This is a genomic window from Micromonospora sp. U21, assembly GCF_018070045.1.
Classification (GTDB): Bacteria; Actinomycetota; Actinomycetes; order Mycobacteriales; family Micromonosporaceae; genus Micromonospora.
Genome location: NZ_JAGPYK010000002.1, coordinates 399282 through 444106 on the forward strand (window position 1 = coordinate 399282; position 44825 = coordinate 444106).

A 44825-nucleotide genomic window follows, 5' to 3' on the forward strand; every position below is an offset into this window, starting at 1 on the left:
CAGCGCGTAGACTCGCTCGGCCGGCTCTATCAGCGGGCCAGCGAGCACAAGCTCTCCACTCCCCCGTCCTGGTGCCTCACCGCCTGGGACGTCTTCGTCTACCTCACGGGCCAGAACTCCCCGCCCCGCGGGCTGCCACCCAACGTGCTCTTCCTCGTCCTGTTGGAGCACGAGGTGGCGCCCGAGACCGCCACCCAGATCCGGCACCGCAACCGGCGGGAGGCGAGCCGGCTCGGGCTCACCGCCGACCTGGACCGGTGCCGCGCGACGGTCAACGCCGGGACCGGGCAGCCCGAGCCGTACGTGTACCTGGTGATCCAGGTCGAGCCCGACCTGGAACCGGGTAGCGACGACCGGTACACGGTGTCGCACTACCGGCAGTGGCACGGCAACGGCACCTGGCACTCGCGGCGATGGGGCCAGGTCTCCGACGTGGCGCGCGACGACCTGGAGTCGATCGTCGAGCGGATCGTCCGGGACATGGAGGTCGAGTGGTTCGACCGCCGGGCCGAGGTGGCCGTCGAGCTGGTCCTGCCCGTCAAGCTGCTCAACGAGGACGTGGCCTGGTGGCGGAAGGAGCCGGCCAGCGTCCACCTGGAGCAGAAGGTGCTGGCCATGGACTACCCGGTGGTCCTCCGCAGCTGGGACCGGCTGCGCGAGCGGGGCTGGCACCGCGCCTGGCGGCGCCGGTGGGAGCGGCTCCAGGCGGAACCCGGACACAGCCGCATCTACCGCAGCCGGCCGGATGGGATCGCGTACCTCACCCGGCTGGAGGCCGAGCTGACCGCCGACGAGCGCTGGTCGACCGTGCTGCTGAGCGAGGCGCCCTCCGAGGCGCACCCGTTGCGGTTCAAGGAGGTCATGACCGCCCTGCGGGCCGGCCTACCGGTGATCGTGTGGCACCGCACCCGCACTTCGGACACCGAGCTCTGGGAGGAGATTCGTGACATGACAGCCGACGGACGTATCGCTCATCTTCCCGTCCATGTCCGACAATCACGACTGGACGCGCTGCGGCTGGAGCCACTGCACGCGGACCGGCACACTGGCCGGCACCTGGTCGTGCTGTGGGACGACCCGGATCGCACTCCCGAGCTGCACCAGTCCACGGGCAGGACGGCATGAGCGAAGAAGCGCCGGGCGGGGCGCCCGACTGGCGGATCTACCGCGGCACCGGTCGGCTGCTCGACCCGGCCGAGTGGCAGAGCAGCTGGCCGGCTCCGCCGCCCTGGCGTGCCTTCGACGGTGGGCCGGAGGAGCCCCCGCCGCCGCAGGAGGACCCGGAGCTGGCACGGCGGCTCGGCGAGATCGTCGTGGCCGACCAGGCCGACTCGCACGAGGTCGACGTGGTCAACGCCGCGCTGCGGCTGCGCCGTCCGCTCCTGGTCACCGGCCGACCGGGCTCGGGTCGGTCGAGTCTGGCCTACCGGGTCGCCCGGGAGCTGCGCCTCGGCCGGGTGCTGCGCTGGCCGGTGACCACGCACGACACCGTGCGCGCCGGCCTCTATCAGTACGACCCGGTGGGCCGGGTGCACGCTGCGACCCGCGCCGGTCGGGACGGGAACCCCGGCGACGCCGGCCTCGGTGACCACATCAGCCTGGGACCGCTGGGCACCGCCCTGCTGCCGTACCGGGCACCGCGGGTGCTGCTGATCGACGAGCTGGACCAGAGCGACATCGACCTGCCGCAGCAGCTGCGCAACGTCCTCGACGACGGCGGGTTCGACATCCCCGAGCTGGTCCGGGCCGCCCGGCACACCCCGGAGGCGACCGTGCACACCGCCGACCCGGGCCGGACGGCCACCGTCCGCGGCGGGCGGGTCACCTGCCGCGAGTTCCCCCTCGTAGTGATGACCTGCACCGAGGACCGGGTGTTTCCGCCCGCCTTCCTGCGCCACTGCCTGCGGCTGAGGATCAGCGACCTGGACGAGGCGACGCTACGCCGGGTGGTCGCCGCGCACTTCCCCGACGGCGTCGAGGGCACCGGCGAGATCATCCGCGCCTTCCTCGACCGCCAGGGGCGCCCCGACGCGCCGACCCTGGACCAACTGCTGGACGCCGTGCACCTGAGCCGTACCGCGGCCCGGCCCGGCGAGTGGGACCGCCTCGGCCGGGCGTTGTGGCGCGGCGGACCGACGGCGGAACCGGAATGACCAGCTCCCCGCTCCACCTGGTCGCCCGAGGGGCAGGCGCAACCACCGTGAACGCGCCGGGCGCGCCCACCGGCGCCGACGCGACGCTCGCCGACGTGCTGCGCCCGTTCCGGCGGCTGGTCTCGGCCAGGGAGCTGCTCGAGTACGACGAGGAGAGCACCGCCGCCCAGGCCGCCGCCGGCCTGTCCTGGCCGGTGTTCACCCGGGCGCCGCGGGTCCGGTGGGACGCGGTCGTGGTGGTCGACACCTACCCCTCGATGAGCGTGTGGACCGACCGGGTCGGCACCTTCATCACCCTGCTGCGCCGGCACGTGGCGTTCCACGACATACTCGTGTGCCACCTCGCGACGGACTCTACCGACCCGGACGAGGTGGTGCTGCGCGCCTCCGCGGCCGGCCGACCGGTGCCAGCGTCAACGGGCCTGCCCGCGGTCCGCCGACGCCGCATCGTGCTCGTCCTCTCCGACGGCGCCGGGCCGGCCTGGCAGGCCGGCGCCGTGCTGCCCCACCTGCACGCCTGGGCCGCTCGGCAGCCCGTGGCGTTGGTCCACCTGCTGCCCCAGCAGATGTGGCACCGCGGCGGCATCAGCCCGCAGCGTCTGCGGCTGCGGGCACCGCAGGCCGGGGCGGCGAACGCACGCCTGCAGTGGCGGCACCACGACCCCCTGCAGGCGCTGGCAGAGGCGGACGATGCAGTGGCCGAGACGGGGGTGCCCGTACCCGTGATGGAGCTGCGCCCCCGGTGGCTCGCCGCCTGGGTGGAGCTGGTCGCCGGCCGTCACCCGCGCTGGGCGGACCTGCCCGCGGTGCTGGCGAACCCGCGGACCCCCGCGGGGCCGGAGCCGGCCGTGCCCGCGCCGCAGCGCGGCGAGCCGAGCGCGGCCGGGCGGGTACGCGAGTTCGTCTCCTGGGCCTCGCCCCCCGCGCTGCAGCTGGCCACCTGCCTGGCGACCGCCCCGCTGGACCCGGCGGCGATCCGGGTGGTTCGGGAGGACCTAGTCCCCGAGTCGAGCCCGCTGCACTTGGCCGAGGTCCTCACCAGCCCCCTGGTACGCCCCGACACCGACGCCGGACAGCCCGCGTTCGAGTTCGTCCCCGGCGTACGCGAGGAGCTGCTGGCCATCGGTCGCCGCGTGGACACGCTGCGGGTGTGGCGGGCGCTGTCGGCGCGGCTCGGCGGCACGCGGCCGGCGCTGGCCGCGTGGGGCACGGTGCTCGACGACCCGGATGGGAGCCCGATCCGGACGATCACCGCGGACAGTGTGGGGATGCTGCGCATCGAGCGCACGGTGCTGCGGGCACTATCCGGCCGCTATCTGGCCCGGGCGCGCCGGTTGGCCGAGCTGTTGGAGCCGGACACGCCGGGCGAAGTCGGCGTCACCGACACTCCCGTGGCGGGGGGTCCGAATGTCATCATGTCGATAGGCGAAGATGCCGACGCCCACCGTAGCGTTGCTACTGAAGGAGCCGGATTGTCGTCGACCCCTGTGGACGCCACCTCCGCCGGCCGGATCCCCGCCGTCTGGGGGAACATCCCGCCGCGGAACCCGAACTTCACCGGCCGGGCAGAGCTTCTCCAGCTGCTGCACCGGCAGATCAGGGGCGGGACGATCGCCGTGCTGCCGCACGCGTTGCACGGCATGGGCGGGGTCGGCAAGTCGCACCTCGCCGTGGAGTACGTATACCAGCACCAGAGCGAGTACGACCTGATCTGGTGGATTCCCGCGGAGCGGGCCACCCAGATCGGCGCGTCCCTGGTGGAGCTGGCCCACCGGATGAACCTGACCGCCGGGACGGACATCGGCAGCGCCCGGGCCGCGGTGCAGGAGGCGTTGCGGCTGGGCAAGCCGTACCCGCACTGGCTGTTGATCTTCGACAACGCGGAGAGCCCCGAGGCGCTCCTGCCGTACCTGCCGACCAGCGGATCCGGCAACATCATGATCACGTCTCGGAACCCGCAGTGGGCCCGGGTGGCGCGCACGCTCGAAGTGGACGTCTTCACCCGGGCGGAAAGCATCGAGCTGCTCCAGCGACGGGGGCCGGAGCTCACCCACGAGCACGCCGACCAGCTCGCCGAGGCGCTGGGCGACCTCCCGCTGGCCCTGGAGCAGGCGGCGGCCTGGCGGGCCGAGACGGGCATGCCGGCGGCGGAGTACCTGCGGCTGTTCGAGGAGAAGCGGGTCGAGCTGCTCGAGCAGGCCCCGCCGATGGACTACCAACTGCCGGTGGCGGCGGCCTGGAACGTGTCGCTGGACCGGCTCGTGGTATCCAACCCGGCCGCCTTCCGCCTGCTACAGGTCTGCTCCTTCCTAGCGCCCGAGCCGATCCCACGCACCCTGTTCAGCGGGGCGCAGAACGCCGACATCCACCCCGAGCTGAACCCGGCCCTGCGGGACCCGATGCGCCTGAGCCGGGCCATCCGGGACATCAACCGGTACGCGCTGGCCCGGGTCATCCACCGCACCAACTCGATCCAGATGCACCGGCTCATCCAGGCCGTCCTCATCGACCGGATGACCGAGGCGGAGCGGACGGCGATGCGGGCCAGCGCGCACCTGCTACTCGCCTCCGGCGACCGCAACGACCCGGATACCCCGGCGAACTGGCCCGCCTACGCCGACCTCTACCCGCACGTCATCGTCTCGCGGGCGGTTGAGTCCACCCAGGGCTGGGTGCACCAGCTGGTCTACAACGAAGCGAAGTACCTCTACTGGTGGGGTGACCTCGACGCCTCGCTGGAGCTGTCCCAGCAGGCGTACCAGACCTGGCGCGCGCGGCTGGGCGAGGACAACCCGATGACCCTCCGGATCGGGCACTGGCTGGGTTTCATGCTGTTCCGGCTGGGTCGGCAGCGGGAAGCGGCCGAGCTCAACGCCCGGATTGTCGAGTCGCACCAGCGGACCAGCACGGAGGACACCGAGGAGCTGTTGCGCGCCCTCGGCGCGGTCGCCGCCGACCTGCGGATCGCCGGCGACTTCACCGGCGCGCTGGAGCTGGACGAGGACGTCTACCGGCGGCACGTGGCGGCGCTGGGCGAGGATGATCCGAGCACGCTCAACGCCGCGCACAACCTGGCGGTGAGCCTGCGGCTGACCGGCAACATGCGGCGGGCCTTCGAGGTGGACAGCGCCACCCACGCCCACCGGGTGCTGCTGTTCGGCGAGGACCACGCGCAGACCCTCGAGTCCCACCTGAACCTCATCATCGATCGCCGCGAGCTGGGCGATTACCTGCCAGCCCGGGCCGAGATGCAGAACGTCGTCGACCGCCTCCCGCTGGTGTGGGGCTCGGCCCAGACGCAGCGGCTGCTCGCCAAGCGGCGGCTGGCCTCCGCCGTGCGCAAGGCCGGGGACCACGCTGCGGCCCGCGCCCTGTCCCAGGAGGTACGCGACGGCTTCGCCGAGCGGTACGGCGAACAGCACCCCGACACGCTGCTCGCCGCGTTCGGCCTGGCGGTCGACCTGCGCGCCACCGGCGACCTGGTGGCCGCTCAGCGGCTCGGCGAGGACATCATCGACAGGTATGGTCGCCTCTTCGACGACGAGCACCCGTACACGGTGGCCGCGCGCCTGAACGGGGCGATCGTGCACCGGTTGCGCGGGGACGCCCGGCTGGCCCGCGCGGTCAACGAGGAGGGGCTGGCGATCCTCACCCGGCGGCTCGGCCCGGACCATCCGCTGGTCCTGGCGGCGTCGATCAACCTCGGCAACGACCTGTACGTGCTGGGCGAGCACGCGGCCGCGTTCGAACTGGACACCCGCACGACCGGGCGGGCCCGGGAGGTGTTCGGGTCGGAGCACCCGACCACGCTGATCGCCCTCGGCAACCTGGCCATGGATCTCATCGCCCTAAACCGGGGGGCGGAGGGCGAGGGCCTGCTCGCCGAGAACGCGCCGAAGTTCGAGCGGACGCTGGGTGAGACGCACCCGGCGACCCTGGCGGGCCTCGACCCGACCGTCCGGGGCGACTGCGACCTGGACCCGATGCCACTCTGACTCGGATCCGCGGATAGGACTACCACACCGCGCGGAATGAACGAACGGATCCCTTGCCAGCAGGGACAATTGGGGTTGTCGAGACACCAATCGGTTGCTGCGGGAGGGACACCCGTTCGGTGAAGAACATACCTGGTTTGGCAGGTCGTGTCCGCGTTGGCGCACCGGAGGCGTCGCTGACGCCGGCCTCAGGTGTGGTTGCGGTAGCCGAGCTGGTCGGCCGGCTGGGCGTTACCGCCGCGTTGGATGACGCGGTCGGGTCGATCAAACTGCGGGATCGGGGTCTGTCCGCGGGTGAGTTCCTGGTCGCGGTGGCGCAGGCGCAGATGTGCGGCGCGCAGTTCTGGATCGGGTTGGACCACCGCCGTGCCGATACGGCGGGCGAGGCGTTGTCCGCGGTGCCCACGCGGCCTCGACCACTGGGGTCGAGCTAGCGCAGCGGTTCGGCGCGCGCAGTTGGCCGGGATCGAGGAAGGCATCGGGGACATCGCCTGTCGGGTTATCGGTTTACTGCCGGCCGTCCGGCGAAGCGTGCTGCGCACCGGTGGGGCCACCATCGACTTGGACGGCACCGACGTCGAGGTGTACGGGGCCAAGAAGGACGGGATCGCCTACAGCTACAAGGGCGCCCGGGCCGGGCGCCCGCACGTGGCCACGTGGGCGGAGGCCGGGGTGGTGACCGCCGGGGACCTGCTCGCAGGCGATGAAGACCCTCGCCCGGGCGCGGGGTCGCTGATCGAATGCAGCGTGGCCACCCTCAGGGCCGCCGGCGTCGCCGTCCGGCCGAAGATCCGCGGCGATGTGGGCTACTTCGCCATCCGGGTCTGACCCGCCGTGGCGGTCTGGCCCTGGTCGGGGCCGACCGCCACGGGCTCGGCGACTACGCCCGGGTCGGGTGAGGGCCGATCCATGCGGCCAGCGCCAGCGGGTTGACCGGCGACCCGTCGGCGACCTGCCGGTACACGGCCCGGACCAGCTCGGGCCGGTCCCGCAACGCGTCGGCGGCCGGGCCGGGGGCGACGGCCGCGGTGGTGAGGCCGAGACCGGCCCAGGCCCCCGGCGAGGCGGGGTCCGAGGCCAGCTCCGCCAGGTACAGGGCGTGCGCCTGCGCCAGGTCACCGGCCGCCTGGGCGAGATCGGCCTGGGTGGCTCCGGAGACCTGCTGGTCGACGCTCTGCGGCTCCTTGCCCAGCCGTTCGAACCCGTCCGGGTCGGTGATCCGCCACAGCTGTAGCACCGCCCTGATGTCGAGCCGGCGGGCGTCGGGGTCCGCCGCCACCGGAGGCTCCGGCTCGTCAACGTCGGGCCGTTGCGTGCCGGCGCGCCAAGCCGCGGCCAACGTGTCGACGAGCGCGGGGGCGGGAAGCCGGTGGTGCAGTCGCCATCGGGCGCGATGGTCGGCCACTGCGGCGTCCGCCGCGGTGAGCAGCTCCGGCGGGACCGGCTCGTCCCACCAAGACCGGGCGGTGGCGAGCAGGCCGGCCACCAGGTGCTGGCCGACCTCGGTCAGCTCCGGCAGGGTCCGCATCATCTCCAGGGTCAGGCAGACCTGCTGCCGCCAGCGGGCGAACTCGAAGTGCGCCACGCCCGCGGCGGCACCGGTCGCCGCGCCCCGGTACGCCCGCCAGAACTCGGTGATCCCGACGAAGGCGTACACGCCCTGGATGAGGCCGCCGAGCGGGCGGGGGTCGTCGCGCCACGGCGCGTACAGCCGGCCGGCCGGTTCGGCTCGCAGCAAAGGCGTCAGGTGCAGCAGGCCGCCCAGCTTGATGTGCTGAAACTCGTGCACGAGGGTTACCGCCAGCTCGGGAGCGTCCTCCGGCTCGGAGACGATCATGCTGCCGAACGCATCGCCGGCCGAGGCGCTCATGGTGCGGAAGCGTTCCGCCGGCCGCTGCGGCACCACCGAGAACAGCCCACGCGCGATCGGTGCGGCCAGCTGCGGGCAGACCCGGACGAGCAGCGCCCACGCCTGGGTCAGCAGCACCCGCCACCGATCGAGGGCAGCGACCGTGTCGAGATCCGGCGGCGTCGGTGTGCGCAGGTTCCGGTACGGGTCGAGGAAGTCCAGGGTCACCGCGAGGGTCTGCCCGCCGGCCTCGGCACGGACGGCCGGCAGGGCGAACCAGCCCTCGGTGCCGGCACCCGCCGCGTCGAACCGCACCCGGGCCCCGGCCACGGTCAGGGTCGCCGCCCCGGCGGCGCCGTACATCTCGGCCACGTCCCACCGCTGCCCGGTCGGCACGCTGGCCCCGCCCAGGGTCGGCAGAGCCACGAAACCGTCGCGGACCGGCACCCGCATCGTGAAGTCCAGACCGGCACGGACCGCCGCCACCGCCGCGAGTGCGTGCAGGTAGCCGAGGTCCACCCACAGCGGGCCCTCCGCGGTGACGGTCGAGCCGCGCAGCCGGCGCAGCACGTAGCCGGCCCAGGTGCCCACTTGCGGGTGCAGGATCAGCCGGTCCACCTCGGCGCCGGCCCGGCCCTGGGCGGCCACCAGCAGGGCCCAGGCATCCGCCACCGGCGGTAGTGGACCCACGGAGTCCGGAACCGCCGCCACCGCGTCGAGCACGGCGCGCAACTGGACCAGACGCCAGCTGTGCTCGGCGGCGAGCAGTTCCCCGATCGTCCCGGCGTCACCACCGCCTGCCGCGAGGGCCCCGAAACAACGGCGGTCGAGCCGGTGCCGGACCGGTCCGTCCGCCAGCTCCGCAACGGTCATCGTTCCTCCCAAGAAGCGGGCGGTATCAGTCGAGTCGCTGCGGATTGTAGCCACTGGTGATGCTCTCGGGATCGTCGACGCGGCGCAACAGACGACTCATGACAGGACCGAGAATCTCCTGGTCAAGGTCGAGAAGCCGGTCGAGCGAGAGACCTGCGAGGTCGACCAGCTCGGAGTCAACGTCGAGAGCGTACGGTTGAGTCACGGGGAACCATTATGTCGTCCGGCGACCCCCGGCACCGGCACAGGGTGCACAAGTTCTGTCACAAATGCGTCTCGCGCGTCAGTGGCGAGCCGGGCTCCGGTCTGCCGTTGTCCACACATGGCATCGCCTTGTTAGCGTGGCGGCGTGGCCGGAACCGCGGTGGTGTTCGTGCATGGATTCCTGTCGTCCACCGAGGTCTGGTCGCAATTCTGCGATCTCGTCTGGCACGACGAGGAACTCGCCGACGTGGAACTCCGGACGTTCGGGTACGCCACCGCGCTCTTCTCGGCCAACCCGCTGCGACAGGTGCCAGCTCTCGACGACGTGGCGGACAGCCTGCGTACGTTTCTCGCGCACGACCTGACGCACTGTTCGCGCCTCGCGCTCGTCTCGCACAGCCAGGGCGGGCTGGTCGTCCAACGGGCCCTCGCCCGGATGCTCGCCGAGGAGCGCGACGAGCTGTCCCGGATCGGTCTGGTCCTCATGTACGCCTGCCCGCATGCCGGGTCGGATCTCGGCCTGACCCCGCGCCGACTGTTCATGCGCAACCATCCGCAGGAGCGGGAACTGCGGCCGCTCAACGCCGCCGTGCTCGACGCCCAGCGCGTGGTGTTGCACCGGATCGTGCACGCCCCGGACTCCCCGACCCGGGTGCTGGTGTACGCGGGCGAGAGCGACCGGGTGGTGACCCCAGCCTCGGCGCGCAGCGTCTTCCCGGATGCCGGGGTGCTCCCCGGCGACCACTTCTCCATCGTCCGGCCGGACTCGCCCGCCCACCGGTCCTTTGTGGTGTTCCGGCAGGCTCTGCTCGCGATGCTCGCGTCCATCCCGGCCGCCGGCCCGGCGCCGACGTCCGTACCCGCCCCGTGCCGGCCGGACGCCCCGCCCACCCCGCAGGAGTACGGCGACCTGGTGGACCTGCTGCTCGCGGTGCCGGGGATGGCCGACCCCACGTTCCGGTCCCAGGTTTACGCGCAACTGCCCGCCGCGGTGCAGGCGCAGCTGCCGCGCCACAGCACGGCCCGGCTAGAGATGGTCGGGGTGGCCACCACGCTGTTCGCGTACCGCCACCTGCGGCCGGGGCGGGCGTTCGGGGCCGCGTTGGCCGCACTGGTCCCCGGGCATCCCGCGCTGGAGGACCTGGCCGGCCGGCTCGCCGCCCTCGACGCGCCGGCCGACCGCTGACGCGAGACGACCCGGCCTCCTCCGACGCAGCGCGACGGCGGCGGCGGTCAGGAGGTGATCTTCTTCGCGCCGCGGATGGCGGTGGCCAGGTTCTCCAGCAGCGGCGCCGCGCCCGTGTACGAGAAGCAGGGCACCGCGTCCCACGGGGTGACCTGACCGGCGCGGACCACCGGCAGTTGGGCCCAGGTGGGCTTCGCGGTGAGGTCCTTGGCCTGCAGGGCGTGGCGCGGTTGCCGAGCAGGACCGACATCAGCCTGCCGGTATTGCGTCAGCAAATCCCGCGGCAAGGCGCAACGGCACGACGCCACCGAAGCGGAAGCGAAGATGCGCGCGCTCGGCCTCGAGCCGCAGGAGCCGTACCAGGGAATCAAGTACCCGTGGCATTGCGTATGTACCGGCTGCGGCCGAACCACCTCACCCACGTACGGATCGATCCTCGCCGGGCAATCCGGATGCCGACGCTGCGCCGACCTGCGGGCGGCCCTCGCCCGCAGGGAAGAACCTCACAAAGCGGCAGTCTCGATGCGTGAGGCGGGCTTCGAACCGTTGGATCCGTACCAGACATCGATGACGCCATGGCGCTGCCGGCACACCGTCTGCGGAAAGGAAAGCCGTCCCACGTTGGCGAAGGTCCGATCCGGTCGCGGATGCCGGTACTGCGCGCGGCACGGCTTCCAGCGCGGAGAACCGGCCCGGGTGTACGTCGTCGTCCACCGCAAGCTGGGTGCGGTGAAGATCGGTGTCGCTGCCGCCGAGCAGCGCAACAACGACCGGATCACGCAGCACCGCCGATACGGATTCGAACTGCATTCGCAGTATCCCGTAACGACCGGGGATGACGCCCTGGCCATCGAGCAAGCGATCATTCAACGCCTGCGCGCGGACGGTCACGAACCGTACCTGACGATCCAGCAACTGCCGAACGGGTGGACGGAAACGTTCAACACCACACTTGTCAGCCCGGAATGCCTCGATGCCCTGATACACGCCGAGCGGGAGAGGGTCCACAGCAGGCCGATCTAGTAATGGGCTCGGTCGGGTATAGCAAGGGGCCCACGTCATAGCAGATTGCTTGTCCTCAAGGACGCGACTGCTGCTCTCCAACGACGCCGACTGGCCTGTTGCGTACGAGGTGAGGCCGGGTACCGCCAGAAGAACCTTGAGTGCGAGGCGCAGTAGCCGTACCCGGCCCACCCCGCCAGATCGGAGCGGTTCACTGTCGGCCTGGACCGGCCGCATTCCGCCGGTGCAAAGTCGATGACCTAGGTCGTGTCGGGCCACAGGTCGGTGTCCTCGGCGACCGCCCGAATGGCACGCTTGAGCAGCGGCACCGCCGCCCGTAAACGCTTGTTGTAACCGGACTGTCCGGGCAGAAACGGAAACGCCCCGGGCAGATGCCCGGGAACGAACCGCAGCCAACGGGCCTCGGAACGCACCCCGAGCAGCGCCTGCGCGACGGCCAGGGTCAGCAACTCCGCGTCGGGGAGCTTCGGTGGCCTACCCGTCCGGCGAGGACGCCCGAGCCAGTCGTCGATCTTCACGTAGAGTGCGGTCAGAAGGGTGTTGACGTCTGCCGTCACAAACGGATCTTCAACACCCTTCGCCCATGCCCACCCCGGGGTCGTTAGGACTTACTCGTCTAGAGCGCGTGCGACCCGTCGCCATGACCTCGATACGATGGCGTTTCTATGGCCAGTGATGACGTACGCGAAGCCCAGACCGTTGGAAGCGCCATGCATGGTGCCATCGCGCTTCTCGGCGCGACGGTCGCGGACCAAGAGGGCGACCAGTTGAGGCAGTGGACAGACGTCTACGGCAACAACCTGCTTGACTTCGGCACCTCGGTTCTTGCCGAACGGATATTCACCGAACAGCCCTACTACCGGCGTGCGCGGCGGCTGGTCGGTGAGGGCGGGCAGGAGGTACTGGTGGAGCTGGTCGTGAACACCGTCGAAGAGACTGCCTCGGCAATCGGTGCAGCGGCAGGCACTCTTGTTACAACCTTGACGAACGCAAACAACAGGGTGTCATTCCATCTGCTTGAGTTGCTTGCTGAGGCGACCGGGAAGCCGAAACGCGAGCTTGTTGCAGAACTCGAAGCGTGGGCATCCGAACGCTACGTGTAACGGCGGGCCGTGGACTCTCGCCGCGACGCCGAAGCGCCAACAGCGCCGCATCGGGGCCGTGCCAACGCCGCGAGGGACGCGGGGCACCGCCGACCTGGCCGAGCTCGACCAAACCGAGTCGGCTTAACCTCGATCATTCACGGGGCTGACGTGGTGGCGCCGCCCGCCTGATTGCATTGCAGTTGATCGATGCTGGGCTCGGGTGGGCGTGGTGTGTGGCCGGCTGTCGCGTCGGCGGGCGTGGTCTCCTGGGTCCTCCGGTCGTGGGTTGGGGGCTGGCCGGAGGTCAGCCGGGGGCTGGGATCGCCGCGATCCGGGTGAACGCGGCGGCGATGTGGGAGGCCCAGGGCCATGTGGACGGGATGCGCAGGCGTCGGCGGCGTTGGCCGTGGACGAGGCGGGCGGCGGTATGCAGCACGCGATAGCGCAAGGTCTTCGGTTCGCAGCGGGCCAGGTCGCCGGTCAGTGCGAGGATCTGAAGCCAGGCGATCAGGTCGGCGGCGATCGCGGCGAGGGTGCACCAGGCCTGATTGATTGGGAACTCGCGCGAGGGCAGCCGGCGAAGGCCGGTGTCCTTGGCGCAGCGGATGCGGTCCTCGACCCGGGCGTGGGCGCGGTGGCGGGCTTCCAGCCACTGCAGGGCTCCGGCGCGGGTGTTGGTGACGAACGCGGTGTAGCGCCAGCCGTCGCGTTCCTCGAACAGCGACAGTTGTGCGCCGGGGTGAGGGCGTTCCCGACGCACGATGACCCGCATCCCGGCCGGCCAGCCGGCCAGGGTGAGCAGTCCGGTCAGTTCCGCGACGTGGGCGCCGTCGCGGACACCGCCGTCGGCGTTGATCGCCGGCGACCAGCCCGAGGTCGGGATCTTGGTGATCGCCCGGCGTTCCGCTGCGGTGATGGACCAGCCGATTGAGTACTCCACCCTGCGGCCCCGCTTCGCGTCCTGGCCGGTGAGCCAGTCCAGGACGCTGTGGCTGGCCCCGGCCGAGTCGGCTCGCACGAGCAGGTGTCGCCGATACACGGCCGGGATCTGCGTGAACGCCTCGTCCAGCACGTGCAGGTGATCGGCGGCGGTGTTCGCTCCCGCGTTGCCCGGCCGGAGTCGGATGGCCAGCATCTCCCGGGTGTTGTCGCAGGTGACGAGGAGGGGATGGAACCCGAAGGTGTGCTTGTAGGTCTTGTCCGCGCCGTCTTTCTCGCTGTGCGCCAGCAGCAGGGTCGCGTCGACGTCCAGGACCACCACACCAGCACCGACCTCACGGCCGGCGGCCCAAGCGGCCGGCACCTGGTCGAACAGTGACCAGACCCGGGCCCGCACCGTCGCCCGCGCCCGCGTTATCCGCCGAATCTGCACGTCGCCGATCTCGTCGAGGGCCCGCCAGCACGTCGCCGGCGAGGCGACCTGCCCGAACACCTCACCCTGATGCCGCACCACGCCGATGTCGGCGATCGCTTCACCGCCGTCGGCGATCATCACCGCCAGATCGGTCAGGACGCGGCCCCGGTCCCGCCCTGGTGTGAACCCGCGGCGCGCCACCGCCTGCGACAACGCCCCGGTCAGGCCGGTCCGGTCGGCCAACGTGCGCAGCAGCACCATCCCGGCATGCGATACCACACCACGACCGCCGACCTCGACGGACAATCCCCTGGACCAATCGGTACTCTGCACCTACGAGGTGCCTTCCGCGCATGGAACTCTGAACGACTCGACACCGGTCAGTTTTCCTTACGTGGTAGGCACTTCGCTGTCTCTACCCAACAGTCTCAGCCCTCAAGATCACGACCGCCGTGAAAGGCCGAGGCTAGCACTCCAACGTCATTTGGCTTCGGCGTTGGTGGGACAGGAAACCCATGTGGCAACGCCAGCGTTCGTCGACGCGTCGCGGAGTCGGCCATACGTATGGCCCAACGAGGTCAGATCGGGCGGCAGGCCTCGGACGACGGATCACTCCGACTTCGGGCCTCTCGCCGAACTGTGTAGCAGCGGCAGACCACGGCGACTGAACCAGCTCAGTAGGGGCGACACATCCACGCACGCACACCGCACCGGATGCCTATCGATCATGCCCGATCGAGCAGCGGACCGACCCTTCCGAGGAGGTCGTCAGTCGAGGCGCGCTATCAGCGGCATAAAAGGGAATCGGGGGTTTCTGCACTATCGGCAGGCGGGCCGTTCACACTTCAAGCGCCGGTGGCGACTCTTGCGCCTTCGATGGCTCGACAGCGAGAAACTGCGCAAAGTGCTGAAGCTCAATATTTATAGAAACAATCTGATCGTCGTCGATGTCCACGAGTCCAGTACGTTCCAAAATATTCATTACCGACCTGAAGGAATCATCGTCCTTGGTCATAGCCCTGACTGCTAGCAGTGGAATTCTCTCACCCCTAGTGCCATGCGAAACCAACTCGCGTGCGACAAGAACCGCTTCGCGGGGCATTCGGGAGAGCATTCTGTTAATCATCTGGCGACGTGAAGTGGCATAACGGGTCATACTACGTTGAGTAGAATCTTCCGAAACGTTTGGGCCACAATCCCACAGAAGCGATCCGATTGCTTGCAACTCTGCGGGAATGTTGTTCGCCAAACTTGCAGCTGCGGCAACCAATTCGCCTGGCCAATCAACGCCCCCGGATGCGGCGGTTTCACGAAGTACTGAGCAAGCGTCGGCGTCACTTAGTCGACGTACGTTGATGGGGAGGAACATCCGCGAGGCTGGCGTAAGGGTGTCGAATACCATTGTGTCCCAAGCCGAGCTCAGTCCTGCAGCTATGATCAGAACGGGTCCCTCGCTGTCGATTATTGCGTTTACAAGCGCTGTCGCTGCGTCCTCCGACAGCTCGTGCGCTTCATCAATCAATAGGAGTACCGGTACCTGCAAGTCGTTCCCAAGCCGCTCCAGCCGACGAGTAGCCTCGGCCACTGCCTCCGTCGCCGAACTGTCCACCTTGGTCACATATTCGAACCATGGCGTCTTCGGCCTCACAGGGATTTTTTTCGCCGCAGCGCGCGCACGCGCCACAACCGAGTGTTGTGAGCTTAGCCCCTCTGCGCCCCTCAGCAGCGCATCCGCCAACCCCTTGGCCTGCCCCAGGTCGCCACCAATTGAGAGGCGAGCAACCGGCCAACCAAGATCCCCAGCTCGCGTTGCTGCCCAGGAAAGCAAGCTAGATTTTCCCCAAGGCCCCGGCAAAGTCGTGAGGGGTGTCTGGGTTGAGGTGGTTGGCGTAGACGCGCCCTTGGTGTGGGCAGCAGGGCGGGCATGACGTTCCAGAAGATCATCGAGGTTCTCGAGGCCTGTTGATCTATCTGAAGTGAGCCATGCCCGCGCTGCCATCATCGCTGATCTCATCGTTGTCGACCGCACCGCCCGGGTCATCTGCGGTGGCCTCGGCTGCCGGTCTGCTCACGGCGTTGGGTTCCCTGCCCGATCCACGTGCCCGGCGTGGAGTCCGGCATGCTCTGGTAACCGTGGTCGCGGCCGCGCTCTGCGCGGTCGTCGCTGGTTACCGCTCGTATGCGGCGATCGGTGAGTGGGTCGCTGATCTACCTGCTGATACCGCGGCTGTGCTCGGGATCGACCCTGGCCGGCGGCCGTCAGAGGCCATGATCCGCAGGCTGTTGCAGGCCCTGGACGCCGATCGGCTGGCCGTGGTGATCGGTGCCTGGCTCGGCGCGCAGGTCCCCGCGCCGCCGGCGGGAACACGCCGGGCGATCGCCGTGGATGGCAAGACGTTGCGTGGCTCCCGCAGCAGCGACACGCTCGCCCGGCACGTCTTCGCCGCCGCCGACCAGGCCACGGGTGTGGTGCTGGCCAGTACCGATGTCGAGGGCAAGACGAACGAGATCACCCGGTTCCAGCCGCTGCTCGACCAGCTCGGCGACCTGCGCGACACGGTGGTGACCGCCGACGCGCTGCACTGTCAGCGCGAACACGTCGCCTACCTCGCCGAACGCGGCGCCCACTGGATCCTCACCGTCAAAGGCAACCAGCCCAGCCTGCACGCCCAACTGGCCTGCTTGCCCTGGCGGGCCGTTCCGGACGGCGCCCGTGACAGCGACCGTGGTCACGGCCGCCGGGAGATCCGCACCCTGAAAATCCTGTCCATCTCCACCGGGATCGACTTCCTCAACGCCGCCCAAGCACTGCAGATCCGACGCCGCCGCCGGCGCCTCGACCAGCCGAAACGCTTCACCACCGAAACCGTCTACGCGATCACCGACCTGCTTGTTCACCAGGCCAAACCCGCCCAGCTCGCCACCTGGCTCCGCGGTCACTGGTCCATCGAGAACAAGGTCCACTGGGTTCGCGACGTCACCTACGACGAAGACCGATCCCAGATCCGCACCGGCACCGGACCCCAAGTCATGGCAGCCCTGCGCAACGCCGCCATCGGCGCCCTACGCCTGACCGGCGTCACCAACATCGCCGCCGCCAACCGCCACCACGCCCGCGACAGCAACCGACCACTGGCCCTGCTCGGCATCACCTGAGGACTTTGCCGGGGCCCTGCTTCTCATCCGGGCACGCCACCCAGGACAACATCAGACCAAAGAGGAAATTCGCGGACTACTCCGGGGCCCTGGCCTACGGGTCACCCGTGCCACGCACGGCATGACCGGACCGACCGCCGAACCGATGCCTACCGTCAATGGGACCTATCCCTATCAGACCAGCCACCTCAGGTATGGGCCTACGCTCAAAGGTCCACTCACGCGTTTACAAAGCCTGAAAAAACGGTTTTGGCACCGTACAGGCATACGATCTCACAGGACGGTAGCAGCCCTGGCAATTGCCAGGGCCGCTACCGTCCTGCCACAGTCGAAAGATTCTAGCTACGTCGGCATCGACGCCGGCCTGCTTTGGACATTCACCTTGGAGTCTTTTGGAACAACCGTCGGTCCCTTAGATCGGGGTCGCCGATATAGAAAGCGAGCACAACTGATTGATCCTGTTTCTCGGCCCACATTTCGGCTCCTACAGCGGCCGGCCGGCCGGCCAGTTCCTTCACATAGAGCTTGACTCGGTTCCTTGGTCCGCTTGGATCCTCTCGCGATGCTGCCACCTCCCAGCTCCCCGAGGCGGGAAGTTTATCCCGAACTGGATCGAAGTCCCCCGGCAGGGCGCCGGGGAAGTCCTCAAACTCCTCGTACGGAAGATTGTTCGCTGCAAATTGGCCATTCTGCTCGAACGTCAGGGTGTCACCCGCGTTGTTTTGCCACACCCCAACCAGATCCCCACTGACGAGATCAGCACGATCATCACCGGTGGAGGCGGAGCCGAAAAAGCATCCTCCCAGCATCACTGCGGTCAGGACCATGGCCGCAGCCCGAATCAGCTTCACGTTCCACATCTCATTCTGCCCAGTGGCCCCTTCACGCCTTCGTCACCAGATCGAGGGAACAGAGGGCCAGTTTACGTACTTCAGAGGCTCGAGCAAAGGCTCCCATCTACCGGGCCGGTCAGGTGCGGTGCCACCCGGGAAAGTCTCCCGCCACCGCACCGACTGCTGTAGCCACCGCTCTCCCAGGCCAGCCTCGCGACCATTCCCGGCACTGGGAGCGGCGTCGCCCGCACCGGGATAGTTCTGGACCTTCCCTGGATCAGGTTTCGCCGAGGCCCACGTACTTGCATTGGTGAGGTGAAACTCGATCACTGCGTTCCCGCTGCCGTCATATCCGACCAGGTTCCAATTCATGTCATACGAGCCTATGAAGGCCTGCTCGATGGGCATACCCAAATGCCCGTTCGTCAAAATGGACCAACCGTTGTCCTTCGCCGCCTCCCTTCGCTGGTCCGGCGACTGACCAAGGTAATGGAAGTTTACCGGCCCCGATGTTTGTCCATTGGCGAGAGCAGCGGCAACGTCCTGGCGCGACTGCTCGACGCTGTCCAGCTTGCGGATCCCCTCAGTGAACGCGTCCCCGTCTCGGTAGTACTCAACCGACTTGTTGTCCCCAGGGCAGGAAGCATTGACATTTTTACAAGCCGCCATCTGCGGGAAGCCCGAGACGAACCCGAGGAGCCACTTCACTCCGAGCCCATAAGAGCCGAGCTCGTTACCACCTGACGCATGACAGTATTCCGGGGTCGCACTCGAGCAGGTCGGCGGCGCCACTCCACCGCCCCCACCGCCTCCTGAATCCATCACGTGGCCATCGATCTCAATCATGCTGATCGGGTTGCCGCCACCGAACGCGTAACGGTTGGTCGTCCACGGATTCAGCCCGAGGTGCAGGTCAGCCAGGGCTCCGTTATAGCTGTCCCGGGACAAGAATCGATTCAGGCCGGGATTGTAGTCACGGAATCCCATATCATAGGTACCGGATCCTTGATCCCAGCGCTTCGCGTTGTATCGATAGGCATTGTAGGGTTCCTTGTTCGGATCCGCCGGGTCGGGCTTGTCGATTCCGGTGAACTGCTCTTCGTCGTTACCACCATAGGCCGTGTACCCGTACGTAGCCTTCGAGTCGCCTGTCTCGTCGGTCAACTGTTCGACGTCGGTGTGCGGGTTGTAGCCGTAGTAGGAGTCTTCTTCACTGCCGTCTTCCTGGTGAGCGACCTGGGAGAGACGCTCACCCCACGGGGAGTACCGATAGGACTTGGTGAGCTTGCCGGCAACCTCCTCGTCGAGTACTTCAGAAGTGAGGCCCAAGTAGTTGAAGGTGGTCGGTTTCTCGTTGGCGCCACCGGCGTCAGTTGTCTTGGTCGTCGTCCGGTCCAGCGGATCGTAGGTGTACTTCGTGATGGCCGTTCCGGCAGCCACCTTTCTGCGGTTCTCGATGATGTGATCGAAGCCGTCGTACACGTTGCGCTCAATGACTGCGCCTGCTGCCGTCACGGTGTCTAGTCGACCGAGGGGGTCGTAGTTGTACGACGATTTCGCACCGCCAACAGTGGCAGTCAACAGCCGGTTGCGGTCGTAGTTGTAGGTGGTCCTGGTGCCCTTGATGGTCTGGTCGATGACGTTGTTGTTGGCGTCGTGGAGGTACGTTTCGGTGCCGGGGGTATCACCCGTCTTGGTCACGGACATCAGCCGGTCGCGTGGGTCGTACGTGTGCTCGGTGGTGTTGAAGATGTAGGCGGAATGGTTGTCTGCCCGCATTTTCTTGTTGACGTCTTTGGTGCGGTTGCCGTTGAGGTCGTAGTACATGGAGTGCTCGGAGACGACCACTCCGTTTGGCTTCTTCTCGACTTGGTACTTGAGCAGACCGTCGAGGTAGTAGGTGTGGTCGACGGTGTTGCCGTTGCCCTTGGTCTCCTTCAGCTTCTCGCCGCGGTCGGTGTACATGAAGGTGGTGACCTTCTTGTCGGTGTCGGTGGGCGACTTGCCGTTGGTGACCTTCGAGAGCCTGTCCCGCACGTCGTACTCGTAGGCCGAGTACTGCTTGTCGTGCGTGGTGGTCAGTGGGGCGCTGTTCTCGTTGTAGGTGAACGAGGTGGTGTTTTTGAGCGCCCCGAGCTTGCTTTCGGTGACGGTTTGCACCTGGTTCAGGCCGGTGTAGTCGACGGCGTAGGTGTCGACGCGGGCGTCCGGTGACGAGTCCGTGATGGTCTCGAGGTTGCCGTTCGGGTCGTACCGGTAGGCGTAGTTTTGCTTCTCGTCGTCCGCCTCACCGGTGTTGTCCCGGACCAGCTTGACCGCATCGGCCACGACTGTGCCGGTGGCCTGGTCCGACAGTGATACCTTCTGGCTGTTGCCCTCGTTGAAGCTGTACGAGCCGAGGCTGACCCAAGTGCCGGCGCCGGTGTTCTGGTTGACCGTCTTCGGCGTGTTGCCGCCGCCGTGGTTCACCGTGTACTTGGCGTCGGTGGCCGCCCCGGTGACCGTCGGGTAGCGGGCGAAGACCTCGTACGTGCCGGACTGCGGCACGTTCAACTGCCAGGTGAAGGTGTTCGCGCCGGTCCCTGCGGCCCGGGTGACGTAGTTGGTGCCGTACTTGTTGCCGGCCGTAGTGGCCGCGGTCCAGGTGCCGGTGGCGGTGGTGTTGTTGAAGTCGGAGTTGTCGACTAGGACCACCTGCTTGCCGACCGGCACGCCGTTGTCCGCGCGGGACCTCAGCTTGCCGTCGGGGTAGTAGGTCCAGGTCATGGTCCGGTTGGCCGTCGAGTTCGAGGGGTTCTCTCCGGCCGGCGTCAGCGTCCGCGTGGTCTGGGCGCCGAGCTCGTTGTACTCGTAGGCGGTGACGATGTCCCAGGGGTCGCTGCTGGTCTTCGTCCAGCCGTTGTCGAAGTACGTGTACGTGGTGTTGTTGCGCGTTGACTCGCCCGCCGACGGCGGCGCCGACAGGATCTTGAGCCGGCCCACCTCGTCGTACTCGTAGGTGGTGACGTCCGCCGTGGTGTAGCGGGCGTCGTCCTTGTCGTATGCGGTGCGGGTCTCCTTGACCCGGTTCAGCTTGTCGTAAACCTTCTCCGTGGTGAAGTCGTCTGGGTCGTCCGTGTCCGGGGTGGCCACGCCCCGCGGGCTGATCACCTTGGTCTGGTTGCCGACCTCGTCGTACTGGTACTTGGTGGTGCGGTAGGTGATGGTGCCCGCGTCGTTCTTGTGCGGGACCTTCACCTGGCTCGGCTTGCCCCGAGGGTCGAGGGTGACCTCGGTCGTGTTGCCGAGCTGGTCGGTCGTGGCGGTGACCAGTCCGTCCCGGTCGTAGGTCTGGCTGGTCGACTTGCCGGCGGCGTCCGTGGTCCTGGTGACCCGGTGCGCCTTGTCGTACTCCATCACGTTGGTGTAGTCGAGGGCGTCGGCGGTCGCGTTCTTCCGCGGGTCGACCACCTTCCGGACGTTGCCGACGTTGTCGTACTCGTATGTGGTCTTCTCGCCCTTGGCGTTGGTGACGCTGGTGAGCTGGTAGATCTCGTCGTAGCCGTTGGTGGTGGTGAAGTCCCCGGCCGTGGCGGTCAGGTTGCCCTTCGGCTCGGTCGTGGTCAGCAGGTGGCCGACCTTGTCGAACGTGTAGGAGGTCTTCCGCTCCGGGTCGCCCGCCTCGTCGACCGGGGCCAGCGTGTACTCGAGCTGGTCGGCCTCGTCGTAGAACGCCTTCATCACCGCGCCGGTCGGCGTCGCCGACTCGTAGACGTTGTCGTTCTCGTCGTACTTGGGCGCCGGCGTGGTGATCCACTCGTTGGCGGTCTGGTTCTTGGCCACCTTGTTCTCCAGCGGACGACCGAACGTGTCGTACGTCTGGAGGGTGTCGTGGTTCAGCGCGTCGGTGACCTTGAGCACGTTGCCGCGCTCGTCGTAGACGAAATTCGTGGCCCGGCTATCCGCGTCGGTGATGGTCTGCGGGTAGCCGTTGAGGTCGAACCTACTGTTGACCGTGGTGTTCTTCCCGGCATCCGTCGCCGTCAGCAGTTGGCCCCACGCGTCGTACGTGTAGGACGTCTTGTAGTCGTCCGGGTCTGACGTGGTGCTGCCCATGGGGTCGACGACCCAGGAGAGGTCGCCGTCGGTTTCGTGGCCGAATGTCCATTTGCGCCCCTCCGGGCTCGTTTTCTCCGTGAGATCGGCGACGTACCCGTTGAGCTGATGCTGATAGGCCAACACGGTGCCCGACGTGCCGTTCTTGACCGCTTCGGCGTCCTTGATCAGGGTCGGGTAGCCGGTCTTGGCGTCGTACTGCCAGGTCGAGACCGCGCCGTTGTTCTCCTCGAAACGCTTGACGTTGTGGTCGTCATCCCATTCCACCTTGGTGGTCTCGTTCTTGGCGTTGGTGGTCTGGATGGGCCGGCCGTAGCCGTCCATCAGGTAGACGGTGGCATGGTTCTCCGCGTCGGTGACCGTGGTCTGGATGTTGTTGGTGGTGTCCGGGTCGACGTAGGCGAACTGGGTCAGGTGGTCGTCGGCGATCCGGTCGGTGTAGTACTTGGTCTTCCAGTGCCACTTCGGGTCGTCGCCGGTCTGCGGGTAGTGGTACGCCAGGTCGGTGGCGTTGCCGCGCGGGTCGGTGACCTTGACCAGCTTGACGTTCTTGTTCCCCTGCGTCATGTCGTAGGCGAACTTGAACACCTTGGGCGCGCCGTTGGTGGAGCCGGCACCGTCGATCAACTCACCGAGCAGACCCTTGTCCGTGTACGTGAAGGTCAATCTTCGCCCGGAGATGTCGGTGATCTGCGAGACGTGGTCGATGATCTTCGGGTTGGTGAGGCCGGACGACGCGCGGACCTTGGTCCAGGTGGTGTCGTCGATGTAGTCGTAGGTCTGGCCCTTGGCGTAGTAGTCGAGGGTCAGAGCGATCCGACCGGTCGGGTCGGTGATGTACTTGAGGAACTTGGTCGGCTTGTTGTTGGACTTGCGCTCCTCGTAGGTGAAGAGCATTTCGTTGCCGTTGTTGTCCACGGTGCTGGACAGGAAGCCTTCGCAGTCGTAGAAGAACTGCGTGCGGTCCGGCTTGGTCAGCACCCAGGCCTTGCGCTCCTGCGTGTTGGGCTTGCAGTCGACCGGGCTGTTCTTTTGCAGGTAAAGATGGACGCCCTTGGGGCTCTTCCATTCTGAGGTGGCCGGGTCCCAGGTGAACCAGTGGCTGGTGCCGTCGCCGTCGGTCAGGGTGACCTTCGTCGGGTTCGGGTTGGGGTGGAAATCGAGGGGGGTGCCCAGGCGCATCATCGAAGACGCCTGCAGCGACCAGCCGGCCCCGGCCACCGAGTCGGTGGTGTCCAGCGAGTTGTAGGACATCCGCACGAACGTCGACAGGCCCCGCGACGGGTTGCTGAGCGCGTTGTACGACCAGACGGTGTTACCGGCGAACAGGTTGTTCATCAGGGTGCCGCCGGCGCCGGTGTTCTTACCCGCGTACGAGTAGAACTTCTCCAGACCCAGCTGGTCGGAGGTCGGCTCCTCCACCGCCACGTTCTGCGGCAGCCCCTTGATCGGCGAGGACGCCGACAGCTTGCTGCCGTCCAGCTTCTTGCGCAGATCCCAGTTCAGGACGTACTCGCTGCGCTTGTTCCCATCGGTCGACGACGGTGGGGTCTTCACCTGAGCGGTGACGTCGACCGTGCCGCCGGCCACCACGTTCTTCGGCAGCGGGGTACGTAGCTCGTAGCTCTCGTCGGTGGCGTCGACGAGGTCACCGGTCTCGTTCAGCCGCTTCCAGTCGTAGGATAGCTCCCAGTCCGCGGTGTTCCAGGGCGCCAGCGTGGGGTTCGACACGGTCACCGGGAGGGTGTACGTGGCGTTCGGCGTCAGCGTCTGTGGCGTCGAGGCGGCGTAGTACGTCGACTCGGCGCTCTGCTCGAGGTAGGTGACCTCCAGCGTCGGGCGCAGCAGCGGCTCGGCACCTTCGGAGGACAGCAGCATCGCCCGCGCCGTCAGGTTCGTCTCGTCGCGCTGCCGCAGCAGGAAGCCCTTGTTGTCGGCGGGCGTGGTGAGCCAGCCCTTGACTGCGGGCGTGACGTTCCAGTTCTCCCACTCCGGATCGTTGGTGAACCCGTTGAAGCTCGCCTTCCAGTTGGCGTCGTAGTCACCGCCCCCACCCGTGGTGAGCCACGCGGTGGTGCCGTTGCTGGTGCTCCAGGTCGCCTTGGACTCGTCGAACGCCGTCGTCAGCTTGTAGACGTCGACGTACTCGTCGGTGTCGTCACCCGGGTAGAGGTAGGTGTTGTACATCCGCAGCTGCGCGTCGACCACCTGCGCGCTGCTCGGGATCCCGGCCAGGTCGGGGAACTTGACCAGACCCCGGGTGTCGCCGTAGTAGGACGAGTTGTTGCCCGGGCTGACGTACGGGTCACCGTCGTAGACGTTCACATTCTCGGTCGGACGGGCCTTCGACAGGGTGGTGTCGATGACCCCGTCAGTGCCGGTCGGGGTGGTCGCCGCATTCCGGTAGATCCGGGTGATCTGGCCAGCCTTCGGCAGCATCGCCTGCTGCGTCGGACCCGCGATCACCTCACCGTCCTGGGTCTTCACCGCGACCATGTAGTAGTAGAACTTGCGCGCCATCGGGTCGGTGTTGTCGGCCGCCGTCGGTACCGCGGTGGTGTCCTGGTACGTGCGGGTGGCCGCGGAGACCGGCGAGATCAGCGTCGCGGTCGAGGGCTCGAAGTTCTGGTGGATGCTGCGGTGCACCTGGTACTCGACGATGTCGTCGCCCGTGCTCCCCGACGGATCCTGGTAGGCCGGCCAATCAAGCACCGCGCCGGTGGAGGTGATCGTGGTCGGCGGGTTCACGGTGACACCCGGCCGGCCGTAGGTGACGGTCAGCTTCGGAAGGTTGAAGTCCCGGCGGTCGTTGTTGTAGGCGTACTCGGACGCCTCGTAGGTCGGCCCGCCGCGGCCCTTGGTCGCCTCGTCGAGCGCCTTGACCATGAACCCGTAGTTCGCGGTGCCGTTGACCCACTCCTGCACCACGTTGCGCACCGGGAACGAGTTCCACACGCTGGACTTGGCGTACTTCTTGACCGCGCCGGCCTTGGTGAACCGCACCGCGTCAGCGTTCGCGGACGTGCCCGGCACGCCGTTGAGTACCACCTTGCCGGTGGTGCCCGCCACGAACGGATGGGTACCGAGAGTGAGCCACTTGCCGGCGCTGGACGGCGTGGTCTGGTCGACGGTGTACTTCTTCGACCCGCCGGAGAAGTGCACCGTGTACGGGGCGTTCGTCGGCCGGTCCGAGGCGCCCACGTAGTGGACCTCGACCTGATAGTCGCCCGACTCGGTGATGGTCGGCACCCAGGTGTGGGTGTCCGTCGACAGACTGCTGCCGTGGTACTTGTAGTCGCCGTTGATCGCTTTCGGCGTCAACGTGGTGTTCCCGGAATACGGCCACGACCCGGTCACCGACGTGCCGGCGTCGCCGTCGTCCTTGGTGACGGTGTTGGCCGCCGGTGCACCGGCGAGATTGTCGCTCATGGTGCCCCACGTCGCGGTGTCGTCGGTCCAGTCCGCGGTCACCCGGTGCGCCTGCATCGGCACGTCGTAGGCCCAGTCGGTGTGGGTCTGCGAGTAGTACAGCTGAAGCTGGGCGTCGTCGATCGACGTGTTGTCCGGGATCGTGTCCAGGTTGAACTTCAGCAACGAACGCCAGGCGGCCGTCGCGGTCGTGCCCACGTTCAACTGGTAGGTGCCGTTGTAGTTCGTGGTGGTGGCACCCGAGTAGATCGCCACGTCCTGGGCGTCGGCCGGCACCGGTTGGATCTTGATGGTCGGGTCGATCACCACCGGGTAGACCCGGGCCGGGTCGGCCAGCCACGCGGCGTCCGCGGACACCGTGACCGTCGTCTGCCCGTACATCTGCTGCACGCGCTGGGAGACCCTGTCGCTCCACACCTTGCCGTGCGGCGACGACGCGTCGTCCTTGTCGTCGTACATGAACGGCGCCGGCATTACGAAGACCGGCTCACCGCCGTCCGGACCCACGAACGCGATGGAGCCGTCCTGGCGCTGCTGCGCGGTGAGGCCGGCCGTGTCCAGGGTGAACGTGTACGACACCGGCCCGGTCGGGGCGCGGTGCAGGACGATCTTCTCCTTGAGGGCGGTGGAGGTGACGTCGTAGACGACGTCGGCGCCGCCAGCGAGCCCCGGGTAGGTGACCGTGGAGCCGGAGACCTTCGGCGTCACATCCTTCGCCGCGCCAGCGAGGCCCAGCTCGATGCTGCGACCGTCCCGCTCGAACCGGACCAGCTCATCGGTGCTGTCCCCGAAGAGACTGGTGAAGGCGTTCGTCCGGTTGCCTTGGACGTAGCCCTTCTTCTCCGTGGTCGGGCGGACCTTCGTGTCAATCGGCTGGAACCTACCCTTGGCGTCCCGGTAGTGCAGCGGCACCGCCGAGATCTCCGCCTGGGTACGCCCGTCGGAGAGCTGGTAGACCTTGCTGTTCGTGGTCCGCTTGCCGGTGAGCTCCTTGACCCGCTTCTGCGGCGGCCAGTTCTTCGCTGCGGGCGGCTTCTCGTGCACCGCCAACCCGGCACTCACCACCTCGGGCTTCGCCTTGCGCGGCCCGCCGTCGACCAGGCCACGCGCGGCGTTGCCCAGCCGGGACAGCAGGCCCTCGTCCTCGGCGCTGGCCGCCTGGCCGGCGCGTTGGGGATCCTGGTCCGGTAGGACCTCCATCCCGCCGAGCGTGGCCACCATGGCCAGCACCAGACCCCCGATCAGGGGACCTCTCGCTTTCTTCTTCACCCGTCACCCTCCGGTCTACAGGCAGACACGATGGGTAAGGATCTCGCGGGGGGATACACGATCACCTATATTTACGATATATGGTGGGCGACAGGTGCTATTTCTGTCGCTGTTGCAACCGTCCACGGCCTGCAGAGCCCTCAGTACCAGCGGGTACGACAGCAGGCGGATCGTCACGACGTCGGCGACGGCCGCTACCCTGTGCCCGCAGGAACGCTGGCGTCCGCACGCCCGCCTCAGGCGTGTGCTGCTCGCCGACGACCGGCGCGACCAATCGGCGGCGCGAACCTCGGCGCGACACCAGCAGTGGTCATCACAACGGAGCGCCTCAGGGGACGACCTCGCCTGCCTCGATTGCCCCCATCTGCGGTCGGACGAAGGCAAAGATTGCAGCCTGGGCCCACCCGGCTGGGCCCAGTGCACCGGCCAGCTGTGGCCCTAGCGAGGTAGGTGAGGTGTTCGCTCCTAGTGCTGTTGACCTGACGCGAGGGGTGGAAATTGGGCCACTACGAACATGGGCGCGAGAGGTGTCGCAACCCGATCTCACGCCGATCTGGGGAGCAGGGTAATGGGCGGGCCGCTAATCAGTGGGTGCGCCAACGCGGACGGCACGGCGGCCAATTCGGCGGCATAGTCGCCGACCAGTGCGGGTAGTCGGTAGCCGCCTGGCCCGTCCCGGTAGAGCAGGTGCGCCTCGACCAAGTCCTCAAGAGCCTGGCGCACCCGCTGGCTGGAGACGCCGAGGTGCGTGGCGGCCCGGTCCACCATCGCCGGGGCCTCCGGGGACGCGCCGAGCAGTTCGAAGAGCCGACCTGCCACCTCGTCCTCGGAGCGGACCACCGCGACGCCGGTCGCCAGACTGGCCCGCACCGACAGATCCTCGTAGGTCAGCAGGTCCAGCCGGCCCCGGCCATCACCGAGCTGGCCGACGAGCGTGCCCACTGACATCCCCGGCCACCTCGCCAGCCTCGTACCGACGATCCGGAGCGCGAGCACCGACCCGGCGCAGATCCTGACCAACTCGGCGGTGCTGGCCGGATCCGCTGCCAGTCGGGCCGAACCGGCGAGCGCGGCCAGCAGTTCGCGAGCCCGAGTGGCACCAAGCGGCGGGAGGGCGACACGATGCACCCCCTCGAGACTGCCCAGATGCCGTTGCCCGACCACGATCAGGGCTGGACCAGGTCCAGCCGGCAGCAGGGGCCGCACCTGCGCCGCCCGGGTGACCCCGTCCACGACCAGCAGGAGCCGGCGTCCGGCGGCGAGTGAGCGGAACCGTCCGGCCTGCTCGTCGGCGCCTTTCGGCACGTCGGCTGGCGCGACACCCAGAGCGCGCAGCACCCGGGCCAACACCTCGTCCGGCGTCACCGAGGCCCGGTACCCGAGGTCGACGAAGACCTGTCCGTCGGGGAAATCGGTGGCCGCTACGTGGGCGGCGCGCACAGCGAGCGCCGTCTTGCCGCTGCCGGCCGGGCCGGTGACGACCATGACGGCGGGGGTAGCTGTGGTCACCGTCGCCACGACGTCCGCGATCTCTGCGGTACCACCGACGAAGGTGACCAGGTCCGCCGGCAACTCGCGGGGCACCGTCCAGCCGACGACACCGTCGGACCTGGTCTCGACGGCCGGCGTCGGTGCCCTGGCGATCACAGCGGGCGGCGGTGTGTACGAGACTTCGGGTGCCCGGCCGAGTATCGCCCGGTGCATTGCGCTGAGTTCCTCACCGGGCTCGATGCCGAGCTGCTCGCCGATCGTGGTGTGAGCATCCCGATAGGCGGTAAGTGCGGCTGGAACGTCTCCGCAACGGTAGAGGGCGAGTATCAGTTGCCCCCACGCCCGCTCCCGCAGCGGGTGGGCAGCCAGATGTTCGCGTAGCTCGGAGAGCAGGTCGCCGTGTCTCCCGGCCGCTAACCGCGCTTCGGCCAGCTCCTCGAAGACTTGGAGCCGTTCCTCGTCCAGGCTCGCCCAGCGATTGTCCAATGCTGTGCCGCGCGGCAGGCCGTCGCCGGCCACACCGCGCCAGTGTGCCAGTGCTGCGGTCAGCGTCGGAATGACGCCAATCGGATCCTCGGTGGCCGCGCGGCCTCGACCTACTTCTGCCAGCCGTTGGAACTCGATGACGTCCAGCTCGTGCGGCGCCAGTCGCAACTCGTACGCATTGGGGCGGGCGACCAACCGGTCGCCCAGCACCCGGCGAAGCCCGGCTGCATGCGAACGGAGATTCGCCACCGCAGACGGCGGTGGGGCGCCGGCCCAGACCATCTCGGCCAATCGGCTCAACGACACGGACCGGTTCGCCGCCAGCGCGAGCCCGGCCAGCACCGCCCGTCGGTTCCCCGCGCCCGGCGTGACGAGCTGGCCGTCAACACTCAACTCCACGGTGCCCAATAGTCGAATTTCCAGTTGCATCTCGCCGCTCCCCCGCTGACCTTCGGGCGCCCAGGCTAAACGGGGCTTTCGCGGCACAACAAGGCATCCTGACGACCACAAAAAGTGATGATCGTCTATATGGTGAGACGGCGTGTTGACGTAACAGACACGCCCCAGAAAGCGCTCCCGCCCGCCCGCGCGGCGTGGTAGCCGCTGCCCGTCAACCTCCGACTGATGACCGACGTAACGAGCAGCAACCACGCGAATGCGACCCCGCAGTCGGCGGCCAAGACGAAGGAGCAGCAGGTCACACGCCCACCAGCGATCGATGAGCTTAAGTTTAGGAAACCGATGCTTTATCCCCTGAGCTACGAGGGCGCGAGTGCACAGCCTACCTGCCAGCGGATACCCACGAGTACCGAGGAGTGCCCACCCTCGCCCACCCTTGTCAGCCGCCGTTGCCCCGACCGTTGGAGCACCACACCGAGCACGCGATCATCGCCCAGCGACGCCCGGTACCCACCGCTGCCCGACTTTGACCAGTGCTATCCGGGCCTGCCCACGACTCACCGAGCAGATTCCGAGGGCTACAACCGGCTGCGCTCGTCCAGGCTGAGGGCACGGGGCGCTCGGAGTGCGATCCTCGCGTTAAGGCGCCTCAGCGACCGGCCGCCTCCGGGGCCGCGCCACCCGGTCAGCCCAAGAAGGAACGATCATGCTGGTGCGCCTGGGCGAACGAACCGGTGGGATGCGTCCTTCGGACTCCGGATCAGAAGGTTAGGGGTTCGAGTCCCTTCGGGCGCACAAGATCAGGAGGCGTTTGACCTGCCGCAATAGGGGTCAGGCGCCTCTTGTCGTTCGTCCCCTATGGGGGCATGTTGCTCGATTGGTGCTCGTACGACGAGCGTGGCCTACGTCCTAGCCTGTCCCTCTCGGTTCGCAAGGGGTCCATCGCCTCCGAGTCGCACCTGCCACACACGGTTTAGACATCCCACGTCGCTAACGCGTCAAGCCGCCGGCCGGTCGGCGTTGTTGGTCCGTGGCCATGCGATGGTTTCGTCGTAGCGCGTTCGGTGGCGTAGGCACCTCGCCAGGGCCGGTTCCCCTTTTACGGCAACGGTTTTCGTGGCGGCGAGCCAGGCGTGGGTGGCCAGCAGATGCGGATTGGTATGCGGGCCCAGTCGTAGTCGCGGGGCCGTGCGCGCCGGCGCCGGCGGAGAGTCGGCACCATGCCTGGGCGGGTAGGGCGGCGATCAGCTGGTCGGCGCGGCAGGTGCCCATGCTGGTAGTGACCATGTCGACGTTGCGGCGGGTGGCCCGCACATAGCCCACATCACGCTCTTCCAGCCAGACCCGCAGACTCTTGACCTGCCCGTAAGCTTCGTCGCCGGTGATCCACCCGACTGGCACCCCGGCGTCGAGGGCCCGAGCCAGCAGGGCCTTGGCGATCTGCTCGCACAGCAGGTCAACAGGGTTCGCACTCTCAGATGCGGCCATCGCGTTCCCTCTTCTCGGACTTGGTCGTCTTGAAGGATCGACGCGATGACTGTCTCTCATCTACGCAACACGCCCAATGAAGGGCAATTCGCACACCACTCCCATGGATGCAACCACGCAACGCGCATCTACCTTCTGTGGCTCGGCGCTTGCAGGTGCGAGAGGATGAAGCGGTGATATCCCGCTTTTCCGAGGCAGACTTCCAGCTAGTTTGGCCGCGCAAGCTGTTCAAGGCCCAGGCAGCGAAGCTGCTAAATCAGCGCGCTAGGGACAGTTGGAACGAAAATGTCGAAATGATGCTGGAACATGCGTTCGCCGGCGGCTATGCAGGAGGTCCGGCTGCGGAGTTTCGCGATACCATCGACGGCGACCACACATGGGGAAGCCCCCCCTCGAAGGCGTCGTCGTTGACCGCGAGGCAACAGTTCCTACGCAACCTCCTGAGTAACGCCGATCAGCTTCACGAGGATGGATCGTGGCGGCGCCCCTACTGGCGCGAGCGTAAAGCTGGCCAACGTCACAGCGCCGTTCTAAGCGAAACAGCCGCTATACGAGAGTTCGTTCATCTTGTCAATGAGCTTGACGGTGCTGGCTACTTTGAGAATCGATTTGGCAAGGACTGCGTCGACGACCCTCGTGATGATTCGGCTGACGCGCTTTTCGAACGAGAGCTGGGCGTCAAACAGGTCTGGCCCTTGAATCAGACTACCCTGGGCGGGGACATCGATTTGTTCTTTGACGTTGTGGAACTATTGCACGACCATGTCTCTCTCCCGACGACGCGGCGTCTGCACAATTACGCGGGCTGCGGTTGGCATCATGTGACGTTTGAGGCAGAGCCGGGACGTATGGTTTATCGATGGCGAGTAAACAAGATCCTGGTTCGAAGCGACTTCGGCCTGAGACTAGCTGACGAGGGTGACGACGTCGGAAGGTTAGTCAGCGTTACTGACGACGCTCGGACTGAACTAATGCACGCAGTTGCAAGCCGCAAGGATAGCGGCCCTGCCGATCAGGTCCGCCATGCGTTAGCGCTCTTCAGACAACGTGGAGCCGACCGCAACCAAAAACGATCAGCCATTGCTGCCCTAGCTCTGGTACTTGAGGAACGTCGGCACAGTGTCCTTGCCGATGCACTCGCCAAGAGCGACCGGGGGGCGCTTTTTGACATCGCCAACAACTTCCATGTGCGCCATCAAGATGCAAAGCAGAAGCGCGATTACGATGATTTCTACCTCGATTGGATTTTCTGGACCTACCTCGCCACCGTCGAACTCACAAACCGCATAGTCGATTCGCAGGGTACGTAGATGGACAGTTCGTTCGTCATCTGCTACGCCGAATCGGAATATCTCGGCAACCATCACGGAAGGGTCGGTCGAACGTGACGCGGGACGATGCCGTTGCCGCGCTGCTGAAGTTGGGTGTACCCAACGAAATTCTAAGGACTTTCCCTGGCCTTCCTGCAGATGTCGAAGCCCTTCTGGTCTACGGAAGCCAAGCACGCGGGGACGCTGTACCCGGCTCCGACTTGGACGTTCTAGCGCTGGTGGCCAGAGCTCGTGCCAGCGCCTACTCCGGTGTAGTAAGCGTCAGCTACTACACCGTCCAACAATTGGAGACCGGCATCAGCACCCTATTCGGGTCTCATCTCAAGCGAGACGCGAAGATTGTTTGGGACAAACACGGGAAGCTGGCCCAAGCCGTCGCGTCGATGGGTGAGGTCGACACCGGGCGGCTTTTCTCACGGGCGCGAGAGATGTCGACGCTATTCACCAGCCTGGATCGCGACCTGCCTAAGTATCTTCCAGGTCTTCTGAGGCAGGCCCGCTATTTGCTGCGCAGCTGCCTCTACGCACAGTCTATCGCCGCAGGCAATCCATGTTTCTCGGTTCGCGAGCTGGCGATCCGCCACAACGATGTGAATCTTGCACAACTTCTGGCTTCGCGGCAGAAGGGCGAGCCGACCGTTGCCGACTTGACCGACTGTTTGTCCTGGCTGCGCAGGCTCGTCGGCGAGTTTCCCTTGAGCGAGAACGGCTCCCTCGAGGCCACCGTCGTCAACGAGTGGGGTCGACCGAGCGACACACTTTCGATGGCCTTCATGGCACTCGGTGCCACCGGGAACGGATCCGACTACGCCGAAGTGGAGAAGATTCTGCTGTGAATGTCGAGGTTGCGTTCGTCGGCGACGTTCACGGGAACGTGGACGCCCTCCGAGGCCTTTGTGATCTGCTCAGCTCTCGCGGCGGACCGCACATGGTGTTCCTAGGCGACTACATCAACAAGGGCCCGGATTCCGCCGCGGTCATGCGCGAGCTCCTTGAGCAATCGCGGACCGGCCGCGCGACCCTCCTCGCAGGCAACCATGAGTCCGTGTTGCTTGAAGCGTTTAAGACCGAGGACCTGGCTGCGTTTCTCAAGATGGGCGGAGCGATGACGATCCGTTCATACGTGAACGGGAGGGTAGGCGCGGATGTCCTCAGAGACTTCAGGGCAAGATTTCCAAGCGAACACTTGGAAGCGTTACGAAGCATGCCTCAGACCTACGAGACGGACGACCTGATCGCCCAACACATGCCGCCTCTCGCGTCTGCGGACAAGTTCCGAATCAGCGGGCATCTTCCCGTCGGGGAGTTGGCACGCGTAGGGCACAACTCCGCGCAACTCGACACCGGCTGCGGGGACGAGTCCGGTCGACTTAGCGCTCTTTTGTGGCCCAGCCGCGACGTCGTCCAAGTCGATGCCAGGGGTGCCGTTTTGATCGGGTGAACCTTTTGATCACTCATTGAGATGATCAAGGATCCACTGTGCCTCTTGCACGCCCTGCGTATTGCGCATCGATTCGTTTAGCTCAAGACATGCCCGTGCGTACGCTTCTGCCTCAACTCGCCGCCCAGACGCGCGGTAACACTGCGCAAGCAGCTTCAGCGAGATTGCCTCACCACGTCTGTTTCCGATCTGGCGGTTTAGAGACAGCGCCCGCTCACCAAATGGCAAGCCGTCGTTGGGCTGGCCCTGCCGAAGACGCACCTGGGCGCCGAGCACCTCGGCGTTGGCATGCAGCGCAGTCGGAGGCATGCCGCGCAGCGTCATGACTGCCTCGTCCGCATAGTCGGCGGCCATCTGCAGGTTTTTTGCACGTACCTCCAGCCTCGCAAGGTTGACTAGCGATTGGCACACATCCAGCTCGTTCCCAGCGTGTCGTCTGGCCATCAATGCATCGTCGAAGTTCCGTCGAGCCATCGGAAGGTCGTCAACCTTTAAGTACGCGAGCCCAAGTTCATCGAGAATGCGGCATCGGACCTTCTGGCCGAAAGCATCGCGTTCGTCGAGGAGGGTTAGTGCTTGCCTAAGCCGGCCGATGGCATCGACATCACGTCCTACCCGTCGTAGCAATCCGGCCTGAGCTGCGAACGCTTCCGCCGCAAGCGGCGAATACAGGTGTGAAGCGCCATCTAGAATCTGATCGATCGCGTGCTGTGTCGAGGCGTACGCACCGTCGAAGTCGCCGTCCCTTGCCAGGAATCTGGCATACGCCAAGTGCTCGCCTGGTCCGCCCAAGGTCGCGGCTTCTCTCAGTGCGATCCTCCCGGCGTCGGCCTGACCAAGCTCGACCAGCTTCTCGCCACGCAGCCGTAAGTTGGCCGCGTGCAAGACGTCCCGTCCAGACGACGGAAGCAGCTCAATATGCCGGGGAATCTTGGAACTCGCCAGCACCTCCCATGTCAAGAGGCGCTCCTTTAGCTTGTTCTTTAGCTCTCGGGCGTCCGCTACCGCCTCGTACATCACCGAGTGGTTGGGCTTGACCCGTTTCGACGGACAGGGTCGTTGTGTTGATCTTAGTTAGGCGGCTTGGTCGATCGGTAGCGGTTGTGAGCTGGTGGCCTCGAAAGCCGCAGGGCTGAGGTAGCCGAGGGTTGAGTGTCGGCGGCGGGTGTTGTACCAGCCCTCGATGTATTCGAATATGGCCTGTCGGGCGGCTTGGTGCGTGCGCCAGGCCTGGCGGTGCAGGAGTTCGGTTTTGATGGTGGCGAAGAACGACTCGGCGACTGCGTTGTCCCAGCACTGTCCGCGCCGGCCGACGGACAGGCGGATGTCGTGACGGTGTGCGAGGCGGGCGTGCTGGGCGCTGACGTATTGCGTGCCGCGGTCGGAATGAAACACCAGCCCGGGCTCGGGTCGGCGGCGTGCGAGAGCGTCGGCGAGGGCGGCGTCGACCAAGTCGGTCCTCAGGTTGTCGGCCACGGCCCAGCCGACGACCCGGCGTGATGCGAGATCGATGACGGTGGCCAGGTAGAGCCAGCCCTGCCATGTGTTGATGTAGGTGATGTCGCCGCACCAGCGGGTATCGATGACGCCAGGATCAACACGGAAGTCGCGGCCGACCAGGTCAGGCCGGAGTTCAGCGGCCGGATCCGGGATTGTGGTCGTGCGCCAGCGGCGTGGGCTCTTGCCGGCGAGTCCGGCGGTGCGCATCAGCCGGGCGACGCGTTTGCGGCCGTGCCGTAGCCCCTGCTCGGTGAGGTCAGCGTGGATCCGGGGTGCCCCGTAGGTGCCCTTAGACTGTTCGTGCAGCACGGTGATCTTGTCGGTGAGCCGGGCATCGACCCGCTCGCGCTGCGACTGGGCGCCGGTTTTCTGCTGGTAGTAGGCGGATCGGGAGACCTCGAGCAGTTCGCAGGCACGTTTGACGCTGTGCTTGCCGGCCTGCTCCGCGGCGATGAACGGGAAGACGTTCACCGGGTCTCCTTCGCGAAGAAAGCCGTCGCCCGTTTGAGCACATCGACGTCTTCGCGCAGCCTGCGGTTCTCTTTGCGCAGCTGTGCGAGTTCGGCCCGTTCGTCGGTGGTCAGCCCGTCGGCGCGGACGCCGGTGTCGAGTTCGGCCTGCTTGACCCACTCACGCACTGCCGTCTCGGTCAGGTCGAAGTCCTGGCTGACCTGCCGCAGCGTGCGGTCACCACGCTGGCACAACTCGACGATCTCGGCCTTGAACTCCGGCGTGAACGAACGCCGAGGCCGTGGCCGCTTCTTTCCCATGCTCTCCATGATGCTGGACATCCTCCCGGAGACCCCAGGTCCCCTGATCTCGGATGTCCGTCAAAACGGGGCAGGCCCAGGTGACGGGACATCTGCTCCCGAAGACTCACAATCGGATCAGCGGGTGAGTCATGCTTCAGGAAGGCAATCCATACATCCCGCATCGGCTGCTCGGCGCGGCCGAGTTCGAGGAGACCCGTGAATACTTCTTCCTCCGTACCGGAAGAGTATCCCCAAGGGCTACCGGGCTCACTGCCCCACGCTCCCTTGAACATTGCCACCAAAAAGTGGCTTTCGCTGATGAGCTCGTTGATCGCCTCCTGCGGCCGCCTCGCCGTCCCTCTGACGCGGTCCCACCCGACCACCTCGTAGGTGACGCTGCTCTGGCCCCTTCGCCGGGCGTTGTGCTCATCAACGCAAGCACGGACGACCTCGCGCTCGTGCTCAAGGTCGCCGGGCGACGCTAGGAAAATCCGGAGCGGCAGTGCATCGACCATGGAACGGACGATAGTCGCACAGTCCCACTAAGCAACGGCGGGTGCAACCGACCGAATTGGCAGTCCCATGGCTGCCGTAGAACGGTAGGCGTGTCCGACCTCTGGGCGGATGTTTCTCCATCGACCTGGAGGTCACCGTCGCGCGCCGCACGGCATCGGCCCCCCGGTGCCGCCCGCCCGGCGAGTGGACCTAACCGACTCTTTCCCGACACCACCCTCCAAACCGGGATCGGGTTCCTGCCCCTCAACCTTGCCATCACCCATAGTTGTTGTACGTGGTGCGACGAATGCCGGTTCCTGGCCAAGATCGAACGGCTTGACGGAGTTAGCGAGGTTGAGCGACGCTGGCCGTCCAGAGTGGATCTGGCGTGAGGCTGCCCGTGGCGATGCGTGATCATGCGCAAGGCGCAGGGCGGTTCGAAGGGTGGGTAGCGGATGACGCACTCCTATTCGCCTGCCTGGTCTGGACTCTCGCCCTGCCTTGTCCAGCCAAGGAACCTTCGGAACAGGAGCACGTGATCTGGCCCAGGCTCGGGATTGAGCTTGCGCAGGTCGTCGGCGGCCTCGCCGAGCATTGACGCCAGGTAGATGCTCAGCGCTACCTGATCGTTCACGTATTCGGCAGAAAGTCTCAAACGAGCCTCCCCGCACGGCCAGGGCTGCGCGCAGACGCGACACAGCCACATGGGGCGGATGGGTAGGTGCTCACGCATGCCGGCCGCCGTTCGCGCGGTACGCCTGCCCTCTCGTGAGCCCGTTTCCGACCCACATGATCTCGGTCTGCTGATTCCAACGGGGCGAGTCGGTCCGCCTGGGCGGCTCGATCCCCTGAGGCTCGACGGGCACGGCCAGCCGCCTGTCGGGGCACGTCTTCCACCTCAGTCCGCAGGAGCAATTTCGGCGGAACCAGCGCCGCCACACCGGGCGATGGATGGGTGCGAGCGGTACGGGTTTAGGTGCTCTCCATATGGGCATGCGCCGACTCTCGCCGGTGGGTTTACGACCCGTCAAGGGGGTAGGGTGACATGTCGTAAACCGCCCCGGTCGGATGGTCGGCACTGATGACCGGGGATGTTATGGCGATGGCCGAGATAGCGGCCTTCCTCGGTGTGTCCAGGCAGCGAGCAAACACACTCGCAGACCGTCCCGACTTCCCTGAGCCGATCGCGCACCTGACCGTGGGGCGGGTGTGGGCGACGGCCGACATCCGGGCCTGGGCAGAGAAGCGCCGCAGGGAGCTTGAGGGCGAAGCCGGCTAGATCAGCGCCGCGTGAGCTCCCCGCCTCGCGCAGCTCGGCCCTCATCAGGTTTTCAAGGACACGTAGGCCGCGCCGCCGCCAGTGGAGTAGCCGACACTGCACCGGGACACAGTGGCCACGAGCGCAGTCGTGAACGTAGGAGCACCACCGAGCACCACGTCCCAAGCACCGGGAAGGCCCATCCCGGTCGTCAAAGCGAGTCAAGGCCGTGATCCACGTTTCCACTGGTGAGGGCCGTATCCTGAAAGCGCGACCGTTGAACCTGCAACCCCGACCCGGCCGCGCCTGGAGCCCCTCAAGACCAGCCGGTATGGCTGCGGGCTAGCTACACCCGCGACCACGGGGTGCGGCACATAATCCGCATTCTGGAAGCGCCAGGTCCGGGTGCTGCTCCTGCCGCCGTCCCGGGGACGCTACGCGGCCCTGTTCACGCCACTGCCCGGCGCTGTCGGCGCGCAGCAGGCGATCGGCCATGCGAACGCCTCCGGCTCCGACTCGAACTCCCACCGCAGCACCTTCCCCGTCTCGGTGTCCCCGGCGCGGGCGATGACCTTCCAGCGTGTTTCGCCGATGAGCCACATGGTTGGCGGACTCAGGCCAGGCGGGTACGCACCACCAGGTCGTGCAGGGCGTCCACGGCTGCCGGGTCTGCGTGGTCGGGCAGCGCCGACGTGCCCCGGGCCGCCTCCAGTTCGGCGCGTAGCCGCGGCACGTCGGTGGCGAGCCGCTGCGCAGCGCCCGCGGGGAGCGGTCCGTGCTCGGCCTCCCGCTTGGCGGCGATGAGGTCCGGCACGTACGCCAACCTCGTCCCGAGCACACCGAGGTCCGTCTCCAGGCGGCCGGTCCGCATCAGGTGGATCCCGGTGAGCAGGACCCGCAGCGTGTACAGCGCGGGCTTGAGCTGTCCGGTCTTGGCGTACAACCTCTCCTGGGTGGCCGCGAATCCGAGGTAGTGGTGCGCGTGGTGACGGGTGATCAGTTGCGGGGCCAGAGACCTAAGCTCGGCGTGCACCGCAGTGGTCACGACCACCAGCGGCGACAGCAGCTGCTCCAGGACGTACCCGTTGCGACTGTTCAACAGCCTGGCAAACTTCAGCAGATCGTGGCTGACCACGTCCAGCTCGACACCGTCGCGCACGCCGGCGTGCTGCAACGTCTGCGGCCCGGTGCGCAACCCGAGCACTTCCTCGGGCGAGAGCAGGTGCGCGGCCCGCAGATCCAGGTCGGAGTCGATGGACGCGAACCCGTACAGGTGTGCACCGCTGACGGTGGCGAACAGCAGCGGACGGGGCAGGGCGCGGGCTGCCTCGGCGGCCCACGGCGGCACCTCGGTGGTCACTGCAGGTTCCTTTCCCGTACGGCCGTGAGCAGGCGATCCACGGCATCCCGGTCGGGCTGTTCCGGCAGCGCGGTGGCAGCGGCCGCGTCTGCGAGCTCAGCGAGCAGGTCCGCTGCCCAGGCGGCGACCGCCTCCCAGGGCAGCTCGCCGCGCCGCACCGCGAGCAGCCGGTCGCGCAGGTGACGAACGTCGACCAGGATCTCCCCGGTACGCAGCACGTGCGCCCCGGCGACCAGCAGCCGGATCATATGCATGGCCTGCTTGTGATTCGTCTCGCCGGTGCGCTCGCGGCGGGCCGCCACCCGATCGAGCTGATCCCGGGCGTAGCTGCCGTACGTCTGGGCCACCCGCCGCGACAGGAACGCCCGCCGCGCCGCCAGCAACTGTTCCCCGTCCGCGGTGATCGTCTCGATCAGCGGGGACCAGAGCACCTCCAGAACCGTCGGGTTGCCCTGCAGGGCAAGCACGCAGAAGCGTTCGAACTCCCAGGAGAACTGCTCCGCCGCCGGCCCGTCGACGTGGGTGGGCGGCTTGTCCAGGTGCCAGAACGCGCGGGTCGGCGCCGCATACACACCTCGCCGGTCGTAGTCGGAACCCGGGCCATGCAGCCCGTACGCCCGCGACCCGACCACAACGGCGAGGACGGTATGCCGCTCGACAAGCTCGATCATGCGCGGCAACGCTACCCAAGCGCCGCCCGGCACGCGTGATCTTTTCCAGGCAGACCGCAGCCGACAACCCCGTCCCGTTCGGTCTCCATGTGCGCGAGGTCGTCGGGCGACACTACGCCGGACCCGTACACCAAGATCGACAACAGGCGCCAGCGCCCGGCTGAGGACCTTCCGCTCATCGGCGGTTCCGCATGATGGGCGACTCCGGAGAGCGCCACGGTGCGTGATGGCTGACGGCCTGCCGTCGCGCACGATCTGCGGCCAGATGAGTGCGCCCGGGCAGTGAGCCTCACCGGTGATCGGGAATCGGACCGCGCCGAGGTGCAACAGCACCGTCGACGTGCATCCGGCGGGGCACCTCGAGCAGGCCAGCAGGCAGCACCGTGCCGCCCGTGATCCGCAGGACGCTGTGCTCCTGCCCGTCCCATTGCAGCGCAAGCCCGATTACCGGCCCGTGATCGGACCGCTCAGCGGCGGCTCGTGCTGCCACGGCGTCGCGGTCACCGTAGTCGGCGGCCGCTGCGGGCCCTTGAGGACGCTCCGCTCCCACGGCCACAGGCCGCGGACCGCTGCACCGAGCCCGCGGGCCCCGGCGCGGGTGGTGAGCACCGCCGGTACGCTGACGAGCTGGGCCCGCCACGCTCGTCGAGGTCGACGGCGGGCCGTTCTGCCTACCGCAGGTCCTTCACCGCAGTCGCCGTCCTCACCTCGAGCCGGGCGCGCTATCTACGCGCAGGTTGCCCTTGCCACTGCCGTCCGCAGACTACGACGCGCTCGTACGGCTGCCCAAACGAGACGCCTGTCGATCGACCAGGCCTCGGGCCCGTACGGTTGGCGAATGCCCGAGACCGGACTTCGCCGTGAGTTGGTCAACAACCGCTGGCTGCTGTCCCTAGCCGTCGTTGTGACCGTGGGAGCGACGGCCTGGGCCTGGCAACTCGCCGCGACCGGTTTCAGCCCCAGTCCCCGACTCACCGACCGTGGCGTGATCGCCGTTGCGCTCGACGCGAGCCAGACCGACGTAACCGCTCCTGTGCAGGTTCACGTCGCCTACAACCCCGGAACCGGCAAGGCGGGCACGACCTCCCTGTCGCTGGTGCTGCAGCATGAATTCGGTGCCGTGCCCAAGGCGGCGCCGCCGACCGCTGTCATTGTGCTGATTTGTGGGGAGTTGGCCACGGGCATCGACATGATCAACAACTTCTACCAGCCGGTGAAGTGGAAACCCGTGCAGCCGAAGTCCGAGAACGGCGACTACTGGTCCATGCTCGGCGGATCGATGTCGCGGTGCGTATACACGCGTGTTTCGCTGGACAGCGGCGATGTGGGCCTGCGGCAGGAAATCCTATCCGGTGTCAGCCGGATCACGTGCATGCGCGCCTCCGGGCCTCGGCTGCTCTACGTCCTGCCAGGACTGACGACCCTACCCCCCGCATCCGCCGGAGATATCGCATTCCGCCCGTTGCCGCCGGGATCCAAGGCGACCATCGACCTTGACAACCAACCCGGCGACTTCAATGCGCAGACCGCCAGTCCGCAGCTGCCGGACTCCGGCGTTCTTCGCTGGACCAGGGAACTGGCGCCGGGCGGTGCGGGACCGCTCAGCTACCGCCTAGGTGGCGAACTGCTCGACACGGCGGCTATACAACAGCGCAACCTGTTCATGGCCGGCGCGTTGGCCGGAGTCGCCGGCGGCGGCATCATGCTCGTGCTCGAGGCTGCCGTTCAGTTGCTGCTGAACGGCAGCCGAAAGCGCGCGGCAAACCCGCAAGCCGTGGCCCCACCGCCTCAATCGCAGGATCGCACCGAGGTGCCTGTGCTCATCACGCCACCGGCGGCCGCGCCGCCTCCTCACCGCCGCGATCGATCGGTGTCCGTCGCGGTGGCCGCCGCAGTTGGGGCCACCGCCGTCCTGATCCTGCTCCGCCGCAGGAGGAACCGGCGGTGGTTCTAGATTAGAGCGCCCGGCAGTAGGTCCAAGATTCGGACAGGCGAGTACCCGCGGGCAGTAGACAGGCACGGGTCCATCGATCATCGGAGTTCTCTACGCTCTGTGACCGATGGAGTCCCGTGCCTGCCCTGCCATCATCGTTGCTCGAACCGATCTTCGTCCAGTTCGCCGTGTTGTGTCCCGAGCAACCCGGGTTCGACCCGGGGCATCCTCTCGGTTGCCACCGCCGCCGGATCCCGAACCGGGTCGTGTTCGAGCTGCTCATCGCCGCTCTGGTCCACGGATCGGGCTACGAACGGGTGGCCACCGAGCAGTGCTCGGACCGCACGATCCGCCGGCGCCTGCGCCTGTGGGCCGAGGCCGGCCTGGGCGAACAACTACACGAACTGGTCCTGGACGCCTACGACCGGATGATCGGCCTGGACCTGGCCGACGTCAGCGCCGACGGCGCGATCACGAAAGCTCCGTGCGGCGGGGACCGGGCCGGCCGGTCGCCGGTCGACCGCGGCAAGGGTGGCATGAAACGCTCGACCGGCGTCGACGGCTACGGCATCCCGCTCGGCATCACCGGCGCCCCGGCCAACCGGCACGACTCGCCGCTGCTGCGCGACACCTTCGAGCAGTGCAGCCGCCAACTGCGCCATCACTGGCCGCAGCAGGTCACCGCCCACCTGGACCGCGGATACGACAGCCGGCGCACCCGTGAACTACTCGACGAGATCGGCTTCGACGCCGAGATCGCCCGCAAGGGTGTGCCCGCACCGATCCAGGTCGGTAAGCGGTGGGTGGTAGAGCGGACGAACTCGTGGATGAACGGATTCGGCAAGATACGCCGCTGCACCGACCGCGACTCCCAGATCATCGACTTCTACCTGTACCTGGCCACCGCCATCGTCACCGTCCGTCAACTCATCCAACGGGCACGGGTCCTCTACCGCTGGGATACCCGGCCCACCACCCGCCGACTCAAGTGACACCTATTGCCGGTCGCTCTTAGTCGGTCGGCGCGGCGGCGGCTGAGGGCGCGACCGTAGCGTTCGGCGATCCCCGGCATGAGGCTCTCGCCGTCGGCCGGGCGATCCAGGCCGAACACGTAGCCGGACAAGTCCAGCACCCGCTGCACGGCCCAGATGCTGCCATCGCCACACTCGCCGATGCCGTACGGCTCACCGATTTGGCCAACCGCCACCGCGGTACGCCCAACGGCGCCCCGGATGACGTCACCTGGTTCCCGGCGCTCATTACTGCGCACGAGTCCTTCCCAAAGCGACCGGACGGCTTCGGAACGTCAGTACCCTCCAGCACCACGCCCGATCCTCGGCGGCAGGTAGCGCGCGGATCGCGGCAAATCCGTGCGTCTCTGGCGCCCAACGGTCATCTCGACCGGATCATATCGGCGATCATGCTGAGCACCTGGGTGGGGGACTTGGGCAGCAGTTTCAGGATCGCCAGCGCCTTCTTGTCTCTGGGCGACTCCAGAAAGACGTACATTAGCCCGAAGACAAGAAACAACACGGTCGGTGCGAGCGCGGCAATCCACAGTAAGACTGTCACGGCTGCCTGCCCAACAGCAGCGTGGGAATACCCGACGACGTGCCAACCGCTGACGATCGCCAACCGACCGACCCGGCGGTGATGAGGAGGGAAACGTGCTTCACGCCCTCATATACTGCCCAGGTGGGACATTGGTCTGAGAGCCTCGTGGATGACCTTGCCCGTCAGGTTGGCGGCAGCCCGGACCGGGAGGAACTGCGAAGGGTGTTGCGAAGGTCCGGGCAAGAGATCGAGACCTTGTCGGGACGCACTTTCGACCCCATGCGGCGGTTCACCACCGTATTCGAGGCCAACGGGCTGCCGTTCATCGACGTCCCCAACATGCGCATGGGATCTTTGGAGACCGCCGACACCGCTTGGCAAGTGCCGGATCCGGTGCAGCCAGAGTTCGCTGTGGCACTGCAGGTTCACGCGTTGGAGTCCCCCAGCCCTACTGCCGTGTCCGTGGCTGACGGACTGGGGTATGCCGGTCAACTGGTCGCCCACGCAGCGCGTCGGGGCGCCCTGACGCGGGAATACGTCATCGAATGGTTGGGAGCCTTCGTCGGTTTCGAGGAGCGCAAGGCGCTCTTCCGTCGCGTCATGGATCCCAACACCAGGTTCAACGTGCCGGTCATCGGGCAAGCAGTCGGCGGTTGGTGGATCCAGATCACCCGTCGTTTGATGTGGATAACCCACGAGACACCGAACGATGGAAGGCTCGTCGAACCCCTGTTCGACAGGTCGACCGACGACAACTGGATTCCGCTTGCCGCCGCTGAGCCCACACTGATCCTGGCTCGGATGACCAAGCAGCCCGCAGACTGGGTCTTCACCGCGCGCATATGGCCGCAAGGCGCACAAGTGCCCAAGGACCGGCCTTGGCGCCGGTTCGCGTCGGCGATCCACGGCTTCGGGATCCCGACCATCACGATCGACGACGACTCGACCCCACACGAGCTCGCCTGCCAGGTGGTGTTGAAGGCTTACTGGCATGGATACCTGCGCGGCGACGAGCCAGCGTTGAGACACGTGGTCGCGCTGGCCTACCCGAAGCAGGTCGAGCTGATCCACCGCAGGACGGATGCGCCGGACCTGGGCTCAGCCGCGGCGATGCTGCTGGAGCAGCTGATCCAGCCCGGATTCGACCCGGCGCAAGGTGCGGAACTCACCCGCCGATACGTCCGCCGCAAGGCCAGCATCGTCGTCATGGAGCACCACAAGCGGGAATCGCCGCAACGCTATCCATGGACACAGCTCGGCATCAGCGAGCGACGTTACTACAAGCTCATGCCGCTTTTCGCACAGAAAGTCGACGGCCGCTACCAGGTCAACTACGACGACATCGTGACAAAGATGAGGGAGCATCTCGACGGCAAGGACCAAGGCCGGGAGATCCGGGCAGCCACCCTGGACCTCCTCAAGCAGCGCGGGTTCAGCCAAGCGGCCGCCCGCAAATGGATGCAACGACACCAGCCCGAAGAAGCCCTGGACGCATGGCCCCGGGGCCTCCGACCCCAACCTGAGTAGGCGACGTCGTACTTGCTACGGCCAGCCGGTGGTTCTGTGACCGTGTGCGGGCAGTCCAACTTTGCGACGAGATTCAGCCCGGCGTTGCCCGAGATGTGCAGTTCCGGGGGTTCATCGGAGATCGGCTCACCGATGGCGCTGTGATCTTCGGCCACGACGGTTGTGCGCTGGGCCCACCCCGCTTTTGACGCACTCAATTCGGCTACTTGCGGATGCTCGGCGCGGGCGGCACAGGTCTCGGCCCGTGACAGAGCGTCATCCTGACGGCGTTGATGAGGGGAATTCCGACTACTCGATCAACGGCGCCTGCCAGTCGGACAGACCCACCACAAATGATCATGCGGCCACTGTCCAACGGCTAACAATGTGCCCAGTCGCACCCAATCCACCACCGCCGGGCCACCTCCTCCACGAGGCGATCGTAGGCATGTTCTATAGAGCCTGTTTCTGATCTGCCTGGCGGGACTTGTGGTAGGTGAGCGACGGTCGGCGTGGCGGCCGTCCATAGAAGACGGGCTCTTGGTAAGCAGACGGTTCCTACACCCTGCTGCCCCAAGAGCCCGCCTTGACATTGAACCCTGCCCGGCCTGCCGCCAGCCAGCGGCCCCATGCCGTCTGTGCATGTGGCTGCGCAA

At 67.0% G+C, this 44825-nt stretch carries 29 protein-coding genes, 1 tRNA gene and 3 pseudogenes (1 of these 33 only partly in view); 14 read left to right on the forward strand and 19 right to left on the reverse strand.

Annotated features, from left to right (window positions below):
- Nucleotides 1-1125, forward strand: partial view of a hypothetical protein gene (locus KBX63_RS04545; protein WP_210908456.1) — the 3' portion only. The gene continues 360 nt to the left of window position 1, outside the view; 1125 of the gene's 1485 nt are visible here — the last part of the coding sequence; its start codon lies off the left edge, out of view; the stop codon is at nucleotides 1123-1125.
- A gap of 772 nt (nucleotides 1126-1897) precedes the next feature.
- Complete coding sequence (fxsT, locus tag KBX63_RS04555; protein WP_305798323.1) at nucleotides 1898-6148, forward strand: FxSxx-COOH system tetratricopeptide repeat protein; 4251 nt, start codon at nucleotides 1898-1900, stop codon at nucleotides 6146-6148.
- A gap of 188 nt (nucleotides 6149-6336) precedes the next feature.
- Here fxsT and KBX63_RS04560 read toward each other — a convergent pair whose 3' ends face one another.
- Nucleotides 6337-6510: a hypothetical protein gene (locus KBX63_RS04560; RefSeq protein ID WP_210908461.1), complete on the reverse strand. Its 174-nt coding sequence runs from the start codon at nucleotides 6508-6510 to the stop codon at nucleotides 6337-6339.
- A 94-nt stretch (nucleotides 6511-6604) separates the two neighbouring features.
- Here KBX63_RS04560 and KBX63_RS04565 point away from each other — a divergent pair, with 94 nt between their 5' ends.
- Nucleotides 6605-6976: a hypothetical protein gene (locus KBX63_RS04565; protein WP_210908463.1), complete on the forward strand. Its 372-nt coding sequence runs from the start codon at nucleotides 6605-6607 to the stop codon at nucleotides 6974-6976.
- Nucleotides 6977-7028: 52 nt separating this feature from the next.
- Here KBX63_RS04565 and KBX63_RS04570 read toward each other — a convergent pair whose 3' ends face one another.
- Together KBX63_RS04570 and KBX63_RS04575 are read right to left on the reverse strand one after the other, a co-directional pair.
- On the reverse strand, nucleotides 7029-8870 hold the full coding sequence (locus KBX63_RS04570) for an HEXXH motif domain-containing protein (protein WP_210908465.1): 1842 nt from the start codon (nucleotides 8868-8870) through the stop codon (nucleotides 7029-7031).
- Nucleotides 8871-8895: 25 nt separating this feature from the next.
- Complete coding sequence (locus KBX63_RS04575) at nucleotides 8896-9075, reverse strand: hypothetical protein (RefSeq protein ID WP_210908468.1); 180 nt, start codon at nucleotides 9073-9075, stop codon at nucleotides 8896-8898.
- 144 nt (nucleotides 9076-9219) lie between these two features.
- Between KBX63_RS04575 and KBX63_RS36340 the strand changes: the two genes are divergently transcribed.
- Nucleotides 9220-10260, forward strand: coding sequence for a hypothetical protein (locus tag KBX63_RS36340; protein ID WP_210908470.1), 1041 nt, complete (start codon nucleotides 9220-9222; stop codon nucleotides 10258-10260).
- A gap of 47 nt (nucleotides 10261-10307) precedes the next feature.
- Here the strand turns inward: KBX63_RS36340 and KBX63_RS04585 are convergent.
- Nucleotides 10308-10481, reverse strand: a pseudogene (locus tag KBX63_RS04585) (ABC transporter substrate-binding protein); the annotation flags it as partial.
- 103 nt (nucleotides 10482-10584) lie between these two features.
- On the opposite strand from KBX63_RS04585, the gene KBX63_RS04590 reads away from it, so the two are divergent.
- On the forward strand, nucleotides 10585-11283 hold the full coding sequence (locus tag KBX63_RS04590; RefSeq protein ID WP_210908478.1) for a hypothetical protein: 699 nt from the start codon (nucleotides 10585-10587) through the stop codon (nucleotides 11281-11283).
- 239 nt (nucleotides 11284-11522) lie between these two features.
- Here the strand turns inward: KBX63_RS04590 and KBX63_RS04595 are convergent, their stop codons facing one another.
- Complete coding sequence (locus KBX63_RS04595; RefSeq protein ID WP_307871611.1) at nucleotides 11523-11840, reverse strand: hypothetical protein; 318 nt, start codon at nucleotides 11838-11840, stop codon at nucleotides 11523-11525.
- Nucleotides 11841-11948: 108 nt separating this feature from the next.
- Here KBX63_RS04595 and KBX63_RS04600 point away from each other — a divergent pair, with 108 nt between their 5' ends.
- Nucleotides 11949-12386 carry a hypothetical protein gene (locus tag KBX63_RS04600; protein ID WP_210908487.1) on the forward strand — a complete coding sequence of 146 codons (438 nt, stop codon included), beginning with the start codon at nucleotides 11949-11951 and terminating at the stop codon, nucleotides 12384-12386.
- Between the two features lie 286 nt (nucleotides 12387-12672).
- Here the strand turns inward: KBX63_RS04600 and KBX63_RS04605 are convergent, their stop codons facing one another.
- Together KBX63_RS04605 and KBX63_RS04610 are read right to left on the reverse strand one after the other, a co-directional pair.
- Nucleotides 12673-14055: an IS1380 family transposase gene (locus tag KBX63_RS04605; RefSeq protein ID WP_210908488.1), complete on the reverse strand. Its 1383-nt coding sequence runs from the start codon at nucleotides 14053-14055 to the stop codon at nucleotides 12673-12675.
- A 505-nt stretch (nucleotides 14056-14560) separates the two neighbouring features.
- A complete protein-coding gene (locus tag KBX63_RS04610; protein ID WP_210908489.1) occupies nucleotides 14561-15340 on the reverse strand; it encodes a hypothetical protein in 780 nt (259 codons plus the stop codon).
- Nucleotides 15341-15705: 365 nt separating this feature from the next.
- Between KBX63_RS04610 and KBX63_RS04615 the strand changes: the two genes are divergently transcribed.
- Entirely contained in the window at nucleotides 15706-16878 is a 1173-nt protein-coding gene (locus KBX63_RS04615) for an ISAs1 family transposase (RefSeq protein WP_256442939.1), read from the forward strand.
- 377 nt (nucleotides 16879-17255) lie between these two features.
- Here the strand turns inward: KBX63_RS04615 and KBX63_RS04620 are convergent, their stop codons facing one another.
- The 3 genes from KBX63_RS04620 to KBX63_RS04630 all read right to left on the reverse strand — a co-directional run bounded on the left by KBX63_RS04620 (nucleotide 17256) and on the right by KBX63_RS04630 (nucleotide 28910).
- On the reverse strand, nucleotides 17256-17729 hold the full coding sequence (locus KBX63_RS04620; protein WP_210908490.1) for a hypothetical protein: 474 nt from the start codon (nucleotides 17727-17729) through the stop codon (nucleotides 17256-17258).
- 42 nt (nucleotides 17730-17771) lie between these two features.
- Complete coding sequence (locus KBX63_RS04625) at nucleotides 17772-26504, reverse strand: DNRLRE domain-containing protein (RefSeq protein WP_210908491.1); 8733 nt, start codon at nucleotides 26502-26504, stop codon at nucleotides 17772-17774.
- A gap of 543 nt (nucleotides 26505-27047) precedes the next feature.
- On the reverse strand, nucleotides 27048-28910 hold the full coding sequence (locus KBX63_RS04630; RefSeq protein ID WP_210908492.1) for an AfsR/SARP family transcriptional regulator: 1863 nt from the start codon (nucleotides 28908-28910) through the stop codon (nucleotides 27048-27050).
- Between the two features lie 684 nt (nucleotides 28911-29594).
- On the opposite strand from KBX63_RS04630, the gene KBX63_RS04635 reads away from it, so the two are divergent.
- A tRNA-Arg gene (locus tag KBX63_RS04635) sits at nucleotides 29595-29675 on the forward strand.
- Between the two features lie 331 nt (nucleotides 29676-30006).
- On the opposite strand, the pseudogene KBX63_RS36650 reads toward KBX63_RS04635, so the two are convergent.
- Nucleotides 30007-30299: pseudogene (locus KBX63_RS36650) on the reverse strand (IS701 family transposase); the annotation flags it as partial.
- A gap of 242 nt (nucleotides 30300-30541) precedes the next feature.
- Between KBX63_RS36650 and KBX63_RS04640 the strand changes: the two are divergent.
- The 3 genes from KBX63_RS04640 to KBX63_RS04650 all read left to right on the forward strand — a co-directional run bounded on the left by KBX63_RS04640 (nucleotide 30542) and on the right by KBX63_RS04650 (nucleotide 33140).
- Nucleotides 30542-31678, forward strand: a complete 1137-nt coding sequence (locus tag KBX63_RS04640) for a hypothetical protein (RefSeq protein WP_210908494.1) — start codon at nucleotides 30542-30544, stop codon at nucleotides 31676-31678.
- 74 nt (nucleotides 31679-31752) lie between these two features.
- Nucleotides 31753-32535, forward strand: coding sequence for a nucleotidyltransferase domain-containing protein (locus KBX63_RS04645; RefSeq protein ID WP_307871612.1), 783 nt, complete (start codon nucleotides 31753-31755; stop codon nucleotides 32533-32535).
- Nucleotides 32532-33140 (forward strand): metallophosphoesterase, encoded by a 609-nt coding sequence (locus KBX63_RS04650; protein ID WP_210908495.1) that lies wholly within the window; start codon nucleotides 32532-32534, stop codon nucleotides 33138-33140. Before KBX63_RS04645 ends, KBX63_RS04650 begins: the two co-directional genes overlap by 4 nt.
- A gap of 9 nt (nucleotides 33141-33149) precedes the next feature.
- Here KBX63_RS04650 and KBX63_RS04655 read toward each other — a convergent pair whose 3' ends face one another.
- The 7 genes and pseudogenes from KBX63_RS04655 to KBX63_RS04680 form a co-directional block, all read right to left on the reverse strand.
- A complete protein-coding gene (locus tag KBX63_RS04655) occupies nucleotides 33150-34100 on the reverse strand; it encodes a tetratricopeptide repeat protein (RefSeq protein ID WP_247661632.1) in 951 nt (316 codons plus the stop codon).
- A gap of 114 nt (nucleotides 34101-34214) precedes the next feature.
- Nucleotides 34215-35111 (reverse strand): IS3 family transposase, encoded by an 897-nt coding sequence (locus KBX63_RS04660; protein WP_210908496.1) that lies wholly within the window; start codon nucleotides 35109-35111, stop codon nucleotides 34215-34217.
- Nucleotides 35108-35410 (reverse strand): transposase, encoded by a 303-nt coding sequence (locus KBX63_RS04665; RefSeq protein WP_185755210.1) that lies wholly within the window; start codon nucleotides 35408-35410, stop codon nucleotides 35108-35110. The genes KBX63_RS04660 and KBX63_RS04665 overlap by 4 nt, the downstream gene beginning before the upstream one ends.
- A gap of 218 nt (nucleotides 35411-35628) precedes the next feature.
- Nucleotides 35629-35907, reverse strand: a pseudogene (locus KBX63_RS35000) (DUF4062 domain-containing protein); the annotation flags it as partial.
- A 1672-nt stretch (nucleotides 35908-37579) separates the two neighbouring features.
- Nucleotides 37580-37747, reverse strand: coding sequence for a hypothetical protein (locus KBX63_RS04670; protein WP_210908497.1), 168 nt, complete (start codon nucleotides 37745-37747; stop codon nucleotides 37580-37582).
- A gap of 11 nt (nucleotides 37748-37758) precedes the next feature.
- On the reverse strand, nucleotides 37759-38505 hold the full coding sequence (locus KBX63_RS04675) for a DNA polymerase beta superfamily protein (RefSeq protein WP_210908499.1): 747 nt from the start codon (nucleotides 38503-38505) through the stop codon (nucleotides 37759-37761).
- Nucleotides 38502-39176 (reverse strand): DNA polymerase beta superfamily protein, encoded by a 675-nt coding sequence (locus KBX63_RS04680; protein ID WP_210908500.1) that lies wholly within the window; start codon nucleotides 39174-39176, stop codon nucleotides 38502-38504. The genes KBX63_RS04675 and KBX63_RS04680 overlap by 4 nt, the downstream gene beginning before the upstream one ends.
- Before the next feature lie 838 nt (nucleotides 39177-40014).
- Between KBX63_RS04680 and KBX63_RS04685 the strand changes: the two genes are divergently transcribed.
- Both KBX63_RS04685 and KBX63_RS04690 read left to right on the forward strand, forming a co-directional pair.
- Entirely contained in the window at nucleotides 40015-41130 is a 1116-nt protein-coding gene (locus KBX63_RS04685) for a hypothetical protein (protein ID WP_210908502.1), read from the forward strand.
- 116 nt (nucleotides 41131-41246) lie between these two features.
- The gene (locus KBX63_RS04690; RefSeq protein WP_210908504.1) at nucleotides 41247-42101 is read left to right on the forward strand and encodes an IS5 family transposase; all 855 of its coding nucleotides are present in this window, start codon (nucleotides 41247-41249) and stop codon (nucleotides 42099-42101) included.
- Between the two features lie 400 nt (nucleotides 42102-42501).
- Here the strand turns inward: KBX63_RS04690 and KBX63_RS04695 are convergent, their stop codons facing one another.
- Nucleotides 42502-42744, reverse strand: a complete 243-nt coding sequence (locus KBX63_RS04695) for a hypothetical protein (protein WP_210908506.1) — start codon at nucleotides 42742-42744, stop codon at nucleotides 42502-42504.
- A 60-nt stretch (nucleotides 42745-42804) separates the two neighbouring features.
- Between KBX63_RS04695 and KBX63_RS04700 the strand changes: the two genes are divergently transcribed.
- On the forward strand, nucleotides 42805-44190 hold the full coding sequence (locus tag KBX63_RS04700) for a hypothetical protein (RefSeq protein WP_210908508.1): 1386 nt from the start codon (nucleotides 42805-42807) through the stop codon (nucleotides 44188-44190).
- The last annotated feature ends 635 nt before the right edge of the window (nucleotides 44191-44825 follow it).

Coding starts and splice junctions, on each gene's coding strand:
- KBX63_RS04590 (WP_210908478.1), top strand. CDS start 10,585: ATGCGCGCGCTCGGCCTCGAGCCGCAGGAGCCGTACCAGGGAATCAAG.
- KBX63_RS04600 (WP_210908487.1), top strand. CDS start 11,949: ATGGCCAGTGATGACGTACGCGAAGCCCAGACCGTTGGAAGCGCCATG.
- KBX63_RS04685 (WP_210908502.1), top strand. CDS start 40,015: ATGCCCGAGACCGGACTTCGCCGTGAGTTGGTCAACAACCGCTGGCTG.
- KBX63_RS04680 (WP_210908500.1), bottom strand. CDS start 39,176: ATGATCGAGCTTGTCGAGCGGCATACCGTCCTCGCCGTTGTGGTCGGG.
- KBX63_RS04570 (WP_210908465.1), bottom strand. CDS start 8,870: ATGACCGTTGCGGAGCTGGCGGACGGACCGGTCCGGCACCGGCTCGAC.
- KBX63_RS04670 (WP_210908497.1), bottom strand. CDS start 37,747: ATGTGGCTCATCGGCGAAACACGCTGGAAGGTCATCGCCCGCGCCGGG.
- KBX63_RS04630 (WP_210908492.1), bottom strand. CDS start 28,910: ATGCAACTGGAAATTCGACTATTGGGCACCGTGGAGTTGAGTGTTGAC.
- KBX63_RS04665 (WP_185755210.1), bottom strand. CDS start 35,410: ATGGGAAAGAAGCGGCCACGGCCTCGGCGTTCGTTCACGCCGGAGTTC.
- KBX63_RS04615 (WP_256442939.1), top strand. CDS start 15,706: ATGCCCGCGCTGCCATCATCGCTGATCTCATCGTTGTCGACCGCACCG.